General features: G+C 67.9%; 66 protein-coding genes and 3 tRNA genes (2 of these 69 running past the window's edge). 3 read left to right on the top strand and 66 right to left on the bottom strand.

Annotation, left to right across the window (positions count from 1 at the left end; all coding sequences use genetic code 11):
• The 3 genes in view from IF46_RS0118560 to IF46_RS0118550 are tightly spaced (at most 41 nt apart) and all read right to left on the bottom strand, a layout consistent with a single transcriptional unit that may run on beyond the window.
• On the bottom strand, window positions 1–853 hold the 5' portion of the coding sequence (locus tag IF46_RS0118560) for an aldo/keto reductase (protein ID WP_030489606.1). The gene continues 110 nt to the left of window position 1, outside the view; 853 of the gene's 963 nt are visible here — the first part of the coding sequence; its start codon is at window positions 851–853; its stop codon lies off the left edge, out of view.
• A gap of 37 nt (window positions 854–890) precedes the next feature.
• Window positions 891–2,570 (bottom strand): ABC-F family ATP-binding cassette domain-containing protein, encoded by a 1,680-nt coding sequence (locus IF46_RS0118555; protein WP_030489605.1) that lies wholly within the window; start codon window positions 2,568–2,570, stop codon window positions 891–893.
• Between the two features lie 41 nt (window positions 2,571–2,611).
• Window positions 2,612–3,217 (bottom strand): class I SAM-dependent methyltransferase, encoded by a 606-nt coding sequence (locus tag IF46_RS0118550; RefSeq protein ID WP_030489604.1) that lies wholly within the window; start codon window positions 3,215–3,217, stop codon window positions 2,612–2,614.
• A gap of 102 nt (window positions 3,218–3,319) precedes the next feature.
• Here IF46_RS0118550 and IF46_RS0118545 point away from each other — a divergent pair, with 102 nt between their 5' ends.
• The gene (locus IF46_RS0118545) at window positions 3,320–4,441 is read left to right on the top strand and encodes a hypothetical protein (RefSeq protein ID WP_036392487.1); all 1,122 of its coding nucleotides are present in this window, start codon (window positions 3,320–3,322) and stop codon (window positions 4,439–4,441) included.
• Between the two features lie 14 nt (window positions 4,442–4,455).
• Here the strand turns inward: IF46_RS0118545 and truA are convergent, their stop codons facing one another.
• The 60 genes from truA to IF46_RS0118255 all read right to left on the bottom strand — a co-directional run bounded on the left by truA (window position 4,456) and on the right by IF46_RS0118255 (window position 49,806).
• A complete protein-coding gene (gene truA, locus IF46_RS0118540; RefSeq protein ID WP_030489602.1) occupies window positions 4,456–5,286 on the bottom strand; it encodes a tRNA pseudouridine(38-40) synthase TruA in 831 nt (276 codons plus the stop codon).
• Between the two features lie 67 nt (window positions 5,287–5,353).
• A complete protein-coding gene (rplQ, locus tag IF46_RS0118535; protein WP_030489601.1) occupies window positions 5,354–5,911 on the bottom strand; it encodes a 50S ribosomal protein L17 in 558 nt (185 codons plus the stop codon).
• Between the two features lie 34 nt (window positions 5,912–5,945).
• A complete protein-coding gene (locus IF46_RS0118530) occupies window positions 5,946–6,968 on the bottom strand; it encodes a DNA-directed RNA polymerase subunit alpha (protein WP_007465227.1) in 1,023 nt (340 codons plus the stop codon).
• Window positions 6,969–7,066: 98 nt separating this feature from the next.
• Window positions 7,067–7,693, bottom strand: a complete 627-nt coding sequence (gene rpsD / locus IF46_RS0118525; protein WP_030489600.1) for a 30S ribosomal protein S4 — start codon at window positions 7,691–7,693, stop codon at window positions 7,067–7,069.
• A gap of 13 nt (window positions 7,694–7,706) precedes the next feature.
• The gene (rpsK, locus tag IF46_RS0118520; protein WP_007073011.1) at window positions 7,707–8,114 is read right to left on the bottom strand and encodes a 30S ribosomal protein S11; all 408 of its coding nucleotides are present in this window, start codon (window positions 8,112–8,114) and stop codon (window positions 7,707–7,709) included.
• Window positions 8,115–8,201: 87 nt separating this feature from the next.
• Window positions 8,202–8,582, bottom strand: coding sequence for a 30S ribosomal protein S13 (gene rpsM / locus IF46_RS0118515; protein ID WP_030329917.1), 381 nt, complete (start codon window positions 8,580–8,582; stop codon window positions 8,202–8,204).
• A gap of 266 nt (window positions 8,583–8,848) precedes the next feature.
• Window positions 8,849–8,962, bottom strand: coding sequence for a 50S ribosomal protein L36 (gene rpmJ / locus IF46_RS0118510; RefSeq protein ID WP_012184307.1), 114 nt, complete (start codon window positions 8,960–8,962; stop codon window positions 8,849–8,851).
• A 91-nt stretch (window positions 8,963–9,053) separates the two neighbouring features.
• Entirely contained in the window at window positions 9,054–9,275 is a 222-nt protein-coding gene (gene infA / locus IF46_RS0118505) for a translation initiation factor IF-1 (RefSeq protein WP_007073013.1), read from the bottom strand.
• 347 nt (window positions 9,276–9,622) lie between these two features.
• Window positions 9,623–10,156, bottom strand: a complete 534-nt coding sequence (locus tag IF46_RS0118500; protein ID WP_036392516.1) for a DUF1707 SHOCT-like domain-containing protein — start codon at window positions 10,154–10,156, stop codon at window positions 9,623–9,625.
• Between the two features lie 154 nt (window positions 10,157–10,310).
• Entirely contained in the window at window positions 10,311–11,162 is an 852-nt protein-coding gene (map, locus tag IF46_RS0118495) for a type I methionyl aminopeptidase (protein WP_030489598.1), read from the bottom strand.
• 88 nt (window positions 11,163–11,250) lie between these two features.
• Window positions 11,251–11,904, bottom strand: a complete 654-nt coding sequence (locus IF46_RS0118490; protein ID WP_030489597.1) for an adenylate kinase — start codon at window positions 11,902–11,904, stop codon at window positions 11,251–11,253.
• Window positions 11,905–13,233, bottom strand: coding sequence for a preprotein translocase subunit SecY (secY, locus tag IF46_RS0118485; RefSeq protein WP_030489596.1), 1,329 nt, complete (start codon window positions 13,231–13,233; stop codon window positions 11,905–11,907).
• A 233-nt stretch (window positions 13,234–13,466) separates the two neighbouring features.
• Window positions 13,467–13,910 carry a 50S ribosomal protein L15 gene (gene rplO, locus IF46_RS0118480; protein WP_030489595.1) on the bottom strand — a complete coding sequence of 148 codons (444 nt, stop codon included), beginning with the start codon at window positions 13,908–13,910 and terminating at the stop codon, window positions 13,467–13,469.
• Entirely contained in the window at window positions 13,910–14,092 is a 183-nt protein-coding gene (gene rpmD, locus IF46_RS0118475; RefSeq protein ID WP_007465262.1) for a 50S ribosomal protein L30, read from the bottom strand. The genes rplO and rpmD overlap by 1 nt, the downstream gene beginning before the upstream one ends.
• Window positions 14,092–14,706, bottom strand: a complete 615-nt coding sequence (gene rpsE / locus IF46_RS0118470; RefSeq protein ID WP_007465263.1) for a 30S ribosomal protein S5 — start codon at window positions 14,704–14,706, stop codon at window positions 14,092–14,094. Before rpsE ends, rpmD begins: the two co-directional genes overlap by 1 nt.
• 33 nt (window positions 14,707–14,739) lie before the next feature.
• Window positions 14,740–15,129: a 50S ribosomal protein L18 gene (gene rplR / locus IF46_RS0118465; protein WP_030489594.1), complete on the bottom strand. Its 390-nt coding sequence runs from the start codon at window positions 15,127–15,129 to the stop codon at window positions 14,740–14,742.
• Window positions 15,126–15,668, bottom strand: coding sequence for a 50S ribosomal protein L6 (rplF, locus tag IF46_RS0118460; protein ID WP_030489593.1), 543 nt, complete (start codon window positions 15,666–15,668; stop codon window positions 15,126–15,128). The genes rplR and rplF overlap by 4 nt, the downstream gene beginning before the upstream one ends.
• A 16-nt stretch (window positions 15,669–15,684) precedes the next feature.
• Window positions 15,685–16,092 (bottom strand): 30S ribosomal protein S8, encoded by a 408-nt coding sequence (gene rpsH, locus IF46_RS0118455; RefSeq protein WP_007465270.1) that lies wholly within the window; start codon window positions 16,090–16,092, stop codon window positions 15,685–15,687.
• 116 nt (window positions 16,093–16,208) lie between these two features.
• On the bottom strand, window positions 16,209–16,394 hold the full coding sequence (locus IF46_RS0118450; RefSeq protein WP_007465272.1) for a type Z 30S ribosomal protein S14: 186 nt from the start codon (window positions 16,392–16,394) through the stop codon (window positions 16,209–16,211).
• 1 nt (window position 16,395) lies between these two features.
• A complete protein-coding gene (rplE, locus tag IF46_RS0118445; RefSeq protein WP_030489592.1) occupies window positions 16,396–16,962 on the bottom strand; it encodes a 50S ribosomal protein L5 in 567 nt (188 codons plus the stop codon).
• Window positions 16,962–17,282, bottom strand: a complete 321-nt coding sequence (gene rplX, locus IF46_RS0118440; RefSeq protein WP_030489591.1) for a 50S ribosomal protein L24 — start codon at window positions 17,280–17,282, stop codon at window positions 16,962–16,964. Before rplX ends, rplE begins: the two co-directional genes overlap by 1 nt.
• Window positions 17,279–17,647 (bottom strand): 50S ribosomal protein L14, encoded by a 369-nt coding sequence (gene rplN, locus IF46_RS0118435; protein ID WP_023358185.1) that lies wholly within the window; start codon window positions 17,645–17,647, stop codon window positions 17,279–17,281. The genes rplX and rplN overlap by 4 nt, the downstream gene beginning before the upstream one ends.
• A gap of 93 nt (window positions 17,648–17,740) precedes the next feature.
• Window positions 17,741–18,019: a 30S ribosomal protein S17 gene (gene rpsQ / locus IF46_RS0118430; RefSeq protein WP_030489590.1), complete on the bottom strand. Its 279-nt coding sequence runs from the start codon at window positions 18,017–18,019 to the stop codon at window positions 17,741–17,743.
• Window positions 18,016–18,252 carry a 50S ribosomal protein L29 gene (gene rpmC, locus IF46_RS0118425; RefSeq protein WP_007465283.1) on the bottom strand — a complete coding sequence of 79 codons (237 nt, stop codon included), beginning with the start codon at window positions 18,250–18,252 and terminating at the stop codon, window positions 18,016–18,018. The genes rpsQ and rpmC overlap by 4 nt, the downstream gene beginning before the upstream one ends.
• Window positions 18,252–18,677 (bottom strand): 50S ribosomal protein L16, encoded by a 426-nt coding sequence (gene rplP / locus IF46_RS0118420; RefSeq protein WP_007465292.1) that lies wholly within the window; start codon window positions 18,675–18,677, stop codon window positions 18,252–18,254. Before rplP ends, rpmC begins: the two co-directional genes overlap by 1 nt.
• A gap of 3 nt (window positions 18,678–18,680) precedes the next feature.
• Window positions 18,681–19,550, bottom strand: coding sequence for a 30S ribosomal protein S3 (gene rpsC, locus IF46_RS0118415; RefSeq protein WP_030489589.1), 870 nt, complete (start codon window positions 19,548–19,550; stop codon window positions 18,681–18,683).
• A complete protein-coding gene (gene rplV, locus IF46_RS0118410) occupies window positions 19,550–20,008 on the bottom strand; it encodes a 50S ribosomal protein L22 (RefSeq protein WP_007465297.1) in 459 nt (152 codons plus the stop codon). The genes rpsC and rplV overlap by 1 nt, the downstream gene beginning before the upstream one ends.
• 41 nt (window positions 20,009–20,049) lie before the next feature.
• Window positions 20,050–20,331 carry a 30S ribosomal protein S19 gene (gene rpsS / locus IF46_RS0118405; RefSeq protein WP_007465299.1) on the bottom strand — a complete coding sequence of 94 codons (282 nt, stop codon included), beginning with the start codon at window positions 20,329–20,331 and terminating at the stop codon, window positions 20,050–20,052.
• A 12-nt stretch (window positions 20,332–20,343) separates the two neighbouring features.
• Window positions 20,344–21,183: a 50S ribosomal protein L2 gene (gene rplB, locus IF46_RS0118400; protein ID WP_030489588.1), complete on the bottom strand. Its 840-nt coding sequence runs from the start codon at window positions 21,181–21,183 to the stop codon at window positions 20,344–20,346.
• Between the two features lie 12 nt (window positions 21,184–21,195).
• Window positions 21,196–21,498 carry a 50S ribosomal protein L23 gene (gene rplW, locus IF46_RS0118395; protein ID WP_007465304.1) on the bottom strand — a complete coding sequence of 101 codons (303 nt, stop codon included), beginning with the start codon at window positions 21,496–21,498 and terminating at the stop codon, window positions 21,196–21,198.
• Window positions 21,495–22,145: a 50S ribosomal protein L4 gene (rplD, locus tag IF46_RS0118390; RefSeq protein ID WP_030489587.1), complete on the bottom strand. Its 651-nt coding sequence runs from the start codon at window positions 22,143–22,145 to the stop codon at window positions 21,495–21,497. The genes rplW and rplD overlap by 4 nt, the downstream gene beginning before the upstream one ends.
• On the bottom strand, window positions 22,142–22,807 hold the full coding sequence (gene rplC, locus IF46_RS0118385; RefSeq protein ID WP_030489586.1) for a 50S ribosomal protein L3: 666 nt from the start codon (window positions 22,805–22,807) through the stop codon (window positions 22,142–22,144). Before rplC ends, rplD begins: the two co-directional genes overlap by 4 nt.
• An 11-nt stretch (window positions 22,808–22,818) precedes the next feature.
• The gene (rpsJ, locus tag IF46_RS0118380) at window positions 22,819–23,127 is read right to left on the bottom strand and encodes a 30S ribosomal protein S10 (RefSeq protein ID WP_007073037.1); all 309 of its coding nucleotides are present in this window, start codon (window positions 23,125–23,127) and stop codon (window positions 22,819–22,821) included.
• Window positions 23,128–23,477: 350 nt separating this feature from the next.
• Entirely contained in the window at window positions 23,478–24,671 is a 1,194-nt protein-coding gene (tuf, locus tag IF46_RS0118375) for an elongation factor Tu (RefSeq protein ID WP_030489585.1), read from the bottom strand.
• Between the two features lie 212 nt (window positions 24,672–24,883).
• Window positions 24,884–26,980 carry an elongation factor G gene (gene fusA, locus IF46_RS0118370; protein WP_030489584.1) on the bottom strand — a complete coding sequence of 699 codons (2,097 nt, stop codon included), beginning with the start codon at window positions 26,978–26,980 and terminating at the stop codon, window positions 24,884–24,886.
• A gap of 74 nt (window positions 26,981–27,054) precedes the next feature.
• On the bottom strand, window positions 27,055–27,525 hold the full coding sequence (rpsG, locus tag IF46_RS0118365; protein ID WP_030489583.1) for a 30S ribosomal protein S7: 471 nt from the start codon (window positions 27,523–27,525) through the stop codon (window positions 27,055–27,057).
• A 1-nt stretch (window position 27,526) separates the two neighbouring features.
• Entirely contained in the window at window positions 27,527–27,901 is a 375-nt protein-coding gene (gene rpsL, locus IF46_RS0118360) for a 30S ribosomal protein S12 (RefSeq protein WP_007465318.1), read from the bottom strand.
• Window positions 27,902–28,398: 497 nt separating this feature from the next.
• Window positions 28,399–28,770: a hypothetical protein gene (locus IF46_RS0118355; RefSeq protein WP_084597954.1), complete on the bottom strand. Its 372-nt coding sequence runs from the start codon at window positions 28,768–28,770 to the stop codon at window positions 28,399–28,401.
• Between the two features lie 623 nt (window positions 28,771–29,393).
• Window positions 29,394–29,762, bottom strand: coding sequence for a hypothetical protein (locus IF46_RS0118350; RefSeq protein ID WP_030489581.1), 369 nt, complete (start codon window positions 29,760–29,762; stop codon window positions 29,394–29,396).
• 93 nt (window positions 29,763–29,855) lie between these two features.
• A complete protein-coding gene (locus IF46_RS0118345) occupies window positions 29,856–33,743 on the bottom strand; it encodes a DNA-directed RNA polymerase subunit beta' (RefSeq protein WP_030489580.1) in 3,888 nt (1,295 codons plus the stop codon).
• Window positions 33,744–33,823: 80 nt separating this feature from the next.
• Entirely contained in the window at window positions 33,824–37,255 is a 3,432-nt protein-coding gene (locus IF46_RS0118340; RefSeq protein ID WP_030489579.1) for a DNA-directed RNA polymerase subunit beta, read from the bottom strand.
• A gap of 570 nt (window positions 37,256–37,825) precedes the next feature.
• On the bottom strand, window positions 37,826–38,212 hold the full coding sequence (gene rplL, locus IF46_RS0118335) for a 50S ribosomal protein L7/L12 (protein WP_030489578.1): 387 nt from the start codon (window positions 38,210–38,212) through the stop codon (window positions 37,826–37,828).
• A gap of 54 nt (window positions 38,213–38,266) precedes the next feature.
• Entirely contained in the window at window positions 38,267–38,812 is a 546-nt protein-coding gene (gene rplJ / locus IF46_RS0118330) for a 50S ribosomal protein L10 (protein WP_030489577.1), read from the bottom strand.
• Window positions 38,813–39,149: 337 nt separating this feature from the next.
• Entirely contained in the window at window positions 39,150–39,839 is a 690-nt protein-coding gene (locus IF46_RS0118325; protein ID WP_030489576.1) for a hypothetical protein, read from the bottom strand.
• Window positions 39,836–40,612, bottom strand: a complete 777-nt coding sequence (locus IF46_RS0118320) for an ABC transporter ATP-binding protein (RefSeq protein ID WP_036392474.1) — start codon at window positions 40,610–40,612, stop codon at window positions 39,836–39,838. Before IF46_RS0118320 ends, IF46_RS0118325 begins: the two co-directional genes overlap by 4 nt.
• Before the next feature lie 80 nt (window positions 40,613–40,692).
• Window positions 40,693–41,409: a 50S ribosomal protein L1 gene (gene rplA, locus IF46_RS0118315; RefSeq protein ID WP_030489574.1), complete on the bottom strand. Its 717-nt coding sequence runs from the start codon at window positions 41,407–41,409 to the stop codon at window positions 40,693–40,695.
• 78 nt (window positions 41,410–41,487) lie between these two features.
• Window positions 41,488–41,919: a 50S ribosomal protein L11 gene (gene rplK / locus IF46_RS0118310; protein ID WP_030489573.1), complete on the bottom strand. Its 432-nt coding sequence runs from the start codon at window positions 41,917–41,919 to the stop codon at window positions 41,488–41,490.
• 186 nt (window positions 41,920–42,105) lie between these two features.
• Window positions 42,106–42,828 carry a transcription termination/antitermination protein NusG gene (nusG, locus tag IF46_RS0118305; protein WP_030489572.1) on the bottom strand — a complete coding sequence of 241 codons (723 nt, stop codon included), beginning with the start codon at window positions 42,826–42,828 and terminating at the stop codon, window positions 42,106–42,108.
• 38 nt (window positions 42,829–42,866) lie between these two features.
• Complete coding sequence (gene secE, locus IF46_RS0118300) at window positions 42,867–43,259, bottom strand: preprotein translocase subunit SecE (protein ID WP_030489571.1); 393 nt, start codon at window positions 43,257–43,259, stop codon at window positions 42,867–42,869.
• A 215-nt stretch (window positions 43,260–43,474) separates the two neighbouring features.
• Window positions 43,475–43,547: transfer RNA gene (locus IF46_RS0118295), tRNA-Trp, on the bottom strand.
• Between the two features lie 129 nt (window positions 43,548–43,676).
• Window positions 43,677–44,069 (bottom strand): MaoC family dehydratase, encoded by a 393-nt coding sequence (locus tag IF46_RS0118290; protein ID WP_030489570.1) that lies wholly within the window; start codon window positions 44,067–44,069, stop codon window positions 43,677–43,679.
• A 1-nt stretch (window position 44,070) separates the two neighbouring features.
• Window positions 44,071–44,517, bottom strand: coding sequence for a MaoC family dehydratase N-terminal domain-containing protein (locus tag IF46_RS0118285; RefSeq protein ID WP_030489569.1), 447 nt, complete (start codon window positions 44,515–44,517; stop codon window positions 44,071–44,073).
• 126 nt (window positions 44,518–44,643) lie between these two features.
• Window positions 44,644–44,811 carry a 50S ribosomal protein L33 gene (gene rpmG / locus IF46_RS0118280; RefSeq protein WP_007073056.1) on the bottom strand — a complete coding sequence of 56 codons (168 nt, stop codon included), beginning with the start codon at window positions 44,809–44,811 and terminating at the stop codon, window positions 44,644–44,646.
• 135 nt (window positions 44,812–44,946) lie between these two features.
• Window positions 44,947–45,019 (bottom strand) — tRNA-Met (locus tag IF46_RS0118275).
• 24 nt (window positions 45,020–45,043) lie between these two features.
• A tRNA-Thr gene (locus IF46_RS0118270) sits at window positions 45,044–45,116 on the bottom strand.
• Between the two features lie 89 nt (window positions 45,117–45,205).
• A complete protein-coding gene (locus IF46_RS0118265) occupies window positions 45,206–47,734 on the bottom strand; it encodes a putative bifunctional diguanylate cyclase/phosphodiesterase (RefSeq protein WP_030489568.1) in 2,529 nt (842 codons plus the stop codon).
• Between the two features lie 50 nt (window positions 47,735–47,784).
• Window positions 47,785–47,922: a hypothetical protein gene (locus IF46_RS34820; RefSeq protein WP_198041467.1), complete on the bottom strand. Its 138-nt coding sequence runs from the start codon at window positions 47,920–47,922 to the stop codon at window positions 47,785–47,787.
• A 339-nt stretch (window positions 47,923–48,261) separates the two neighbouring features.
• Complete coding sequence (locus IF46_RS35640; protein ID WP_198041466.1) at window positions 48,262–48,576, bottom strand: hypothetical protein; 315 nt, start codon at window positions 48,574–48,576, stop codon at window positions 48,262–48,264.
• 100 nt (window positions 48,577–48,676) lie between these two features.
• Entirely contained in the window at window positions 48,677–49,246 is a 570-nt protein-coding gene (locus tag IF46_RS34455; RefSeq protein WP_157563147.1) for a hypothetical protein, read from the bottom strand.
• Window positions 49,243–49,806: an RNA polymerase sigma factor gene (locus tag IF46_RS0118255; RefSeq protein ID WP_051723995.1), complete on the bottom strand. Its 564-nt coding sequence runs from the start codon at window positions 49,804–49,806 to the stop codon at window positions 49,243–49,245. The genes IF46_RS34455 and IF46_RS0118255 overlap by 4 nt, the downstream gene beginning before the upstream one ends.
• A gap of 235 nt (window positions 49,807–50,041) precedes the next feature.
• On the opposite strand from IF46_RS0118255, the gene IF46_RS0118250 reads away from it, so the two are divergent.
• Both IF46_RS0118250 and IF46_RS0118245 read left to right on the top strand, forming a co-directional pair.
• A complete protein-coding gene (locus IF46_RS0118250; RefSeq protein WP_030489566.1) occupies window positions 50,042–50,395 on the top strand; it encodes a PadR family transcriptional regulator in 354 nt (117 codons plus the stop codon).
• Window positions 50,392–51,300 carry a hypothetical protein gene (locus tag IF46_RS0118245; protein WP_030489565.1) on the top strand — a complete coding sequence of 303 codons (909 nt, stop codon included), beginning with the start codon at window positions 50,392–50,394 and terminating at the stop codon, window positions 51,298–51,300. Before IF46_RS0118250 ends, IF46_RS0118245 begins: the two co-directional genes overlap by 4 nt.
• Before the next feature lie 343 nt (window positions 51,301–51,643).
• Here the strand turns inward: IF46_RS0118245 and IF46_RS0118240 are convergent, their stop codons facing one another.
• From IF46_RS0118240 to IF46_RS0118225, 3 genes are all read right to left on the bottom strand, one after another.
• On the bottom strand, window positions 51,644–52,267 hold the full coding sequence (locus tag IF46_RS0118240; protein WP_157563141.1) for a hypothetical protein: 624 nt from the start codon (window positions 52,265–52,267) through the stop codon (window positions 51,644–51,646).
• Window positions 52,268–52,301: 34 nt separating this feature from the next.
• Complete coding sequence (locus tag IF46_RS0118235; RefSeq protein ID WP_030489563.1) at window positions 52,302–52,811, bottom strand: S1 RNA-binding domain-containing protein; 510 nt, start codon at window positions 52,809–52,811, stop codon at window positions 52,302–52,304.
• Window positions 52,812–53,806: 995 nt separating this feature from the next.
• Window positions 53,807–54,609 carry the 3' portion of a tyrosine-type recombinase/integrase gene (locus tag IF46_RS0118225; protein WP_030489562.1) on the bottom strand. It continues 634 nt past the right edge of the window, so only the last 803 of its 1,437 coding nucleotides appear in the window; the start codon falls outside the window, past its right edge; the stop codon is at window positions 53,807–53,809.

Raw genomic sequence — 54,609 nt, 5'->3', positions numbered from 1 at the left:
TCACCGCCGGCTGGGCGGCCAGCCCGCCGATCGCCACCTGGAGCATGGTCAGACCCCGCTCGGCCGCGTACGCCTCGATCGCCTCGATGGTGTCCCAGTCGGCTGCGGCGAGCCGCTCTGCGTACCGGCCGCCACCGGAGAGTCGGCTGCCGGCCGGCGGCTGACCCTCGCGCTTGTACTTGCCGGTGAGCAGACCGTTGGCGAGCGGGAAGAACGGCAGCATGCCGAGGCCGAACCGCTCACACGCCGGGATCACCTCGGCCTCCACCGAGCGTTCCACCAGGCTGTAGTGGTTCTGCGCGCTGATGAAGCGGGACCGGCCGTTGGACGAGGCGACCCAGTCCGCGTCGGCGATCTGCCAGCCGGCGAAGTTGGAGTTGCCCAGGTAGCGCACCTTGCCGTCGCGGACCAGGTCGTCCAGGGCGGCGAGGGTCTCGTCGATCGGGGTGCCCGGGTCGGGCTCGTGCATCTGGTACAGGTCGATGTGGTCGGTGCCGAGCCGGCGCAGCGACGCCTCCACCGCGCGGGCGATGTAGCGCCGCGCACCGCGCGCGCCGTAGTCGGGCCCGTTGAGGCCGTTCATGTCCATGCCGAACTTGGTGGCCACCACCACGTCGTCCCGGCGTCCCTTGAGCGCCTGCCCGAGCAGCTCCTCGGAGCTGCCCTGCGGCTCGCCGTAGATGTCGGCGGTGTCGAAGAGGGTGATCCCGGCGTCCAGGGCGGCGTCCACCACCGCCCGGGTGCCGTCGAGGTCGAGCTTGCGGCCGAAGTTGTTGCAGCCGATGCCGACCACGGACACCACGAGCCCGGAGTCGCCCAGCCGGCGATAGGTCATCTGAGTCACGAGATCCACCCTATGCCGGCCGGACGCACCGTCGGCCGGGGACCGATCACCCGACGTCCCAGACCGGTTGCGGGGTCTCCACCACCTCGTTGTCGCCGCGGAACAGCACGAACCTGTCGAAGGAGCGGGTGAACCAGCGGTCGTGGGTCACCGCGATCACCGTCCCCTCGAAGGCGTTCAGGCCCGTTTCGAGCGCTTCCGCGCTGGCCAGGTCGAGGTTGTCGGTGGGCTCGTCGAGCAGCAGCAGGGTCGCCCCGGACAGCTCCAGCAGCAGCACCAGGAACCGGGCTTGCTGCCCGCCGGAGAGCGTGCCGAAGCGCTGGTCGCCCTGCGCGGCCAACTCGTATCGACTGAGCACCCCCATCGCCGCGTGTCGATCCATCCCGGTGCGGTGCTCGTCACCGCGCCAGAGGATCTCGACAAGCGTCTTCGACATCAGCTCCGGCCGGTCGTGGGTCTGGGAGAAGTGCCCGGGGCGGACCCGGGCGCCGAGGCGGGCCATGCCGTCGTGCGCCACCGGCGCGAGCGCTCCCGCCCCATCGACCGGCCCGTTCGCCGGGTCGGGGTCGGTGCCGCCGCGGGCCAGCAACCGCAGGAAGTGCGACTTGCCGGTGCCGTTGGCACCGAGCACCGCCACCCGATCGCCGTACCAGATCTCCAGGTCGAAGGGGAAGGTCAGGCCGTCGAGCTCCAGCTGCTCGCAGATGACCGCGCGCTTGCCGGTCCGCCCGCCGGCCAGCCGCATCCGGATGTCCTGGTCCTTCGGGGGTACGGGCGGCGGCCCGGCCTCCTCGAACTTGCGTAGCCGGGTCTGCGCGGCCTGGTAGCGCGAGGCCAACCCGTCGTTGTACGCGGCCTTCTGCTTGTACATCAGCACCAGGTCACGCAGCTTCTGGTGCTCCTCGTCCCAACGTCGGCGCAGCTCGTCGAGGCGGGCGTGCCGGGCCACCCGCGCCTCGTACCAGCTGGCGAAGCCGCCCGGGTGCACCCAGGCGCTGCCGCCCTCGACGGCGACCACCCGGTCGGCGCTCTGGGCCAGCAACTCACGGTCGTGCGAGACGTAGAGCACCGACTTCGTCGACTCGCGCAGTCGTGCCTCCAGCCAGCGTTTGCCGGGCACGTCGAGGAAGTTGTCCGGTTCGTCGAGCAGCAGCACCTCGTCCGGGCCGCGCAGCAGCAACTCCAGGGCGAAGCGCTTCTGCTGACCGCCGGAGAGGGTACGCACCGGCCGGTCCCGTACGGCGTCCCACGGTTGACCGAGCACGATTGTCGCGACGGTGTCGAAGAGCACCTCGGCGTCGTACCCGCCGGCTTCGCCCCAGGCGCCGAGCGCATCGGCGTACGCCAGCTGCGCCTTGCCCGCGGCGTTGCTGAACTTGCCGTGGGCCTCGGCCGCCCGCATGGCCGCCTCGGTCTCGCCGAGCCGCCGGCCGGCGTCGCGCAGCGCCGGCGGGGCCAGCGACAACGCCAGGTCGGCGAGGGTCGACTCGTCACCGATCATGCCGATGAACTGGCGCATCACGCCCAGCCCGCCGGCCCGCGCGACGACGCCGCTGCGCACCGGCAGGTCACCGGCGACCATCCTCAGCAGCGTCGTCTTTCCCGCGCCGTTCGGCCCGACCAGGGCGACCTTGCTGCCCTCCCCGACCCGGAACGACACGTCGGCGAAGAGCTCCCGACCGTCGGGGAGAATGTGCCCGACCGCTGCCACGTCCACGTATCCCACGCCGGGATCCTGCCCCAGCAACGGGCGGGGGGTACATCCAATTACCGGGTGACGCGCAGCACCCGGAAGCCCTTTTGGCTGGCGTACCGCTCGACCTGCCAGCTCTGCTCGGTGAGCCAGCGTTGCAGCGAGTCGCCGCCGAGGTGCCGGGCGATGACCAACCAGGCGACGCCATCCGGCGCGAGTCGGGGCAGCCAGTGCAGCAGTAGGTCGTGCAGCCCGTCCTTACCGATCCGGATGGGTGGGTTGGACCAGATTTGGGCGAAGCTGACGTCTGCGGGCACGTCGTCCGGCGCGTTGACCCGGACCCGGTCGCCAGCGCCGATCCGGGCCGCGTTGGCGGCGGTCAGCTCGCGAGCCCGGGCGTTGACGTCGACGGCCCAGATGGTGCTCGTGGGCGCAAGGTCGGCCAGCACGCACGTGATCGGCCCGAACCCGCAGCCGAGGTCGAGCAGATCGCCGCCGGTGTCCGCGGCGGGCAGCTCGGCCTTACGCAGCAGCACTGCGGTGCCCGGGTCGAGCCGGCTCGCGGAGAAGACCCCGCCGGCCGAGGCGAGGCGGTAGTCGCGGTCGGCGACGGAGAACTCGACCTCGCGCGCCGGGGCGTCGCTGGTGGGCTGAGCGGTGAAGTAGTGGTCGCCGGTCACCCGGCAATTCTTGCACCGGCCCCGGGCGGACCTGGCACGGCCCACGCGCGCATTTACCCGAAATTACCCCCTAAAGGGACAATGACTCCTACTCTGGGCGACATGGTGTATCGGTACCAGTCCGATGAGGACGCTTTCGAGGAGTACCCGGAGCCCGGGTCCGACCTGTCGGTGCTCGGCGCCGGTCCGCCCCCACCGGCCGGGCCCTCTCCGTCACGCTTCCCCACGCCGTCGCTGCCCCGGCCGAACCAGCTCTCGCTGCCATCGTCGCAGCCGCCGGCGACGCGAACAGGAATGTCGCAGCCGCCGGCGACGCGCCCAGAGACGTCGCACCCGCTGCCGACTCGTGCCGACATTCCACCCGCCCCACCGCGCAGCCAGATCTACACCTCGGCGACGCCGATGGAGCCGCCCGCCCGGCGCGGCGGCGGCCGCCTGTGGCAGGTGCTGATCGGCGGCGCAGCCGTCCTGGTGCTGCTCGCCCTCTGCGGCCTGGGTGCCGCCGCGCTGCTCAACGACCGCACCGAGCAGCCACAGAGCAACCCGACGTACCAGCCGAACGCCGCCCCGACGTCCGCCGCTCCGGAACGGCTGACCCTCGACTCCCGCGACACCGACCAGGCTCCGCTCACCGCCAAGGAGCTCTTCCCCAACAAGGAACTCAAGCTCACCGACGGCCAGCCGGGCTACCAGGTGCTCAAGACACAGTCCAGCGGCAGTTGCGCCGTGGCCGCCACCGACGAGGTCGCCGACCTGCTGGTCCGGCTCGGCTGCAACCAGGTCGTCCGGGCCACACTGAGTACGCCCGACGGCAACCACCTGGTCACCGCCGGGCTGTTCAACCTCACCGACAAGGTCAGCGCGGAACGAACCCGCGACCGGCTACGGCAACTGCTCGACGAGCGGCAGGGCCGCTTCCGCGGCCTGACCGCCAACGAAGGCGACGGCACCGACGTCCTGGCCAGCGCCCCGGCGCGGGTGGGCTGGCAGGTCCGTGGCCACTACCTGGCGTACGCGCTGGTGGTCCGCAAGGACGGCGCAGCGGTCAAGGCAGCCGACGCCAAGGTCCGCGAGATCCTGTTCGACATGATCGAGCTGCACCTCAGCCGGGGCGTGCTGCAGAACCGGGCCGACGGTGGCACCGCCGCACAGCCGACCGCGGCACCCAAGGGCAGCGGCGCGACCCAGGGCGGCACCGACGACGGCGACCTGCCGGGCAACTGACCCCCGGGGGGCCCTCAGCCCTCGATCGGAACCCGCAACCGGCGGGTGAGGGTGGCGCGGTGGGCGTACTCGGCCGGATCGGCCGGGTAGCCGACGGCGACCAGGGTCAGCCCATGCGCGGGGGCAACGGTCACCTCGCTGGACCGCTCCCGCTGGGTAAGCAGGGTGCCCGGCCACTCGACCGGGCGGCGGCCGTCGCCGGCCACCAGCATGGCCCCCACCAGGCTGCGCACCATCGCCTGACAGAACGCGTCGGCCTGCACGGTGGCGACCAGGATGCCGTCCGGGTCGCGACGCCAGTCCAGCCGGGTCACCTCGCGCAGCGTGGTCGCGTGCTCCTTGCGCCGGCAGTACGCGGCGAAGTCGTGCTCCCCCACCAGCCCGTTCGCGGCGGCATTAAGCGCGGCCAGGTCCAACGGCTTCGGCCAGGCCAGCACCTCGTGTCGGCGCAGCGGCTCCGCGCCGAAGGGCGCATCGGTGACCCGGTACTCGTAACGTCGGAAGGTGGCCGCGAACCGGGCGTCGAAGTCGGCTGGCACCTCGGTCATCGCCCGCACCCGCACGTCGGTGGGGAGCAGACGGGCCAGGCGACGCAGCAGCCGCCCCTCGTGCTCCTGCCACACCTCAACGGGCAGGTCCAGGTGGCACACCTGCCCAGTGGCGTGCACCCCCGCGTCGGTCCGCCCAGCCACCGTCAGCCCGGTGGCCGTACCGGCGCCGAGGACCAGGTCCAGGGTTTCGACGAGCACCCCCGCGACGGTGCGCCGAGTCGGCTGGGCAGCCCACCCGGAGAAGTCGGTGCCGTCGTAGGAGACGTCCAGCCGCAGCCGGATCCGCTCGTCCACCTCGTACCTCCTGTTACGGGTCGGGCCCGGCACCCCGATGGGGTGCCGGGCCCGACGTTGCCCTTGATCAGGCCTTGTTCTCGGTGGCCTCGTCGCTGTCCTCGCGGGCGGCGTCGGTGTCACCGGACGCCGACACCGGCGCCTCGGAGTCCTGGTCGACCGGAGCCGACTTCGGGGCCTCTTCGGCGGGGGCGAGCGCCTCGACCTTGTCCTGCTGCGCGGCCTTGCGGGCGGCGGTCTTCTTGTTCGCCTTCGGCTCGGCGACCTGAAGCTCCTCCACCAGCTCGATGATGGCCATCGGCGCGTTGTCACCCTTGCGCGGACCGGTCTTCACGATCCGGGTGTAACCGCCGGGGCGGTTGGAGTACCGGGGCGCGATCTGGTCGAACAGGGCGTAGACGACGTCCTTGTCCTTGACGACACCCAGCACCCGACGCCGCGAGGCGAGGTCACCGCGCTTGGCCTTGGTGATGAGCTGCTCGGCCAGCGGGCGCAGCCGCCGGGCCTTCGTCTCGGTGGTCTGGATCTTCCCGTGCTGGAACAGCGCGGTCGCCAGGTTGGCCAGCATCAGCCGCTCGTGCGAGGGGCTGCCGCCGAGGCGGGGGCCCTTGGTGGGCGTGGGCATTTTTGGTGCTCCTCAGTTGTGGCGGCAGCGCGGACTAGAGCTGCTCGGTCTCGCGGTAGTCATCGGTGTCGTAGTCAGCCTCGCCGAAGGTGTCCACGACGTGCGCCGGGTCGAAGTTCGGAGCCGAGTCCTTCAGCCCGAGACCCATCCCGGCGAGCTTCATCTTGACCTCGTCGATCGACTTCTGACCGAAGTTGCGAATGTCGAGGAGGTCGGCCTCGGTACGCCCGATGAGCTCACCAACGGAGTTGATGCCCTCGCGCTTGAGGCAGTTGTAGGAGCGGACGGTGAGGTCCAGCTCCTCGATCGGCAGTGCGAGGTCCGCCGCCAGCTGGGCGTCCTGCGGGGACGGCCCGATGTCGATACCCTCGGCGGTCTCGTCCAGCTCCCGGGCAAGCCCGAACAGCTCCACAAGCGTCGAACCGGCAGAGGCCAGCGCGGTACGCGGACCCATCGACGGCTTGGTCTCGACGTCGATGATCAGCCGGTCGAAGTCGGTGCGCTGCTCGACACGGGTCGCCTCGACACGGTAGGTCACCTTCAGCACCGGCGAGTAGATCGAGTCGACCGGGATCCGGCCGATCTCGGCGCCGGACTGCTTGTTCTGCGCCGCCGTCACGTAGCCCCGGCCCCGCTCGACGGTCAGCTCCATGTCGAGCCGGCCCTTGCCGTTCAGGGTGGCGAGCTTGAGATCCGGGTTGTGCACCGAGACGCCGGCCGGCGGCTGGATGTCGCCCGCGGTCACGTCGCCCGGGCCCTGCTTGCGCAGGTACATGCTGACCGGCTCGTCGTGCTCGGAGCTGACGCACAGCTCCTTGATGTTCATGACGAGCTCGACCACGTCCTCCTTGACACCGGGGATCGTGGTGAACTCGTGCAGCACACCGTCGATCTTGATCGAGGTGACGGCCGCGCCCGGGATCGACGACAGCAGCGTACGCCGCAGCGAGTTACCCAGGGTGTAGCCGAAGCCCGGCTCCAGCGGCTCGATGGCGAACCGCGACCGGGTCTCGTTGATCGACTCCTCGGAGAGGGAGGGTCGCTGGCTGATGAGCATCTTTTCTCTTCTCTTCCGGGGCGCCCGCTATTTGACGCCCACGACACAAACTGTTCCGGTGGCCCGCCCCGGAGGGCGGACCACCGAACGAGCTCGGACTACTTGGAGTAGAGCTCGACGATCAGCTGCTCCTGGACCTGCGTGTCAATGACCTGCCGGGCCGGGAGGGAGTGCACGAGCACCTTCATCTGGCTCGGGATGGCCTCAAGCCACGCCGGAACCGTCTTCGAGCCGGCCTGAGCCTGCGCGACGATGAACGGGGTGAGCTCCTTGCTCTTGCCCCGAACCTCGATGATGTCGTGCTCCTTGACGCGGTACGACGGGATGTCGACCTTCTTGCCGTTCACCGTGAAGTGACCGTGCTTGACCAGCTGGCGGGCCATGTCCCGCGAGTGGGCGTAGCCGGCCCGGTAAACGACGTTGTCCAGCCGCGACTCGAGGATCTGCAGGAGGACCTCACCGGTCTTCGCCTGCTTGCCAACGGCTTCCTCGTAGTAACCGCGGAACTGCTTCTCCAGCACGCCGTAAACCCGGCGGGCCTTCTGCTTCTCGCGGAGCTGGAGCAGGTACTCCGTCTCCTTCGTGCGGCCGCGGCCGTGCTGCCCGGGCGGGAACGGCCGGGACTCGAACGGGCACTTCGGACCATCGCACTTGCTGCCCTTGAGGAACAGCTTCATCTTCTCCCGCCGGCAACGGCGGCAGTCAGCACCGGTGTAACGAGCCATCTCTCTCTACCTCTCAGACCCGGCGACGCTTCGGCGGACGGCATCCGTTGTGCGGCTGCGGGGTGACGTCGGAGATCTGCCCGACCTCGAGGCCCACGGCCTGCAGCGAACGGATGGCGGTCTCCCGGCCGGAGCCGGGGCCCTTGACGAACACGTCGACCTTGCGCATGCCGTGCTCCATGGCGCGACGCGCGGCAGCCTCGGCGGCCAGCTGCGCGGCGAACGGAGTCGACTTGCGGGAGCCCTTGAAGCCAACCTGGCCGGCGGAGGCCCAGGAGATGACCGCACCGGTCGGGTCCGTGATGGACACGATGGTGTTGTTGAACGTGCTCTTGATGTGCGCCTGCCCGTGGGCGACGTTCTTGCGTTCCTTGCGCCGGACCTTCTTTACAGCGGCTCCGGCACGAGCCTTCGGTGGCATAAGTCTGTGCGCTCCTAGTTGACTTTCCGGATTGGGTTGCGGCCTGGCCCACCTCGGTGGCGGCCGACCCGGTCATCCGGTTAAGAACTACTTCTTGCCGGGCTTCTTCTTGCCGGCGACGGTCCGCTTCGGGCCCTTGCGGGTCCGTGCATTGGTCTTGGTCCGCTGGCCACGCACGGGCAGGCCCCGGCGGTGCCGGATGCCGGCGTAGCAGCCGATCTCAACCTTGCGGCGGATGTCAGCGGCGACCTCGCGGCGCAGGTCGCCTTCAACCTTGTAGTTGCCCTCGATGTGGTCGCGGAGCTGCACGAGCTCCTCGTCCGTGAGGTCCCGAGCGCGCTTGTCCGGCGAGATGCCGGTAGCAGCGAGCGTCTCCAGGGCGCGGGTGCGACCGACCCCGAAGATGTAGGTGAGCGCGATCTCCAACCGCTTTTCGCGGGGGAGATCCACGCCGACTAGACGTGCCATGTGCGGGCGTACTCCTCGTGTTGTGTGGCGGAGGTGTGGACCCGTCCCACCCCGCTACCGGCCGTCCCGTCTTTCCGACGCGGTGAGCGCCGGCGACCGGGATCGGTCGCTGCCCGAGCGGGCCCCGGCCTCCGACCGGGGGTCAGCCACGCAGAGGTACGTCTCGCGTACCGCTCGCGGCTGGGACGAGCATGTGTGATGTGTGTGTCGCTGGGGATCTACCTGGGCCAACGCCACCCGGCCGTGCTCCGGCCGGACGGACTAAATCAGCCCTGGCGCTGCTTGTGGCGCGGGTCGGTGCAGATGACCATGACCCGGCCGTGCCGGCGGATAACCCGGCACTTGTTGCAGATCCTCTTGACGCTCGGCTTGACCTTCACGGTTGCCTTACTTCCCATCTGGCCCGGGGACGCGCGGTGCGCGACGCCGGACGTCGAAGACGGACACGGGACTTCCCGGCCGTCGTCAGGACTACTTGTAGCGGTAGACGATGCGCCCGCGGGTCAGGTCGTACGGCGAAAGTTCGACGACGACCCGGTCCTCCGGAAGAATGCGGATGTAGTGCTGCCGCATCTTGCCGCTGATGTGAGCCAACACCTTGTGGCCGTTCGCGAGCTCCACCCGGAACATGGCGTTCGGCAGGGGCTCGATGACCCGACCCTCGATCTCAATGGCTCCGTCTTTTTTCGGCATGTCCTCCGCTGTCCTGACGTCGATTGCTCCGGGCGGCCCACAACGTCTTACACGGAAATCTGATCAGAATCAGAAGCCCGCGCCAGCCGCGGCTCCAGCTCCCACCGAAGCGCAGGGTGGGCATGCCGGAGTGGACGCTGTGCGCCGATCTGAAAGTGTACGCCGGCCTGCGCTCGCACGCCAAACCACCCACCCCCCGCGCCGCCCCACACCCCTCCACCACCCCCAAAACCCACCCCCAGCCCTGGTTGATCATGAAGTTATTGCCACCGATCCCGGCGTGTCTTGGCAATAACTTCATGATCGACGCGGGCGGAGTGGGGGGTGGGGGCTGGGGGTTTAGGGCCTTAGGGTGCTTTGGGGGGTTTGGTGGACTTGGCGGCGCGCTTTGCTTGCTTGCGCTGCCGTCGGCGCTGCCGCTCGATCGCCTCGCGCCGGGGCTCTCCCCCGGCCAGCCCTGTGATCGTGCGGACGACCAGCACCGCACCCCACGGCCCCGCTACCCAGGCCGGCCAGAAGTAGAGCAGATCCTGACTGAGCAACGACGTCACCGCCCAGATGGTCACCACGATGGCGATCACCCGCAGGTACGGGAACCACACCTCAGCCATCCAACGGGCGGTGACGCCCCGGGTGGGGGCCGCAACGGGCTGGCCATCCAGCGGGCTGACCGTCGACGCGGTCGCCGGCACCAGGCCCGACCGCTGCGCCGGCGTCACCGGCGGCAAGTCGGTGACCAGAGCCTCAAGGTCGGCGTACGTGCGTGCGGCATAGGCCCGCTGCAACCGCTCGTCGTACTCGTGCAGGTCCAATCGGCCCTCGTCGAGGGCGACCCGCAACCGCTCGGCCACTGCTTCACGGTCCGCGTCCGCCGCTCGCATCCCGTCCCGCCCATCCATGCCGGCAAGCATGCCACCGCCATGCCAGTCCCGGCTGACCCCCGACATCGGTTGATCATGAAGTAATCGCCACGCTCACCGGCGTGTCGGCGCAACAACTTCATGATCGACGGGCGGGGAGCACCCGGGTGGGGCGTTAGGGGGTTTTGGTGGGGGTGGGTTGGCGGGCTGTTACCAGGTCGCCTAGGCGGGCTCGGCCGCCATCGAAGGCGGTGAGCACCCAGACCCCGTCCGGCAGCAGCGCCATCGAGTGCTCGACGTGCGCGGCCACCGAGCCGTCCCGGGTGACGACCGTCCACCCGTCGGCCAACTCCGCGGTACGTGGAGACGCCATGGTGATCATCGGTTCGATGGCCAGCGCCATTCCGGGGACCAGGCGCGGGCCCTTGCCCGGCCGACCGTGGTTGAGCACGTGCGGGTCCTGGTGCATCTCGGTGCCGATGCCGTGCCCGCCGTAGCCGTCGACGATGCCGTACCGGCCACCCTTACGGACAGCGGTCTCCACGGCGTGCGAGATGTCGGTGAGGCGGCCCTTGCCACTGGCGGCGCCACGCGCGGCGGCGGCGATGCCGGCCCACATCGCGTCCTCGGCGACTTCGGCCATCTTCAGCAGCGCCGGGTCCACGTCACCGACCCCGACCGTGATCGCGGAATCGCCGTGCCACCCGTCCAGCACCGCACCGCAGTCAATGGAGATCAGGTCGCCGGCCTGAAGCACCTGCTTCGGCGACGGGATGGCGTGCACGATCTGCTCGTTGACCGAGGAGCAGATGGACGCCGGAAACCCGTGGTAGCCCTTGAACGACGGAACGCCACCCGCCTCGCGGATGGTCGACTCGGCGATGGCGTCCAGATCGGCGGTGCTCACACCGGGGGCGACAGCCTCCCGCATCCGGCGCAGCGCCTCGGCCACCACCAGCCCGGCGGCCCGCATCTTCACGATCTGGTCAGGGGTCTTCAGCTGGATGTCCAGCTGGTGACGACGCATGGAGCGATTACCTTTCGTTGCCGAACAGCGGGGCACGTCATGCGTACCCCGCTGTTCGCACTCTATCCGCCGTGGCCCGGAGAGGACCTCAGCCGCCGTACGACCGCAGCGCGTCGATGGCCCGGGTGGTGACGTCCTCCACCGGGCCGGTGGCGTCGATCCCGACCAGCTTGCCCTGGGCGCCGTAGTAGTCGACCAGGGGTGCGGTCTTCTCGCTGTACTCACGGAGCCGCGTGGCGATCGTCTCCGGCTTGTCGTCGTCGCGCTGGAACAGCTCGGCGCCGCACCGGTCACAGATGCCGTCCCGGCTGGTGGCGTCGAACTCGACGTGCCAGATCTTGCCGCAGCCCCGGCAGGTACGCCGACCGGAGAGCCGCCGGATGACCTCGTCGTCGTCCACGACCAGCTCCAGGACCAGATCCAGGGCGGTGCCCAGATCGGCGAGGAGCTTGTCCAGAGCGGCCGCCTGCGGAGTCGTCCGCGGGAAGCCGTCGAGCAGGAATCCCTCGCTGGCGTCGGGCTCGGCCAGCCGGTCCCGGACCATGTTGATGGTGACCTCGTCCGGAACCAGCTCGCCCGCGTCCATGTACCGCTTCGCCTCGACACCGAGCGGCGTGCCCTGGGTGACGTTCGACCGGAAGATATCCCCGGTCGAAATCTTCGGCACCGAGAGGTGCGCGGCGATGAACTCGGCCTGCGTGCCCTTGCCCGCGCCCGGCGGGCCAACCAGAACGAGTCTCATCTACCGCAGGAACCCTTCGTAGTTCCGCTGCATGAGTTGGCTCTCGATCTGCTTCACGGTCTCCAGACCGACGCCGACCATGATGAGCACAGCGGTGCCGCCGAACGGGAAGTTCTGGTACTGCTGGTTGTCCAGCCAGATGAAGAAGAAGTTCGGCAGGATCGAGATGACGCCGAGGTAGAGCGCGCCCGGCAGGGTGATCCGGCTGAGGATGAAGTCCAGGTAGTCGGCGGTCGGCTTGCCCGGGCGGATGCCCGGCACGAACCCGCCGTACTTCTTCATGTTGTCCGCGACCTCGGTCGGGTTGAACGTGATCGAGACGTAGAAGTACGTGAAGAAGATGATCAGCAGGAAGTAGACCGAGATGTAGATCGGGCTACTCGGGTTGACCAGGTTGTTCTGGATCCACGCCTGCGTCTTGCCCGGGTCGGTCTGGTCGAAGAACTGCAGCGCCAGCTGCGGCAGGTAGAGCAGCGACGAGCCGAAGATGACCGGGATCACACCCGCCTGGTTGACCTTCAGCGGGATGTAGGTCGAGGTGCCGCCGTACATCCGCCGGCCGATCATCCGCTTGGCGTACTGCACCGGGATCCGGCGCTGCGCCTGCTCGATGAAGGTGACCGCGGTGATGACCACCAAGACCAGCACGATGACCAGGGCGAACATGTCCCAGCCCTTGCTGGTCTTGATCTGCCAGCCCTCGCTGGGCAGCCGCGCCGCGAGCGAGGTGAAGATCAGGACGGACATGCCGTTGCCGACGCCGCGGTCGGTGATCAGCTCACCGAGCCACATGACCATGCCGGTGCCGGCGGTCATCGTCATCACCAGGATGGCCAGGGTCAGCCAGTCCGGGATGCCGGTGCCCTCGGGGATGATCGGGAACTGGTCGCAGCGGTTCTGGAAGAGCTGGCCCGAGCGGGCCAGCGCCACGAACGCCGAGGCCTGCAGCACACCGAGACCGAGGGTCAGGTAGCGGGTGTACTGGGTGATCTTCGCCTGACCGGCCTGGCCCTCCTTGCGGAGCTGCTCCAGGCGGGGGATCACGACGGTCAGCAGCTGCAAGATGATCGACGCGGTGATGTAGGGCATGATGCCCAGCGCGAAGACCGAGAGCTGTAGCAGCGCTCCGCCGGAGAAGAGGTTGAGCAGGTTCACCACCCCGGTGGTGTCACCCTGGATGGTGTCAAGGCACTTCTGCACGTTGCCGTACGAGACGCCTGGGCTGGGGAGCGTTGCACCCAGCCGGTAGACCGCGATGATGCCTACTGTGAACAGCAGCTTCTTGCGCAGGTCAGGCGTACGGAACGCACTGAGAAAGGCGGACAGCAACTTCTTCCTCCTGCGCGAGGCGGGCCGCCGGTGATCCCTGGCGGGTCGGGGTGGATCACGGGCGAGTGCCCGCAATCCATGGCTGGGATGGGACTCTAACAGCCCCACCCCGGTCCGGGCAGATGCGCCCGACTACATAAATCGATTCCGATATTACCGGGCGCTCAGGCCCCAGGTAGACCATGGCGCCCGCCAGTTGCTCTCAACTGGACGGGCGCCATGGGTAGTACGCCTTACAGCTCGGTGGTAGAGCCACCGGCGGCAGCGATCTTCTCCTTGGCCGACGCACTGAACGCGTGCGCGGTCACCTGGAGCGACACACCGCCGAGGTCCCCGGTGCCGAGGACCTTGACCGGGTGACCCTTACGGACCGCGCCGGACTCAACCAGCTCCAGCGGGCCGACCTGACCACCGTTCGGGAACAGCTCAGCGAGTCGGTCCAGGTTGACCACCTGGAAGACCACCTTGAACTTGTTCTTGAAGCCCTTCATCTTCGGAAGGCGCATGTGGATGGGCATCTGCCCACCCTCGAACGCCGCCGAGATGTTCTTACGGGCCTTGGAGCCCTTGGTACCGCGACCAGCGGTCTTGCCCTTGGAACCCTCACCGCGACCCACACGGGTCTTCGCGGTCTTGGAACCGGGTGCCGGGCGCAGGTGATGCACCTTGATCGTCATTACTCGACCTCCTCGACCTTCACGAGGTGGCTCACAGTGAAGATCATGCCGCGGATCTCGGGCCGGTCCTCCTTGACCACCACGTCGTTGATCCGCTTGAGACCGAGCGAACGCAGCGACTCACGCTGGTTGTGCTTGGTCCCGATACCGGACCGGAGCTGGGTGACCTTCAGGCGTGCCATCAGCGCGCCACCCCCGCACGCGACGCCAGCATGGCGGCCGGCGCGACGTCCTCCACCGGCAGACCGCGACGCGCCGCGACCTGCTCGGGGGACTCAAGCCCCTTCAGGGCCGCCACGGTGGCGTGCACGATGTTGATCGGGTTCGACGAACCGAGGCTCTTGGAGAGCACGTCGTGGATCCCAGCGCACTCCAGCACGGCACGCACCGGACCACCGGCGATGACACCCGTACCGGCCGAGGCCGGCTTGAGCAGCACCACACCAGCAGCGTCCTCACCCGTCACCGGGTGCGGGATCGACTGACCGATCCGCGGAACCTTGAAGAAGTGCTTCTTGGCCTCCTCGACACCCTTGGCGATGGCCGCGGGCACCTCCTTGGCCTTTCCGTAGCCCACGCCGACCGTGCCGTCGCCGTCGCCCACGATCACCAGGGCGGTGAAGCTGAAGCGACGACCACCCTTCACGACCTTGGCGACGCGGTTGATCGCGACGACCCGCTCAAGGTGCGGGGTCTTCTCGACGGGCGCGTTTCCGCGGCCGCCCTCACGGCGGTTGTCGCGGCGACCACCCTCGTTGCCACCGGACCCGCCGCCACGGCGCTGTTGACCTGGCATCAGCAGCCTTCCTTCTCTCTCGTGACGGGGTTGTTAGAACTCGAGCCCGGCTTCGCGGGCGGCGTCGGCAAGCGCGGCGACTCGCCCCGCGTACCGGTTGCCACCGCGGTCGAAGACGACCTTGGAGACGCCGGCGGCCTTGGCCCGCTCGGCAAGCAGCGAGCCCACCTTGCCAGCCAGGGCGCTCTTGTCGCCCTCCGCACCGCGCAGCGAGGCGTCCAGGGTCGACGCCGACGCCAGGGTGTGACCCTTGGTGTCGTCGACGATCTGGGCGACCATGTGCCGCAGCGAGCGGGTAACGACCAGGCGCGGACGCTCGGCCGTACCGCTGACGTTCTTGCGGACCCGGAAGTGCCGACGCGCACGCCCGACGGCGCGCTTGGCGGCGACACCGCGGCGGCGCTTGAGCAGCGTGGCGCTCACTTCTTACCTGCCTTTCCAGCCTTGCGGCGGATGACCTCGCCCTGGTACTTCACGCCCTTGCCCTTGTAGGGCTCCGGCGGGCGGATCTTCCGGATGTTGGCGGCGACCTCACCGACCTGCTGCTTGTCGATGCCAGCCACGTGGAACAGGGTCGGCCGCTCCACCGTGAAGGTGATGCCCGCCGGGGCGGTGACGACCACCGGGTGCGAGAACCCGAGCGCGAACTCGAGGTCCGAGCCCTTGGCGGTGACCCGGTAACCGGTGCCGGCGATCTCCAGGCTCTTGCGATAGCCCTCGGTGACCCCGACGATCATGTTGGCAACCAGCGTACGGCTCAGGCCGTGGAGCTCCTTGGCCTTGCGCTCGTCGTTCGGCCGGTTGACGCTCAGCTGCCCATCCTCGGCCCGCTCGATCGTGATCGGCTCGGCGAGGATGTGCTCAAGCTGGCCCTTGGGGCCCTTGACCTTGACGGTCTGCCCGTCGATCGTGATATCGACGCCGGCTGGTACCGGGATCGACTTACGTCCAATGCGCGACATTTCTACCTGTCTCCCGTTACCAGACGAAGGCGAGGACTTCCCCGCCAACACTCCGCTTGCGGGCCTGCCGGTCGGTCAGCAGCCCCTGGGACGTCGAAATGATCGCCACGCCCAGCCCACCGAGCACCCGGGGGAGCCCGTCCGACTTGGCGTACACCCGGAGACCGGGCTTGGACACGCGCTTGATGCCGGCCAGGCTCCGCTCGCGGTTCTGGCCGTACTTCAGCTCGACGACCAGTCGCTTGCCGACGGCGCCCTCCTCGGGCTCCTCGACCGACCAGGTGGCGATGTAACCCTCGGCCTTCAAGACCTCGGCGATGTTCGCCTTGATCTTGGAGTAGGGCATCTTCACCTGATCGTGGTACGCCTGGTTGGCGTTACGCAGACGCGTGAGCATGTCTGCGATCGGGTCGGTCATCGTCATGGATTTCGTCAGCCTTTCTCGCCGGGGTTCCCGGGGCATCAGCCCCGGGCCTACGGCGAAGAGCAATACCTAATCGGTGCAGGAGTTCCCGGCCGACGGCCGGGACGCGGTCGCCCTTACCAGGAAGCCTTGGACACGCCCGGCAGCTCACCGCGGTGAGCCATCTCCCGGATGCAGACCCGGCAGAGCCCGAACTTGCGGTAGACCGCCTTCGGACGCCCGCACCGCTGGCAGCGGGTGTACGCGCGAACCGAGAACTTCGGCTTCGCGGCCGCCTTGATGATCAGCGCCTTCTTGGCCATCTCAGTTCTCCTTGAACGGGAAGCCCAGGAGCTTGAGCAGCGCCCGGCCCTCGTCGTCGGTCGTGGCGGTCGTGACCACCGTGATGTCCATGCCCCGCTGGCGATCGATCTTGTCCTGATCGATCTCGTGGAACACAGACTGCTCGGTCAGACCGAACGTGTAGTTGCCGTGCCCGTCCAGCTTGCGCCCGTCCAGACCGCGGAAGTCGCGGATACGCGGCAGCGCGATGGAGAGCAGCCGGTCCAGGAACTCCCACATCCGGTCGCCACGAAGGGTGACCTTCGCGCCGATCGGCATGCCCTCGCGGAGCTTGAACTGCGCGATGGACTTGGTCGCCCGCCGCACCTGCGGCTTCTGGCCGGTGATCGTGGCGAGGTCGCGGACCGCACCGTCGATCAGCTTGGCGTCGCGAGCAGCCTCGCCGACACCCATGTTGACGACGATCTTGACCAGCCGCGGCACCTGCATGGGGTTGCCGTAGCTGTTCTGCTCACGCAGCTGCGCCACGATCTCGTTGCGGTACCGCTCCTTGAGGCGCGGCAGGGTCTTTTCGGTAGCCGTGGTCATCAGAGGTCCTTACCGGTGCTACGCGCGATGCGGACCTTCTGGCCGTTGTCGTCGAACCGGTAACCGACGCGGGTCGGCTTGCCGTCGGAGTCCAGGACCTGCACGTTCGAGACGTGGATCGGGGCCTCCTGAGTGACGATGCCGCCGGTCTTGGCGCCACGCTGGGTGGTGCTGATTCGGGTGTGCTTCTTAACCCGGTTCACGCCCTCGACCAGGACCTTGTCCTGCCGCGGATAGGCCGCAATGACCTTGCCCTTGGCACCCTTGTCCTTGCCGGCGATGATGACGACCGTGTCGCCCTTCTTGACCTTCACGGTCACAACACCTCCGGCGCGAGGGAAATAATCTTCATGAACCGCTTGTCCCGCAGCTCCCGGCCCACCGGGCCGAAGATACGGGTTCCACGCGGGTCCCCGCCGTCCTTGATGATGACGGCGGCGTTCTCGTCGAAACGGATGTACGAGCCGTCCGGCCGGCGCCTCTCCTTGGCCGTGCGAACGATGACCGCCTTGACGACGTCGCCCTTCTTCACACCGGCACCCGGGATCGCGTCCTTGACCGTGGCCACGATGACGTCGCCGATGCTCGCGTAGCGCCGACCCGAGCCACCGAGAACCCGGATGCACAGGATCTCCCGAGCACCCGTGTTGTCGGCGACGCGCAGTCGCGACTCCTGCTGAATCACGTCTATCTCCTATGTCTGCCGGTTCTCCGGCCGCCGTAGCGGCCGGAGCCTGGCGGAACCTACGCCCGACGCAACGCCGGGCTCGAGCCTTCGCTACTTGGCCTTTTCCAGGATCTCCACGATCCGCCAACGCTTGGTGGCGCTCAGCGGCCGGGTCTCCATGATGAGAACCCGGTCACCGGTGCCAGCGGCGTTCTGCTCGTCGTGCACCTTCAGCTTGGCCGTACGGCGCATGATCTTGCCGTACAACGCGTGCCGAACCCGGTCCTCGACCTCGACAACGACGGTCTTGTCCATCTTGTCGCTGATCACCAGGCCCTCACGGACCTTGCGGCGCGACCGCGCGGCGGCGGTAGCGGTCTCTTCGGTCATGATGCAGTCACCTCAGTCGGCGCGGCCGAGAGCCCCAGCTCGCGCTCACGCATGATCGTGTAGATCCGGGCGATCTCCCGACGGATGACCTGCAACCGCCGGTTGTTGTCGAGCTGCCCGGTTGCGGCCTGCACGCGGAGGTTGAACAGCTCCGCCTTGGCCTCCCGCAGCTTCGTGACCAGCTCCTCCTCGGAGAGCTCACGCAGCTCGGTCGCCTTAACGCCCGCTGCCATCAGGATTCACCCACTTCGCGCGTAACAATGCGGCACTTCATCGGGAGCTTGTGGATCGCGCGACGCATAGCCTCTCGCGCAATCTGCTCGTTGGGGAAGGACATCTCGAAGAGAACCCGCCCCGGCTTGACGTTGGCGACCCACCACTCGGGCGAACCCTTACCGGAACCCATCCGGGTCTCGGCAGGCTTCTTGGTGAGGGCCTGGTCCGGGAAGATCGTGATCCAGACCTTGCCACCACGCTTGATGTGGCGAGTCATCGCGATACGTGCCGACTCGATCTGCCGGTTCGTCACGTACGCCGGCTCGAGAGCCTGGATCCCGAACTCGCCGAACACCACCCGGTTACCACCCTTGGACGCGCCACTGCGGTCCGGGTGGTGCGGCTTGCGGAAGCCCTTCGGGGGCTTGCGCGGCATCAGCATCTGTCAGCCCTCCTGCTGCGTTTCTGCCGGAGCAGCAGTGGCGGCGACAGCTGCGCTGTCGACCGGCTCGCCGCTCGGCGTCTCGGCCTGCTGCGCGATGGTGGTCGCAGCAGCCCGACCGGCCTCGGTGCCACCAGCCGTGGTGCCGGACGAACCCGACCGGCCACGGCGCGGACGCTCGGGACGGTCGCCGCGCTCACCACGACGCGGGCGGGACGGACCAGCCTCGGCCGGAGTCTCCCGGCCCATGACGGCGTCGCCCTTGTAGATCCAGACCTTCACACCGATCCGACCGAACGTCGTACGGGCCTCGAAGAAGCCGTACTCGATGTTGGCCCGCAGCGTGTGCAGCGGAACCCGGCCCTCACGGTAGAACTCGGTCCGGCTCATCTCGGCGCCGCCGAGGCGACCCGAGACCTGAACCCGGATGCCCTTGCAGACCGGGTTCTTCATCGCCGACTGCATGGCCTTGCGCATCGCCCGACGGAAGCTGACCCGGCTGGACAGCTGCTCGGCCACGCCCTGCGCGACCAGCTGAGCGTCCGACTCGGGGTTCTTCACCTCGATGATGTTCAGCTGGACCTGCTTGCCGGTGAGCTTCTCGAGCTCTCCGCGGATCCGGTCGGCCTCCGCACCCTTACGGCCGATGACAATGCCCGGCCGGGCGGTGTGGATGTCGACCCGGACCCGGTCGCGGGTGCGCTCGATGTCGACCTTGGAAATCCCGGCACGCTCGAGGCCCTTGGACATCATGCGGCGGATCTTGACATCCTCGCCGATGTAGTCCTTGTAGAGCTTGTCCGCGAACCAGCGGGACTTCCAGTCGGTCGAGATGCCGAGCCGGAACCCAGTGGGGTGAACCTTCTGACCCATTACTCGGCGTCCTCCGTCTTGCTCTGCGCTTCGGCCGGTGCGGCCTCCGTGGCCGGGGCGGCCTTCTTCGCCGCGGCCTTCCTCGGCGCTGCCGGCGCGACCGCTTCGACCGCCACGGTGATGTGGCAGGTGCGCTTGCGGATTCGGTACGCCCGACCCTGCGCCCGCGGCTGGAACCGCTTCATCGTCGGGCCTTCATCCACGAAGGCCTCGCTGACGAGCAGCGCGTCGGGGTCCAGCCGCTCGTTGTTCTCCGCGTTGGCGATCGCGCTAGCGAGCACCTTGTACACCTGCTCGCTCGCAGCCTGCGGCGCGAACTGCAGCACCGTGAGCGCCTCCTTCGCGGGCAGGCCGCGGACGAGGTTGACCACCCGGCGCGCCTTCATCGGCGAGATGCGCACGTGCCGCGCAACCGCCCGCGCGCCCGGAAGCACCGGAGCGTCGCCCTTTCCTGGCATCGCTGTAACCCCTTGTTCCCTCTATCCGTATGCCCGCGGCGTCAGCGCCGACGGCTCTTCCGGTCGTCCTTCTCGTGACCCTTGAACGTGCGGGTCAGCGCGAACTCGCCGAGCTTGTGCCCGACCATCGCCTCGGTCACGAACACCGGGACGTGCTTGCGTCCGTCATGCACGGCGATCGTGTGCCCCAGCATCTCGGGGATGATCGTCGAGCGCCGCGACCAGGTCTTGATCACGTTCTTGGAGCCCTTGTCGTTCTGAACTTCCACCTTCTTGAGCAGGTGGTCGTCTACGAACGGGCCCTTCTTCAGGCTGCGAGGCATGTCTTATCTCCCTCAGCCGCGCTTACGCGTGGCGTAGCGGCGGCGGACGATCAGCCGGTCACTCGGCTGGCCCTTACGGCGGGTGCGGCCCTCGGGCTTACCCTGCGGGTTGACCGGGTGGCGACCACCGGAGGTCTTACCCTCACCACCACCGTGCGGGTGGTCGACCGGGTTCATGGCGACACCACGGACGGTCGGGCGCTTGCCCTTCCACCGCATACGGCCAGCCTTACCCCAGTTGATGTTCGACTGGTCGGCGTTGCCGATCTCGCCGATGCTGGCGCGGCAGCGCACGTCCACGCGCCGGATCTCACCGGACGGCATACGCAGGGTCGCGTACGCGCCCTCGCGGCCGAGCAGCTGGATGCCGACGCCAGCGGAACGAGCCAGCTTGGCCCCGCCACCCGGACGCAGCTCCACGTTGTGGATCGTGGTACCGACCGGGATGTTGCGCAGCGGCAGGTTGTTACCCGGCTTGATGTCGGCGCCCGGGCCGGACTCGACACGGTCGCCCTGCTTCATGTCCTTCGGCGCGAGGATGTACCGCTTCTCGCCGTCGGCGTAGTGCAGCAGCGCGATGCGCGCCGTGCGGTTCGGGTCGTACTCGATGTGAGCGACCTTCGCCGGCACGCCGTCCTTGTCGACCCGCTTGAAGTCGATCAGACGGTACTGGCGCTTGTGACCGCCACCGTGGTGCCGCGTGGTGATCCGGCCGTGGGCGTTACGCCCGCCCTTCTTCGGCAGCGGAGCCAGCAGCGACTTTTCCGGCGTGGACCGGGTGATCTCGGCGAAGTCAGCGACGCTGGAGCCACGTCGGCCCGGCGTCGTCGGCTTGTACTTACGGATAGCCATTGTCTACACCCCTCAGCTGACCGGGCCGCCGAAGGCCTCGATACGGTCACCGTCAGCCAGCTTCACGATCGCCCGCTTGGTCGCCTTGCGCTGACCGAAACCGGTCTTGGTGCGCTTGCGCTTACCCTGGCGGTTGAGCGTGTTGACCGTCAGGACGCGGACGTTGAAGATCTGCTGGATAGCGATCTTGATCTCGGTCTTGTTCGCGTCCGGGTGCACCAGGAAGGTGTACCAGTTCCGGTTCAGCTCGCTGTAGCTCTTCTCCGAGACGACCGGCGCCACGATGATGTCGCGCGGGTCGGCGATCGTGCTCACTTGCCACCCTCCTCGGTGGTCTCGGCGGGCACGCCCAGGAACTCGTCCAGGGCGTCCTTGGTGAAGACCACGTCGTCGGCCACCAGCACGTCGTACGTGTTCAGCTGGCCGGACTCGATCAGGTGCACGCGCGGCTCATTGCGCAGCGACACCCAGTTCAGCTCGTCGGTGCTGCTCAGCACGACCAGGACCCGACGGGCCTCGGTGAGCTTGGTCAGCGTGGCCAGAGCCGCCTTGGTCGACGGCTTCTCGCCCGAGACGAACGCCTCGACGACGTGCACCTGCCCGGCGCGAGCCCGGTCGGAGAGGGCACCCCGCAGAGCGGCGGCCTTCATCTTCTTCGGGGTCCGCTGGCTGTAGTCGCGCGGCACGGGACCGTGCACGACGCCACCGCCGGCGAACTGCGGCGCGCGGATCGAGCCCTGCCGGGCGCGACCGGTGCCCTTCTGCTTGTACGGCTTCTTGCCGCCACCGGCGACCTCGCCGCGGGTCTTGGCCTTGTGCGTGCCCTGTCGGGCCGCCGCGAGCTGGGCCACCACGACCTGGTGCATCAGCGCGACGTTGGCCTGCACGTCGAAGATGTCCTCCGGCAGCTCCACGGAGCCGCTGGTGGTGCCTTCGACGGTGCGCACGTCAACGGTGGTCACTTGGCCGCACCGCCCTTCTTCACCTTGCTCTTGGCCGCGGTACGGACCAGAACGAGCGCGCCCTTGGGACCAGGAATGGCACCCCGGACGAGCAGCAGGTTGTTCTCGGTGTCGACCGCCTGGACGGTGAGGTTCTGCACGGTGTAGCGCACGCCACCCATGCGGCCGGCCATCCGGGTGCCCTTGAAGACACGACCCGGAGTGGCGCAGGCGCCGATGGAGCCGGGCGAGCGGTGCTTGCGCTCGACACCGTGGCTGGCGCGCAGACCGTGGAAGCCGTGCCGCTTCATCGGGCCGGCGTAGCCCTTGCCCTTGGTCTTGCCGGTGACGTCGATGGTGACGCCGACCGGGAACTCCTCGACCGTGACTTCCTGGCCGAGCGAGTATTCCCCAGCGTCCGTGGTGCGCAGCTCGACGATGTGCCGGCGCGGCGCCACGTCCGCCTTGGCGAAGTGCCCGCTGACCGGCTTCTTGACCTTGCGCGGGTCGATGGTGCCGTATGCGAGCTGGACCGCGGAGTAACCGTCCTTCTCGGCGCTACGAACCTGGCTGATGACGCACGGGCCGGCCTCGACCACGGTCACGGGAACAACCTTGTTGTTGTCCCAGACCTGGGTCATGCCGAGCTTGGCGCCCAGGATCCCCTTGACTTGCCTGTCCATTTGTCCGGTCCCTACAGCTTGATCTCGATGTCGACGCCAGCCGGCAGGTCGAGGCGCATGAGCGAGTCGACCGTCTTCGGGGTCGGGTCGATGATGTCGATCAGCCGCTTGTGCGTGCGCATCTCGAAGTGCTCGCGCGAGTCCTTGTACTTGTGCGGCGAGCGGATAACGCAGAAACGGTTGATCTCCGTGGGCAGCGGCACCGGGCCCGCGACCTGCGCCCCGGTGCGCGTCACCGTCTCGACGATCTTCCGAGCCGAGGAGTCGACGACCTCGTGGTCATAGGCCTTGAGCCGGATGCGGATCTTCTGTCCCGCCATGGTGGCTTCTGTTCCTTCTCTCGATGCCGCTGTGTTGCGGGCGCCTGTACCGGCTGGTACAGGCCCACTTCGCCGACCCCCGCGGTCGGGCGTGTCGCGCCCTCGGGCCGAGCTCCGCCCCTTGGTTCCGGAGTGGTGCTGACCGCGCGGTGGGTCAAGGCGCCGATCGCATTACCGCGACCTGAACGCCGTGCGAGGGTGGTTGGCGACTGGGTCGCCAACCACCCTACGCTCGACTGCCTCGCCACCCGGAGGTTCAGCGAAAGCCGAACACAGGCGACGAACTGTCGTTACGCAACCTGACTAGTATGCCGCACGACTGGCGGCGGGCCTAATCGGGGTTACCTAGCTCACTTGTTAATCTTGGTGACGAACCCGGCGCCGACGGTGCGGCCACCCTCGCGGATCGCGAACTTGAGGTTCTCCTCCATGGCGATGGGCTGGATCAGCTTCACCGACATGGAGGTGTTGTCGCCCGGCATGACCATCTCGGTGCCCTCGGGGAGGGTGACGACACCGGTGACGTCCGTGGTCCGGAAGTAGAACTGCGGGCGGTAGTTCTGGAAGAACGGGGTGTGGCGGCCGCCCTCCTCCTTGGAGAGGATGTAGACCGTCGCCTCGAACTCCGTGTGCGGGGTGTTCGAGCCCGGCTTCACGACGACCATGCCGCGCTCGACCTCGTCGCGCTTGGTACCACGCAGCAGCAGGCCGACGTTCTCACCTGCGCGGGCGTCGTCCAGGGTCTTCCGGAACATCTCGATCGCGGTGACCTTGGTCTTGAAGCTCTTCTCCTTGATACCGACGAGCTCAACATCCTCGTTCGGCAGGAGAACGCCGCGCTCCACACGACCGGTGACGACGGTGCCACGACCGGTGATCGTGAAGACGTCCTCAACCGGCATCAGGAACGGCTTGTCAACCTCGCGCTCCGGCTGCGGGATCGAGGTGTCGACAGCGGTCATCAGGTCCAGCAGCTTGCCGGTCCACTCGGGGTCACCCTCGAGGGCCTTCAGCGCCGAAACCCGAACGACCGGCAGGTCGTCACCCGGGTACTCCTGCGAGGAGAGCAGCTCACGGACCTCGAGCTCGACGAGCTCCAGGAGCTCCTCGTCATCGACCATGTCGCTCTTGTTGAGCGCCACGACGATGTACGGCACACCGACCTGACGGGCCAGCAGCACGTGCTCGCGGGTCTGCGGCATCGGGCCGTCGGTCGCCGCAACCACCAGGATCGCGCCGTCCATCTGCGCGGCACCGGTGATCATGTTCTTGATGTAGTCGGCGTGACCGGGGCAGTCGACGTGCGCGTAGTGCCGCGACTCGGTCTGGTACTCGACGTGCGCGATGGAGATCGTGATGCCGCGGGCCTTCTCCTCCGGCGCCTTGTCGATCTCGTCGAACGGCGTGTAAGGGTTCAGGTCCGGGTACTGGTCGTGCAGGACCTTGGTGATGGCCGCCGTCAGCGTCGTCTTACCGTGGTCGATGTGACCAATGGTGCCGATGTTGACGTGCGGCTTAGTCCGCTCGAACTTAGCCTTCGCCACTGGTGTCCTCCTGTGGACTTCTTGGTTCGTACGCCCGGCGCGCCGGTCGGCGCTTAGGACTCTGTCGACAGCCTTTCCGGCCTGACGGCCGGAGAGCCTTTGTGGGTTCTGCGGCGATGAAGCCTACAGGCCCGGTCTCACGCGATCCGATCGTGGTGGCCGCGGGCGGGTGAAACCTCCCGCGACCAACCACGAATCACCAGCTCAGGGCTTTATTCGCCCGTTGCCTTGGCGATGATCTCCTTCGCGACGCTCTGCGGAACCTCGGCGTAGGAGTCGAACTGCATGCTGTAGCTAGCCCGGCCCTGGGTCTTCGACCGCAGGTCGCCGACGTAGCCGAACATCTCCGACAACGGCACCAGGGCCCGGACGATGCGGGCGCCGCTGCGCTCCTCCATCGCCTGGATGATGCCGCGGCGGGAGTTGAGGTCACCGATGACGTCACCCATGTTCTCCTCAGGAGTGGTGACTTCAACGGCCATCATCGGCTCGAGCAGTGCCGGATCGGCCTTGCGGGCCGCGTCCTTCATCACCATCGAGCCGGCGATCTTGAACGCCATTTCCGACGAGTCGACCTCGTGGTACTGGCCGTCCAGCAGGGTCAGCTTCACGCCGACCAGCGGGAAGCCCGCGAGGATGCCGTACTGCAGCGCGTCCTGCGCACCAGCGTCCACCGAGGGGATGAACTCCCGGGGGATGCGGCCGCCGCTGACGGCGTTGGCGAACTCGTAGGTCGGCGAGTCGTTGTCCAGCGGAAGCGGCTCGACGCTCACGATCACGCGGGCGTACTGGCCGGAACCACCGGTCTGCTTCTTGTGGGTGTACTCGACCTTGTCCACCTTGCGGCGGATGGTCTCGCGGTACGCCACCTGCGGCTTGCCGACGTTCGCCTCGACGTTGAACTCGCGGCGCATCCGGTCGACCAGGATGTCCAGGTGCAGCTCACCCATGCCGGAGATGACCGTCTGACCGGTCTCCTCGTCCAGCTGGACGCGGAAGGTCGGGTCCTCCTCGGCCAGACGCTGGATGGCGGTGCCCAGCTTCTCCTGGTCGGACTTGGTCTTCGGCTCGATCGCCACCGAGATGACCGGCTCCGGGAACGTCATCGACTCCAGGATGACCGGGTTCGCCGGGTCGGAGAGAGTGTCGCCGGTGGTGGTCTGCTTGAGACCCTGCACGGCGATGATGTCACCGGCCTGCGCCGACGGACGCTCTTCCCGCTTGTTGGCGTGCATCTGGTAGATCTTGCCGATCCGCTCCTTGCGGTCCTTGGTGGAGTTGACCACCTGGGAACCGGAATCGAGCGTGCCGGAGTAGACCCGCACGTAGGTGAGCTTGCCCAGGTGCTTGTCAGTCTGGATCTTGAAGGCCAGGCCGGAGAAGGGCTCCGAGTTGGACGGCTTACGCAGCAGCGGGGTCTCGCCGTCGGTAGCCGTACCCTCGATCGCCGGAACGTCCAGCGGCGACGGCAGGAAGTCGACCACGGCGTCGAGCATGGGCTGAACGCCCTTGTTCTTGAACGCCGAGCCGCAGAGCACCGGGTTGGCCTTGCCGGCGATGGTGGCACGCCGGATGGCGGCCTTGATCTCCTCGACGGAGATCTCCTCGCCTTCCAGGTACTTCTCCATCACCGCGTCATCGACGTCGGCCAGGGTCTCCATCAGCTTCTCGCGCCACTCGGCTGCGGAGTCGGCCAGCTCGGCCGGGATCTCCTCAACCGCGTAGTCCTCACCCTTCTGGGTCTCCCCACGCCAGGTGAGCGCGCGCATGCCGATCAGGTCGACGACACCGATGTGGTCGCCCTCGAGCCCGATCGGGATCTGGAGCACCAGCGGGGTGGCGTTCAGCCGGTCGATCATCATCTGCACGCAGCGGAAGAAGTCGGCGCCGGTCCGGTCGAGCTTGTTGACGAAGCACATACGCGGGACGTTGTACTTGTCGGCCTGCCGCCAGACGTTCTCCGTCTGCGGCTCCACGCCGGCGACACCGTCGTAAACCGCGACCGCACCATCCAGGACCCGCAGCGACCGCTCGACCTCGACCGTGAAGTCGACGTGGCCAGGCGTGTCGATGATCTGGATCGTGTGGTCTTTCCACTCACACTTGGTAGCAGCGGAGGTGATGGTGATACCACGCTCCTGCTCCTGCTCCATCCAGTCCATGACGGCAGCGCCCTCGTGGACCTCACCGATCTTGTACGTGATGCCGGTGTAGAACAGGATTCGCTCGGTGGTCGTGGTCTTACCGGCATCGATGTGCGCCATGATGCCGATGTTGCGTACCTTGGCGAGCGCGTCTGCGGCGGCCACTTCAATCCCTACTTATCGTCGTCTCGACTCAACTGGTGGCGGTTCCGGCGCCCGAAGGCGCCGGAACCAGGGTGTTACCAGCGGTAGTGCGCGAAGGCCTTGTTCGACTCGGCCATCTTGTGCGTGTCCTCGCGCCGCTTGACGGCGGCACCGAGGCCGTTGCTCGCGTCCAGCAGCTCGTTCATCAGCCGCTCGACCATGGTCTTCTCACGCCGGGCGCGGGAGTAGGTGACCAGCCAGCGCAGGCCCAGGGTGGTCGCCCGGGTCGGGCGGACCTCCACCGGAACCTGGTAGGTGGCGCCACCGACACGACGGCTGCGCACCTCGAGGGTCGGCTTGACGTTGTCCATCGCCCGCTTGAGGGTGACGACCGGGTCGGTGCCGGACTTCTCGCGGCAGCCCTCGAGGGCCGCGTACACGATCGTCTCGGCGAGCTGACGCTTGCCGCGCAGCAGGATCTTGTTCACCAGCTGGGTGACCAGCGGCGAGTTGTACACCGGGTCAGCGACCAGTGGCCGCCGCGGAGCGGGTCCCTTACGCGGCATGTCAGCTCTTCTCCTTCTTCGCGCCGTAACGGCTGCGCGCCTGCTTGCGGTTGCGAACACCCTGGGTGTCCAGCGAGCCGCGAACGATCTTGTAACGCACGCCGGGGAGGTCCTTCACCCGGCCGCCGCGGACGAGCACGATCGAGTGCTCCTGCAGGTTGTGACCGACGCCGGGGATGTAGGCGGTCACCTCGATCTGGCTGCTGAGCTTCACGCGAGCGACCTTGCGCAGCGCCGAGTTCGGCTTCTTCGGGGTGGTGGTGTACACGCGAGTGCACACGCCGCGCCGCTGAGGGGAACCCTTCAGCGCCGGGGTCTTGGTCTTGGTCGTCTTCGCCTGGCGGCCCTTTCGGACCAGCTGCTGGATCGTGGGCACCGGGTTTCTCCGCTCCCTTCGGCCGCATCCGCGACCGCGCCGTCTGCTCGTTAACCGGCCTGATGACCGGCTCTCCTACATTCCGACCAGGGTCGCCTTGCGGAGACCCCGGCACCCGCGGTCGGGCGTGTCGCCCTCGTCACGGCCCCGTTGCGACGCTTTCGCGTGCGTACCGGGTTTGTCACCGGCGCGCGGGTTGCCCCGCCCCGGATCTTTGGCTTGTCGTGCCGCCGCCCGGAAGCCGGAATCAGCGCACGCACGAGTTGCCCGGGCATGCCCGGGCACAAGGGGAAAGACTACCTACCACAACCGCCCAGGTCAAAACGGAATGGCCCGGCGACTGTCTCACACCCGCCGGCCGGATCTCGTCCTGCCCCGTCGCCCGCGATGGGCACCTACGAGCACAAGTGTACCGGCTTCCCCGCTGAACCACCCATCGCCCCCGGGGGCACCGGGAGGCCGTCCCGAGGAAGCACCCGATCGATCGGTGATCACCCTCACGTCAGGGCGAGCAGCAGCGCCAGACCCAGGCCCAGGAGACTGAGCAGCGCCCCCGCCGCGCCGCAGCTGATCCCGGCCACCGCCAGCCCACGGCCGGTGAACTGGACCGCGGAGGGCACGGCCGGTCGGCGGATCTGCCGCCGACCGAGCAGCCCGATGACGACCGCCGCCCCGCCGGCCAGCACACCCAGCGCGGCGAACGCGCCAGACGCCCAGGCCCCGCCCTCGTTCACGAAGGCCACCCCGAAGCAGATCACCAGCAGCGAGACCAGGACCGATGCGATCCCCGCCACCAGCGCCCCGATGGCCAGCCCGGAGGTGACCGGCGCCACGTCCAGGTGCACGACGCCGAACGGGGTACCCGGCACCATCTCCACCCGCTTCGGCGGCCGACGTTGGTCGTCGCTGGGCGGCGGCACCGAACGCCCCGGCACGCCACCCCCGCCGGGGCCGTACCCCGGCGGCGGCCCCCACCCGGGCGGAGCACCCGCCCCAGACGGCGGCGGACCCCACCCAGGCGGCACACCCGGCCCAGACGTAGGCGGACCCCACCCAGGCGGCACACCCGGCCCAGACGTAGGCGGACCCCACCCAGGCGGGGCACCCGCCCCAGGCCCAGGCGGACCCCAGCCCTGCGGCGTCGAGGTCGGTGCCCCGGAGACCGGGTACGGCGAAGCGGAGCCGGGCGCCGTGGTCGGGCCCCAGCCGGTCGGGCCCCAACCGGGATTCGGCGCCGGAGGTGGCGGCACACCCGCACCCGGTGTGGACGCTGGTGGGTGTGGCTCATCGCTCGGGCCCGGCCGCGCCCAGCCGCTCGGCTCAGACGGAGCCGGCGGGTCCGGATGGCCGGCCGGTTCGTCCGCAGGGGGCCGCGCCGGTTCGGTCACGAGGTCCTCCAGTCGAAAGCCGCCACCACCACGCGGCGGAGCGGACACCGGCCAGGCTACCGCCGAGAGTGCCGCCGCCCACGCCGGGCGCGGCCACGGGCGGCTCAGTCCATGTTCGCCGGGTAGTCGTGGCCGAACGGCGCACCGGCCAACCGGACCACTCCGATGACCACCGCGGCCACCACACTGACCGCGACCAGCACCAGGCCGATCCAGGCCATCCGCTCCCCCCGTCGCAGCCAGACGCCGCCGGTCAGGAAACCCCCCGAGGCGTACGCCTCACGGCGCGCCTGCCGGGCCAGTTGCAGTGCCACCGTCGCCGGCACCACGCCACCGATGAACAAGCCGGTCAGCATGCCGAGCAGGCCCAGCGCGAAGACCGCCCGAGCCTTGGTGGCGCGGGCCGGGTCGGGGTCGAGTGGGTGGCGCAGATCCTGCTGCGCGACGGACACCTGCCCGGGTGCGGTCGTCATCCCCCCATCATGCCGAACTCAACCCAGGCTGGGTGGGCACGGACACGACGAGGCCCCCGGCATTCACCGGGGGCCTCGTCGTGTGATTGGTGCTTAGCGGTACGACCCGAAGTCGAAGTCGTCCAGCGGCACAGCCTGCCCGCCGGCCGGCCCGAACCCGTAGTCGGTCTCCGGGTACCCGGTCATGGAGTAGACCTTGGCCTTGGCCTCCTCGGTCGGCTCCACCCGGACGTTGCGGTACTTGCTGATGCCCGTACCGGCCGGGATGAGCTTTCCGATGATCACGTTCTCCTTGAGGCCGACCAGCGAGTCGCTGCGCGAGTTGATCGCAGCGTCGGTCAGCACCCGGGTGGTCTCCTGGAAGGAGGCCGCCGAGAGCCAGGAGTCAGTGGCCAGCGAGGCCTTGGTGATACCCATCAGCACCGGACGACCAGCGGCGGGCTCGCCGCCCTCCGAGACGAGCCGGCGGTTCTCCGACTCGAACAGCGCCCGGTCGACGAGCACACCCGGCAGGAACTCGGTCGAGCCGGAGTCGATGACCGTCACCCGCTTGAGCATCTGGCGGATGATGATCTCGATGTGCTTGTCGTGGATGAGCACACCCTGCGAGCGGTAGACCTCCTGGACCTCACTGGTCAGGTGGACCTGGACCGCCCGCGGACCCATGATCCGCAGAAGCTCGTGCGGGTCGATGGTGCCCTCGGTCAGCTTCTCGCCGACCGCGACGTGACCGCCGTCGTGGGTCCGGAGCTTGACCCGCTTCGAGATCTTGTCGTAGACGATCTCTTCGCTGCCGTCGTCCGGCACCACAATGATCTTGCGCGAGCGCTCGCCGTCCTCGATCCGGATCCGACCGGGGGTGTCGGCGATGGGCGCCTTACCCTTCGGGACCCGAGCCTCGAAGATTTCCTGCACACGCGGCAGACCCTGGGTGATGTCCTCACCCGCGACACCACCGGTGTGGAAGGTACGCATCGTCAGCTGCGTACCGGGCTCACCGATGGACTGGGCGGCGATGATGCCGACCGCCTCACCGATGTCGACCGACTTGCCGGTCGGCAGCGACCGGCCGTAGCAGGCCGCGCAGACGCCCAGCTTCGACTCACAGGTGAGCACGCTGCGCACCCGGACCGTCTCCACACCAGCGGCGACGATCTTGTCGACCCCGATGGAGTTGATGTCCTGACCGCGCTCGGCGACCACGGTGCCGTCCGGCCCCTTGATGTCGTCGGCGAGGGTCCGGGCGTGCACGCTGGTCTCGGCGTGGGTGTGGACGACGAGCTTGCCGTCCAGCTTCTCGCCGATCTGCATCGGGATCGCCCGGTCGGTGCCGCAGTCCTCTTCGCGGATGATGACGTCCTGCGAGACGTCCACCAGACGACGGGTCAGGTAACCCGAGTCGGCGGTACGCAGCGCGGTGTCGGCGAGACCCTTACGGGCACCGTGCGTGGAGATGAAGTACTCCAGCACGGACAGACCCTCCCGGTAGCTGGCCTTGATCGGCCGCGGGATGATCTCGCCCTTGGGGTTGGCCACCAGACCACGGATCGCCGCGATCTGCCGGAGCTGCAGCAGGTTACCGCGAGCACCCGAGTTGATCATCTTCCACAGTGGGTTCTCCTGCGGAAGCGCGGTGTCCATCTCCTTGGCAACCTCGTTGGTCGCCTTGGTCCAGATCTCGATGAGCTCGCCGCGACGCTCCTCGGCGGTCATCAGACCACGCTGGTACTGCTTGTCGATCTGGTCGGCGTCCTTCTCGTACTTCGCCAGGATCTCCGCCTTGCGCGGCGGAGCGATGACGTCCTCCATGCCGATCGTCACGCCAGACCAGGTGGCCCAGTGGAAACCGGCCTCCTTGAGCCCGTCCAGGGTGGCGGCCAGCGCCACCTTGGGGAAGCGCTCGGCGAGGTCGTTGACGATCGCGGAGAGCTGACCCTTGCGGATCTCGTAGTTCACGAAGCGGTAGCCCTGCGGCAGCGTCTCGTTGAACAGCACCCGACCCAGGGTGGTCTCCACGGTCAGCGGGTCACCCTCGACCCAGCCCTCCGGGGCGGTCCACGCCTCGCCGCCAGCACCGTTGTCGACACCGATCACGCCACGCAGACGGATCTTCACCGGTGCCTGCAGGTGCAGCTCGCGGTTGTCGAAGGCCATCCGCGCTTCGGCGTCCGAGCTGAACGCCCGGCCCTCGCCCTTCTCACCGGCGGTGAGGTGGGTGAGGTGGTACAGACCGATGACCATGTCCTGGGTAGGCATGGTGACCGGCTTACCGTCGGCCGGCTTGAGGATGTTGTTCGACGACAGCATCAGGATCCGCGCCTCGGCCTGAGCCTCGGCGGACAGCGGCACGTGCACCGCCATCTGGTCACCGTCGAAGTCGGCGTTGAACGCGGTGCAGACCAGCGGGTGGATCTGGATCGCCTTGCCCTCGACCAGCTGCGGCTCGAAGGCCTGGATGCCCAGGCGGTGCAGGGTCGGTGCACGGTTGAGCAGCACCGGGTGCTCGCCGATGACCTCTTCCAGCACGTCCCACACGACCGGGCGCTGACGCTCGACCATCCGCTTGGCGGACTTGATGTTCTGTGCGTGGTTGAGGTCGACCAGCCGCTTCATCACGAACGGCTTGAACAGCTCCAGCGCCATCTGCTTGGGCAGACCGCACTGGTGCAGCTTGAGCTTCGGGCCGACCACGATGACCGAACGGCCGGAGTAGTCGACGCGCTTGCCCAGCAGGTTCTGGCGGAACCGGCCCTGCTTGCCCTTGAGCATGTCGGACAGCGACTTGAGCGGGCGGTTACCCGGGCCGGTGACCGGCCGGCCGCGACGGCCGTTGTCGAACAGCGCGTCGACGGCCTCCTGGAGCATCCGCTTCTCGTTGTTGACGATGATCTCGGGCGCGCCGAGGTCGATCAGCCGCTTGAGGCGGTTGTTCCGGTTGATCACGCGGCGGTACAGGTCGTTCAGGTCCGAGGTCGCGAAGCGGCCACCGTCGAGCTGCACCATCGGGCGCAGGTCCGGCGGGATGACCGGGACGCAGTCCAGCACCATGCCGAGCGGCGAGTTGCGGGTGTTCAGGAACGCGGCGACGACCTTGAGTCGCTTGAGCGCCCGGATCTTCCGCTGGCCCTTGCCGGACCGGATGGTCTCCCGCAGGCTCTCGGCCTCGGCGTCGAGGTCCATGTTCTGGACCAGCGCCTTGATCGCCTCGGCGCCCATGGACCCGGTGAAGTACTCACCGAACCGGTCGCGCAGCTCGCGGTAGAGCAGCTCGTCGGTGACCAGCTGCTTCGGCTCCAGCTTGCGGAAGGTGTCCAGCACCTCGTCCAGGCGGTCGATCTCGCGCTGGGCCCGGTCGCGGATCTGGCGCATCTCGCGCTCTCCGCCCTCCTTGACCTTGCGCCGGACGTCCGCCTTGGCACCCTCGGCCTCCAGCTCGGCCAGGTCGGCCTCGAGCTTGGCGGCCCGCTTCTCGATCTCCGAGTCGCGGCTGTTCTCGGACTGCCGCTTCTCAGCAAGGATCTCGTTCTCGATCGTCGAGAGGTCGCGGTGACGCGACTCCGCGTCCACGCTCGTCACGACGTACGAGGCGAAGTAGATGATCTTTTCGAGGTCCTTGGGAGCGAGGTCCAGCAGGTAGCCCAGCCGGCTCGGAACGCCCTTGAAGTACCAGATGTGAGTCACCGGAGCAGCGAGCTCGATGTGCCCCATCCGCTCACGGCGGACCTTGGAGCGAGTCACCTCGACGCCGCAGCGCTCGCAGATGATGCCCTTGAACCGGACGCGCTTGTACTTACCGCAGTAGCACTCCCAGTCCCGCTGCGGACCGAAGATCTTCTCGCAGAAGAGCCCGTCCTTTTCCGGCTTCAGAGTGCGGTAATTGATCGTCTCAGGCTTCTTGACCTCGCCGTGCGACCACTGACGGATGTCGTCGGCGGTGGCGAGACCAATGCGCAGCTCGTCGAAGAAGTTGACGTCGAGCACTATGTCCCCTATGTCGTCGTCTGTACTGCTAATTCTCGGGTGAGGTCGGGGGCCGGCGAACCGGCCCCCGACCGCTCACCTCAGACCTCTTCGACCGAGCTCGGCTCGCGCCGGGACAGGTCGATGCCCAGCTCCTCAGCGGCCCGGAACACCTCGTCGTCGGTCTCGCGCATTTCCAGGGCCACACCGTCGCTGGAGAGCACCTCAACGTTGAGGCACAGCGACTGCAGCTCCTTGAGCAGCACCTTGAACGACTCCGGGATGCCCGGCTCCGGGATGTTCTCGCCCTTGACGATGGCCTCGTAGACCTTCACCCGGCCGAGCACGTCGTCGGACTTGATCGTGAGCAGCTCCTGCAGGGCGTAGGCAGCGCCGTACGCCTGCATCGCCCAGCACTCCATCTCACCGAAACGCTGACCACCGAACTGCGCCTTACCACCCAGCGGCTGCTGCGTGATCATCGAGTACGGGCCGGTCGAACGAGCGTGGATCTTGTCGTCGACCAGGTGGTTGAGCTTCAGGATGTAGACGTAGCCGACCGCGATCGGGTCCGGCAGCGGCTCGCCGGAACGACCATCGAACAGCTGCGCCTTGCCGGTACGCCCGATCAGCTGCTTGCCGTCCCGGTTGGGCAGGGTCGACTCGAGCAGACCGGAGATCTCCTCCTCGCGGGCACCGTCGAAGACCGGGGTGGCCACATTGGTGTCACCCTCGGACTCGTGCGCGTCGATCGAGCGGAGCTGGCGCTTCCAGTCGGCGTCGTCACCCTCGACCTTCCAACCGGTCTTGGCGACCCAACCGAGGTGGGTCTCCAGCACCTGGCCGATGTTCATCCGGCTCGGCACGCCGAGCGGGTTGAGCACGATGTCGACCGGGGTGCCGTCCTCGAGGAACGGCATGTCCTCGATCGGCAGGATCTTCGAGATGACGCCCTTGTTGCCGTGCCGGCCGGCGAGCTTGTCGCCGTCCTGGATCTTGCGCTTCTGGGCGACGTAGACCCGGACCAGCTCGTTGACGCCCGGCGGCAACTCGTCGCCGTCCTCGCGGGAGAACGTGCGCACACCGATGACCGTGCCGGTCTCGCCGTGCGGCACCTTCAGCGAGGTGTCCCGAACCTCACGCGCCTTCTCACCGAAGATCGCGCGGAGCAGCCGCTCCTCCGGGGTCAGCTCGGTCTCACCCTTGGGCGTGACCTTGCCGACCAGGATGTCACCGGGAACGACCTCGGCGCCGATCCGGATGATGCCGCGCTCGTCGAGGTCAGCGAGCATTTCCTCGCTGACGTTCGGGATGTCGCGGGTGATCTCCTCCGGACCGAGCTTGGTGTCCCGGGCGTCGACCTCGTGCTCCTCGATGTGGATCGAGGTGAGCACGTCCTGCTGCACGAGGCGCTGCGACAGGATGATCGCGTCCTCGTAGTTGTGACCCTCCCAGCACATGAACGCCACCAGCAGGTTGCGTCCGAGTGCCATCTCGCCTTCGTCGGTGCACGGACCGTCGGCGATGACCTGACCGGCCTCGACGCGGTCGCCCTCGAAGACCACCGGCTTCTGGTTGACGCAGGAGCCAGCGTTGGAGCGGCGGAACTTGTGCAGCAGGTACGTCCGGCGGTGGCCGTCATCCTGGTGGATGGTGACGTAGTCGGCGCAGAGATCCTCGATCACACCGCCGACCTCGGCGACAACCACGTCGCCAGCGTCGACCGCGGCCCGGTACTCCATGCCCGTACCGACAAGCGGCGCCTCGGCCTTGACCAGCGGCACCGCCTGGCGCTGCATGTTCGCGCCCATCAGTGCCCGGTTGGCGTCGTCGTGCTCAAGGAACGGGATCATGGCGGTCGCGACCGAGGTCATCTGCCGGGGCGAGACGTCCATGTAGTCGACGGCACCGGGGAGGACATCCTCGGTCTCGCCACCCTTACGACGGCAGAGCACCCGGTCCTCGGCGAACGTGCCGTCAGCCTTCAGGCGCGCGTTGGCCTGGGCCTTGACGAACCGGTCCTCCTCGTCCGCGGTCAGGTAGTCGATCTGGTCGGTGACCCGACCCTCGACGACCTTCCGGTACGGCGTCTCGATGAAGCCGAACGGGTTGACCCGGGCGAAGGTGGACAGCGCGCCGATCAGGCCGATGTTCGGGCCTTCCGGCGTCTCGATCGGGCACATCCGGCCGTAGTGGGACGGGTGCACGTCGCGGACCTCGAAGCCGGCCCGCTCCCGGGACAGACCACCCGGGCCGAGCGCGCTCAGCCGACGCCGGTGGGTCAGGCCCGCCAGCGGGTTGGTCTGGTCCATGAACTGGGACAGCTGGGACGTCCCGAAGAACTCCTTGATCGCCGCCACCACCGGGCGGATGTTGATCAGGGTCTGCGGGGTGATCGCCTCGACGTCCTGCGTGGTCATCCGCTCGCGGACGACCCGCTCCATCCGGGACAGACCGACCCGAACCTGGTTCTGGATCAGCTCGCCCACGGTACGGAGGCGCCGGTTGCCGAAGTGGTCGATGTCGTCGGCCTCGTAGCCGTCCTCACCGGCGTGCAGCCGGCACAGGTACTCCACGGTGGCGACGATGTCGTCCTCGGTCAGCGTGCCGGTGGTGATCGGCACGTTGACTTCGAGCTTCTTGTTGAACTTGTAGCGCCCGACCTTGGCGACGTCGTACCTCTTCGGGTTGAAGAAGAGGTTGTCGAGCAGGGTCTGGGCGTTCTCGCGCGTCGGCGGCTCGCCAGGGCGCAGCTTGCGGTAGATATCGAGCAGAGCCTCGTCGGCGCCGGCGATGTGGTCCTTCTCGAGCGTGGTCATCATCAGCTCGGACCAGCCGAACCGCTCACGGATCCGCTCGGCCGACCATCCGACGGCCTTGAGCAGGACCGTCACGGCCTGCCGACGCTTACGGTCGATGCGAACGCCGACCGTGTCGCGCTTGTCGATGTCGAACTCCAGCCAGGCACCCCGACTCGGGATGACCTTGACGCTGGAGAGGTCGCGGTCGGAGGTCTTGTCCGGCTGCTTGTCGAAGTAGACGCCCGGAGACCGGACGAGCTGGCTGACCACGACGCGCTCGGTGCCGTTGATGACGAAGGTGCCCTTGGGCGTCATCATCGGGAAGTCACCCATGAACACCGTCTGGCTCTTGATCTCGCCAGTGGTGTTGTTGGTGAACTCCGCGGTCACGAAGAGCGGAGCGCAGTAGGTCAGGTCCTTCTCCTTGCACTCCTCGATCGAGGCCTTGACCTCGTCGAAGCGCGGCGCGGAGAAGGAGAGTGACATGGTGCCGGAGAAGTCCTCAATGGGACTGATCTCTTCAAGGATCTCCGCGAGACCCGAGCGTGCGTGCGGGTCGTCCGCCGACCGGCCCTGCCAAGCCTCGTTGCCGACGAGCCAGTCGAAGGACTCGTTTTGAATGGCAAGGAGGTTGGGGACCTCGAGGTGTTCGGTGATCCTGCCGAATGAAACTCGGCGGGGAGCGAATGCGCTCGACGTACGACTGGTCTTCGCAGGGCGGGAAGCTGCCAAGATGCGTCCTTCCGAGGACCGGTGCTGCAGAACGGCTGGTACGCGTGCACTCCAATGACCCCACCAGAAATATCCGTAAACGGACATTTCCGAGCAGGGGTCAAGTCGGAAGGCAGCGCAAACTAGCAGTGTAGCCGAGAGGCTAACCGCTGTCCAGCCCACCCCGCAGGTTGTTTGCGGAGCGTGCTCGGCACCCGTCAACCGGGGTCTGCCGGGCCGCTCAGAACGCAACTCCCCACTGGGCCGCTCGGGTTAACCGCGGCCGATGGTGCCGCCGCTGTCATACCCACGTCGTGGCCGTCGCAAGCGCGGTGTCTTGCTGGTGTCAGCGTGCCTGGCAGCCCCGGGCCGCGTCAAGGGCCGGTATCCCCCTCGGTGCGTGTTTCCCACCAGAGAGCGACCCACCGTCCTCGTTCCGGTCGACAGAACCGCTGGTCGGAGCCCAGCTCAGTACCGCTCAGAGCCAGATCCACCAATACGGCGGGCGGCGATCCGTGTCGGATCACCGCCCGCCGCGACGCGATGGTGTCCCGGCTCAAGAAGCCGGGTACGCGTTGGTGGAACGTCAGGTCACTTGAGGGTGACCTTGGCGCCTTCACCCTCGAGCTTGGCCTTCGCCTTGTCGGCGGTCTCCTTGTTGACCTTCTCCAGGATGGCCTTCGGCGCGGACTCAACCGCGTCCTTGGCCTCCTTGAGGCCCAGGCCGGTCAGCTCACGCACGACCTTGATGACCTGGATCTTCTTGCCGCCGTCAGCCTCGAGGATGACGTCGAACTCGTCCTGCTCCGGCTCGGCCTCGGCCGCAGCGGCGCCGCCGCCGCCACCCTGGGCGATCGCGACCGGAGCGGCAGCGGTGACCTCGAAGGTCGTCTCGAACTGCTTCACGAACTCAGAGAGCTCGATCAGCGTCATCTCCTTGAACGCGTCAAGCAGCTCGTCGGTGCTGAGCTTCGCCATGTCTGGCGTCCTTTCCTGTTTCTGTTAAGTAAGAACTGGTGCGCCGTGGGGGCCTCAGGCCGCCTCGGCGCCCTCCTTCTCGCGCTTGTCCTGCAGTGCAGCCGCCAGACGGGCGGTCTTCGACAGCGGGGCCTGGAACAGGGCCGCGGCCTTGCTCAGGTTGCCCTTCATCGCGCCGGCCAGCTTGGCCAGCAGCACCTCGCGGGACTCAAGGTCGGCAAGCTTCGTGACCTCGGCCGCAGTGATGGCCTTGCCCTCGAAGACACCGCCCTTGATGACGAGCTTCGGGTTGGCCTTCGCGAAGTCGCGAAGCCCCTTCGCCGCCTCGACGACGTCGCCCGAAACGAAAGTCAGCGCGGTAGGACCGGTGAACAGCTCATCGAGGCCGGTGATGCCCGCGTCCGTCGCAGCACGCTTCGCGAGCGTGTTCTTCGCGACCGTGTAGCTGGTCTCGGCGCCGAGCGAGCGCCGAAGCTGGGTGAGCTGGGAAACCGTCAGACCGCGGTACTCGGTCAGCACGGTGGCGCCCGAACTGCGGAAGCTCTCGGTCAGCTCAGCAACGGCCGTGGCCTTGTCGGCCCGGATCGGCTTGTCCGCCATGTCCCTCCTCTCTCGTTACTCGAGGCTGGTCCACGTCACAGCCGAAGCCGGAACGGAGGCGGAGGCAGCACGACAACGAAAAGCCCCGGCGCAGGGCGCACGGGGCGAGGGCCGGCGGATCACATGGTCGGCGGACCACGTTCACTGCCGAGTTACGCTTGCCGCCCTACGCGGGTCGCCCGTCGTCGCGGGACCTTCGACCGTGCCGGAGCACGGTGACCAGCGGTCTTTGGGTGGTTCCTCATCCATGAGAACACGGATGACGGTTGAAGAGTACGCGCCCAGGCCAGCAGCGCCAAATCGCGCCGTGTGAGCCGCGCCACCGCGCCGGCGCCGGTCAGCCCTGAGCCCGCCGCCGCCACAGGTAGCCCCCGACGACCGCGGCGCTCCAGGCCAGCGCCCACACGCTCAGCCCCAACAGGGTCAGCGCGGCGGCGTCACCCCCGGTGGTGCGGGCGGCGGCCATGATCGGCGGTGCCAGCCAGGGGGCCACCGAGCCGCTCAGGCCGAGCACCACCGCGCCAACCCCGCCGAGGGCCAACACCGCGACGCCGAACCCGGCGCCGCCCACCGACGCCCGGCTGGCCAACGCCCCAAGAGCAACAGCAGCGGGTACGACCAGCAGGTGCGCCCACACGCCCAGCGCGAGCCCGACCGGAATCGACCGGTCCCCCGGGTCGACCGGGCCGGACACTCCGCCGACCAACCACGGAAAGAGCAGCGCCACGGCCACCGTCACCAGCGCCGCCACCCCGGCGGCGAGGAGCCCGGCCAACCGCTCCCGGGCCACCCCGACCGTCACCTGCGCCAGTCGACGCTGCACGTCCGGCTCGACGTCCAACAAGATCTTGGTCTGCCAGGCGAGCACCGGGAAGAGCACGACCGCGGAGACGCCGTACGCCTCCGCCGGCTGGGCACGGCCACCGCCGTAGAGCGTGCCGAGCGTGATCAGACCGGCGAGCAGCGGTGCCACCGCCCGGCCGGTTCGCAGAAAACCGGTCAGCCGCATCCGGACCAGGGCGCTCATCGGGCCTCCCCCGCTGCCGGCTCGGCCACCGCGTCGGTGGAGGCGTCGGAGCGTACCCGCAGCACCTGGTGGCCCTCGGCGCGCAACCGGGCGACGGTGCCGGCGACCCGCGCGGCCGGCACCGCGACCTCGACCACCGCGATCGTCTCGTCCGTCGACGAGGTCTCCTCGGAGAGCGAACCGTCGGCTACCAACCAGCGGCGCGCGGCCGGCAGCCGGACCGTCTCGCCACGGTGGTCGCTGACCAGCACGGACCCGTCGGCGGCGAGCACCTCGGCGATCAGCTCGGGCACCAACTCGCGGGTGGCGGCGTCCAGCCCTTCCCACGGCTCGTCGAGCACCAGCAGGCCCGGTGGGCGCAGCATCGCCTGGGCGAGGCCCACCTTCTGCGCGGTGCCCTTGGACAGCTCCGGCAGCCGGACCGAGCGGAAGGCGGAAAGCCCGAGCCGGTCGGTCCAGGAGGCCACCGCCTCGTCGGCCGCCGCCCGGCCCAGCCCCGCCACCCGGGCCATCCCGGTCAGATAGCGGGTCACCGTGAACGGCTGGTCGGCGGGGAACCGCTCCGGCACCCAGCCCACTCGCTCCGGCCGGTCGCTGACCCGACCCTGGCCCGGACGGAGGACGCCTGCGGCCACCTGGAGCAGGGTTGACTTGCCCACCCCGTTGCGGCCCAGCACGATCGCCACCTCGCCGGGACCGATTCGCACGTCGATGCCTCGCAGCACCCACGGCCCCCGCCGGTGGTACCGCAACCAGACGTTCTCCAACCGCATGGGGTCGAGCCTGCCACACCTCAAACGCGCCGGGGCGCCGCCACAGTCGTGGCGGCGCCCCGGCGGAGCGAACTGTCGACTCAGGCCTCGGCCTGGTCCTCCCGGAGGTTCTTCACCAGGTTCGGGTCGACCGGGACACCCGGGCCCATCGTGGTGGTCAGGATGACCTTGCGGAGGTACTTGCCCTTGGCCGCGGACGGCTTGGCACGCAGCACCTCGTCGAGCACCGCGGCGTAGTTGTCCACCAGCTGGCTCTCCGTGAAGGAGGCCTTGCCGATGATCAGGTGCAGGTTGGAGTGCTTGTCCACCCGGAAGGTGATCTTGCCGCCCTTGATGTCCTGCACCGCCTTGGTGACGTCCATGGTCACCGTGCCGGTCTTCGGGTTCGGCATGAGACCGCGCGGGCCCAGGATCCGCGCGATCCGACCGATCTTGGCCATCTGGTCCGGCGTGGCGATCGCCGCGTCGAAGTCCAGCCAACCACCCTGGATCCGGGCGACCAGCTCATCGGTGCCCACCTCGTCCGCACCCGCGGCGGCGGCCTCTTCGGCCTTCGCGCCACTGGCGAACACGATCACGCGGGCGGTCTTACCGGTGCCGTGCGGCAGGTTGACCACACCGCGGACCATCTGGTCCGCCTTGCGGGGGTCGACGCCGAGGCGCATGGCGACCTCGACCGTGGCGTCGAACTTGACGTTGGTGGTCTCCTTGGCCAGCTTCACGGCCTCGGAGGGGGTGTAGAGCCGGTCCCGGTCGATGACGTCGGCGGCCTTGCGGTAGCTCTTGCTGCGCTGCATTGCTCAATACTCCTGTGGTCTCTGGCGGGCCGCTCGGCGCGAGCCCTCCCACGGTCGGGTCGAAGGCCGGGGCCTACGTCAGTCGTTGACGGTGATGCCCATCGAGCGGGCGGTGCCGGCGATGATCTTCTCGGCCTGGGCCAGGTCGTTGGCGTTGAGGTCGGCCATCTTCTTCTCGGCGATCTCACGCAGCTGCACGCGGCTGACCGAGCCCACCTTGTCGGCCTGCGGAACACCCGAACCCTTCTGCACACCGGCGGCCTTGAGCAGCAGCCGGGCAGCGGGCGGGGTCTTCAGCACGAACGTGAAGGACCGGTCCTCGTACACGCTGATCTCGGCGGGGACGATGTCGCCCCGCTGGGACTCGGTCTGCGCGTTGTACGACTTGCAGAACTCCATGATGTTGACGCCGTGCTGGCCGAGCGCGGGGCCGACCGGCGGCGCCGGCGTGGCCTGGCCCGCCGGCAGCTGAAGCGTGAACGTCTTGACGAGCTTCTTCTTCGGAGGCATGTCACTTCCTGGGGCTTGGAGCTGGAAAATGCGGCTGTCGCCGCCCTCGGGGCGCGCACGGTCAGCGCGGTGCGACAGCGGCGACATTCAAGAGTAGCGCAGGCCGCAGCCCACTCGTCCGCCGAGGTCGAGCGAGAGCGTGTACGCCGACGTCGGCGGCGGGCCGGGCCCGCCGCCGACGACCAATCAGATCTTGGTGACCTGGTTGAAGTTGAGCTCCACCGGCGTCTCGCGACCGAAGATCGACACCAGCACCTTGAGCTTCTGCTGGTCGGCGTTGATCTCGCTGATCGTGGCCGGCAGCGACGCGAACGCGCCGTCGGTGACGGTGACGGAGTCGCCCACCTCGAAGTCGAGGACCTTGATCTCCGGCTTCGACTTCTTCTGCTCCGTCTCCACGGCCGGCGCCAGCCACTTCAGCACCTCGTCGAGCGAGAGCGGAGCGGGCCGGTCGGCCCGGTCGGTCGCGCCGACGAAGCCGGTGACACCGGGGGTGTTCCGAACACACGAGTACGACTCGGCGGTCAGCTCCATCCGGACCAGGATGTAGCCCGGGAAGACCTTGGCCTGGATCTGCGAACGCTTACCGTTCTTGACCTCGACCTCTTCCCGGGTCGGCACCTCGACCTGGTAGATGAAGTCCTCCATGTCGAGGCTCGTGATCCGAGTCTCGAGGTTGGTCTTGACCTTGTTCTCGTAGCCGGCGTAGGAGTGCACCACGTACCAGTCACCCGGGGCGTAGCGCAGCTTCTGCCTCAGCTCCGCGACGGGGTCGTAGTCCTCGTCCGGTGCGGGCTCGGTCGTTGGGAACTCCGGCTCGCTGGCGGCCTCAACCGACTCGTCACCAGCCGCCGTCGCGACCGTGGACTGCTCGTCCACCTGTCCGGCGGTCTCGTCGTACTCAGGCACGCTCGCTCACTTCCGTCACTATGGCTGGAGGCAGCCGGTCAGTCCGAGTTGCCAAAGACAAACAACACGACCTTGGCGAAGCCGTAGTCCAGCACACCCACGATCGTCAGCATCACCGCGACGAACGCCACCACCACGGCGGTGTAGGTCAGCAACTCCTTGCGGGTCGGCCAGATGACCTTACGCAGTTCGGCTACGACCTCGCGGAAGAACCGGGCGATGCGGCCGAAGACGCCCACCCGACCCGTTTCCGACCGGGTGGTCGGCCGGCTGTCCGCCGACTCTGCCCGGGCACGGGACCGCGTGGCGGTGCCTCCCCGGGAAACCGGCTCGTCCGCGCTGGTGGCGTCGTCGTCGGCTACCTCGTCGACGACCTCGTCGTCCAGACGATCGTCGCCGGCGTCCTCGCCGCGCCGCTTGTTGTCGGCCACTTCGCCCTCCGTCGCGGAATCTCGGGTCGCACGCCGAGCGGCGTACGCGGCGCTGGTCACGCCGGCCGGACCCAACCGTCCCGCGACGGGCCGCGGCCGGTGGATCGCTCGGGGAGGGCCCGATTGCCTCGGGACCACCCCGCCGATGCCACCACCACGGGCCGGACGCCGCCAAGCTGGCGGCGCGACCCACGGGAACGGTCAGGCCTGAGGCGCAGGGGTGACAGGACTTGAACCTGCAGCCTGCGGTTTTGGAGACCGCTGCTCTGCCAATTGAGCTACACCCCTATGTGGCAACACTCGCCCCACGCGGCCACAGACGACCGTGCAGGGGTCACTTGCCCCACGGCGGACCAGTGTACGGGTAGCCGCCCGACTTTCCCAACCGGTCTCTCCGCCACGCGTGGCGGGCTCGGTTCAGCGTGCCGAACGGATGGTTGCCCGGGCCTGCGACAGCACCTTGTCGCCGAGGCAGGTGGCGGTCACCTCGAGTCGGGTGAGGCCGTCCTCGGTCACCTCACGGACCCGTGCGGTGACCTCGATCTCGGTCCCCTGATCGTCGTCCGGGACCACCACCGGCCGGGTGAATCGCACGCCGTACTCGACCACCGCGTCCGGCGACCCGGCCCACTCGGTGACCGCCCGGCCGACCAGCGCCATGGTGAACATGCCATGGGCGATCACCCCGGGCAGACCCACCTTGGTGGCGACCCGGTCGCTCCAGTGGATCGGGTTGAAGTCGCCCGAGGCGCCGGCGTAGCGGATGAGGTCCGCCCGGGTCACCTGGAACGTCTTTGCTGGCAACTCCATCTCAGGCCTCCCCGCGAATGACGTACCTGGCCCAGACAGCGACCACCGGTTCCCCGCCGACGGTGCTCACGTCGGTGCGCGTGGTCAGGAAGCCGTGCCCACCCCGGGTGCTGACGTCCTCGATGGTGTTGGTGCAGACCAGCTCGTCGCCGGCGACCACCGGCCGGGTGTACGAGAACCGCTGGTCGCCGTGCACCAGGCGGCTGTAGTCGACACCCAGGGCCGGGTCCTCGATGATCTGGCTGCTCGCGGCCATCGTGACGATCACCGGGAAGGTCGGCGGGGCCACCACGTCGGGGTGGCCCAGCGCCTGCGCGGCCGCCGGGTCATGGTGGGCCGGGTCGGTGGCGCCGATGGCGCTGGCGAACTCGCGGATCTTTTCTCGGCCCACCTGGTAGGGGGCGGTCGGCGGATAGGTCCGGCCGACGAAGGAAGGGTCCAGAGGCATGCCGCGAACCTACACGGAAAGCACAATCGCCGACCTGATCGGCAGGCAACGGCAGAGCCGCACCAGACCGGTCAGATCGGCGATTGAAAAGCTTCGACAGCGGCCGGCCGCGAGGCCGGCCACAAGTCAGCGGGTCTCGCGGTGGACCGTGTGCCGACCGTCACGCGGGCAGAACTTCTTCAGCTCGATGCGGTCGGGGTCGTTGCGCCGGTTCTTGCGCGTGATGTAGTTGCGCTCCTTGCACTCCACACACGCCAAAGTGATCTTCGGCCGGACATCGGTAGCCTTCGCCACGGCGGAGTGCCTTCCTCGCTAACGGAAACAAACTACGACGCGCCAGCCTAGACGCTGACAGCGCGGACATGCAAAGTGGGCGCCAGAAGCGCCCATTTTCTTACGACCACCGGCAACGAGCCCGGAAGACGAGAGTAGCGGTGGCCGGACTTGAACCGGCGACACAGCGATTATGAGCCGCTTGCTCTACCATCTGAGCTACACCGCTGCGATGGGTCCAGCTGAACCCTCGAGCCCCCTTACGGAATCGAACCGTAGACCTTCTCCTTACCATGGAGACGCTCTGCCGACTGAGCTAAGGGGGCCTGCGCTCCCCGTGAGGCGCGCAGGAGTAAGAGTACACGGCCTGGTTCGACAGGTGAAATCGGATCCCCGGTGATCGTCCGCGCCCTGCTCAGGGCACGACACGAAGGCGCGGCAACTCCCCGATGGAGATCGTCTCCGGGTCCACCTGGGCACCAAACCAGGCGGCCAACCGCTCGTACGGCAGCGGCCGGCTGAACAGGAAGCCCTGCCCAATCTCGCAGCCGATGTCCTGGAGAAGCTCGAGCGTCAACTCGCTCTCCACACCCTCAGCCACCACAGCCAACCCGAACTGCTGGGAGAGCGTCACCACCGCGTTGACGATCGCCAGGTCCCCCGGGTCGGTCGCCATGCCCTGCACGAAGGAGCGGTCCACCTTCACCTCGTGCACCGGCAGCCGACGCAGGTGCGCCAGGGACGAGTCGCCCGTGCCGAAGTCGTCCACCGACAGCCGTACGCCGAGATCCCGCAACCGTTGCAGGGTGGGGATGGGCCGGTCCGTGCCGTCCAGCACGCCCGACTCGGTGATCTCCAGGGTGAGGCGCTGGGCTGGCACCCCGTACTCGGTCAGCAACTCTTGGACCCGGTCGGGGAAGTGTTGGTCGGTGAGCGTCCGGGCGGCCAGGTTGACCGCGATCGGCAGCGGCTGGTTGGCGTCGGCCCAGTCTCGACTGCGTCGCAGCCCCTCACGGAGCACCACCTCGGTGAGCCGGCTCAGCTGCCCGGTGTGCTCGGCCACCGCGACGAAGTCCTCCGGCGCGACGTTGCCGTGTGTCGGATGCTCCCAGCGGGCCAGACACTCGACACCGACCAGGCGGCGGTCCCGCAAGGTGACCTTGGGCTGGAAGTAGACCTCCAACTCACCCTGGTCCAGTGCCTGACGCAGGTCGCCGGCGAGACCCAGCCGGCGCAGCGACCGAGACTCCAGGCCCGGGTTGAACAACTGCACGCTGCCCGGCACCGACTTGGCCGCCGTGGTGGCCAGGTCGACCCGCAGCAGCAAGGTGGCCGCATCGCTGCCATGATCCGGGTGTACGGCCACCCCGACGGCGGTGTCCACCACCAGGGTGAGCGCGTCGAAGACCATCTCGTCGCGGATCTGGTCACGCAGCTGACTGGCGAGTTCCAACGCCGCGTCCGCGCTCTCCAACCGCAGCGTCACCAGGAACTCGTCGCCACTCGCCCGGCCCACCAGAGCCGACGACGGCGCGCTGGCCCGCAACCGGTTGGCGACCTCGGCCAGGACCTTGTCCCCCGCCGCGTGGCCGAGCGACTCGTTGACCTGCCGCAGCCCGTCCACGTCGAAGAGCAGCAGCGCCACCACCTCGCCCGGCGCCCGGATCTTGACCGACTCGTCCAGCGCGCCGGTGATCCGCCGCCGATTGGGCAGCTTGGTCAGCGCGTCGTGGTACGCGTCGTGCCGCAGCCGGTCCACCAGCCGGGAATTCTCCAGCGCCACCGCCGCGTGTGCCGCCACTGTCTCGAACAGCGGCACGTCGTTACGGACGAAGTAGTTGCTGTCACCGAGCCGGTTGGCGACCTCGAGCGTACCGATGATCACGTGACCCGACCGGAGCGGAAGCACGATCACATCCTTGACCCGCTGCGCGGACAACTCGCCGCGCAGGTCGGCGTCGGTGGTCATGCCACGCCCGACCGCGACGACGCGCCCCTCGTCGCGGGCCCGTTTCCGCAGGACGGCCGGGGTCTTGGCGAGGTCGAGCAGACCCGAGTCATCGTTTCGTGCCGTCAGCAGCACCTCCGGATGCCGACCCTGAGCCGGCAGCCACAGCGTGGCGTACTCCGCCTGCATGAGGGCCCGCACCCGGCCCAGCAGCGCGTCCGCCAAAGTCCCGTCCTGGCCGCTCTCGGCCACCGCGCGACTCAGCTCGTACATGTCGGTGAGGGTGCGATGTTGTCGGAAGAACTGCGCGTACGCGCGGTAGACGATGGCCAACGCGCCGACGAGCGCCGCCAGCAACAGCAACGACCACCAGGTCACCGCGATGAGAATGAGGACGACCAACCCACTGGCTATGTTGATGGCCGCGGTGAGCAGCGCCGGCGGGCACTTGCGGATGGTCTCCCAGCCCACCTGCCAACCCTGGAGCAGGGTGTGCACGCCCGCCACGGAGAGGATGCTCACCAGGTTGACCATGCTGGCCGCCACGAACAGGGTCAGCCACGTGCCCGGGCCGACCCCCCGCACGGGCGGCAGCGCCTGCAGGACCAGGATCGCCAGGGATGACCCTGCGGCGGCACGAGCGACGTTGAACCAGAACTTCGTCGCGGCAAAGCGATGCCGGAGGTGTGTGATGACGGCCGCGAGGGTGTAGATCGTCACCACGGTGAGTGGCCGGACCAGGTAGAACGCCAGGACCAGCGGAATCTCGGTGAGCGTCACTCCGATCGACTGACGCCGTACCGAGAAGTTGAGCACCGGGAGCCCTGCGGCCACCATGGCGACCAGCAACGCCGCGGCGAGTGGCCACTCCCCGACGGGCTCCTGAGCGACCAGGCCGACGACGGTGGAGCAGACGACGGCCAACAACGCCATCGGCCCGGTGATGAACCAGGCGCGCTCGGTCGAGCGGGGGCCCGCGCGGCCGTTACCCGCCATGCGACGCCCCCTCACCGCCCCCGCCGGTCACATCATCGAGATCGTGCTTGTTATCGAGGTGCTGGCATGTTCCAGATGACGTCCGCAGTCTGCATCTGGCCGCTCCACGGGTCACCCGCGAAGACAACCGCGAGGGCGGTAAGCACCAAGAACGAGCCAAGCAGCCGGCCCAGCGTTCGACCAGACATTTTTGCTCCTGTCGGGGAAGTGTCACAGGGATGGTGGAGGTTCCACGATCGTGCCACACGGCCCGTATGCATAAAAGCGGTCAGTGGCGGGACCGGTCCGAGCGTTGACTAGGTCGCACCCTTCGGACAGCCCGCCGTGCCAGATCAGGGCCCGTTCCATGCCATCAGGCATTTCGCTCGACGCTTGATACGACCATCAGCACAATTCACCCAGGCTGCGACGCACCCACCGACACGTCTCTGACGATCACTCCCTGTGACCGAACCCTCGGCCCAAAACACACCGACGGCAGCCAATCCATCGACCACCATACCTGGTTCTCTCTCGGGCACAAGGGGTCATTCCGAGGCAACGCGGCCCCGCCCCAACCCTGGTGCCGACCGTCGCCGCGCCCGACGTACGACGAGAACTCTGACCTCTGGCGCTTCTCGCGAACCCGCGCGCATCCGCGCCAGCGTCTGCGATCTGACGTTCACTGCCCGGCATACGCCAACCAACCCGGCAAGGCCCCCGTCATGAGCCGCAGGCTCCTGCTCGGACTTCGCCAGCAGTTGGTCCTGGATACCGATCGCCCCGGCGAGCAGGTTGACCTGGATGCCCAGCAGCCCTTCGGGCTCCTGGCGGCCCATCACGGCGGTGACCGCGGCCCCCACTTCGCCTCCCTGGGCGACATAACGCGGGTAGCCACGATCGTCGCGGCTGCCCTTGCTACTACCGACGGGCCCGGTGGGTCTTCGATCATCGGCCGTCCGTTCAGTTGCCTGCTGGCGCCACGAACATCTTGACCGAACCGCAGGTCTCCGATGCGTTCTTGAACTGCTCTCCGTCGATGACGTACACGAGCTTCCCCCATCTCGTTCCGGCGGTGCGATCGGCCCTGGCTCCCGGTGAAGGGATCGCTTCGATACGTTGCACACAGGCAAACAGGTGCCCCGGCGCCGGGACACGGAAGATCCGACTCCACGACCGTCGGCACGCCTCGACCGGGGCCTCTCCGACTCTCGCCGCCACATCCCCCATCCGGTGCATGCCTGCTGTGGCGCAGACAAAGGCGGAATCACTTGCCGGCATCGCCTCAGGTGGAGCCGTCGGCGCGTGGTAACCACCGATTGCGGCGGTCGCACCACCAGCGGCCAGAACCCCTGCGGCAACGGCTGCGACTATCCCTGCGCGCCTTCTCCGGGATGCCTTCTCGGGCTGCCGTGGTGAGTCGAGGATGCGGGCGAGCATCGCCTCTCCCGCAGGGCTCGTCGTGAACGTGGCCCGGACGCTGGGCCGAACGCGACGGATCTGGTCTTCGGTCGCTGCGTCGTCGTTCTTCATTCCAACCCCTTCGTGTACGCGGTCAGACCGCCAACCAGAGACCGGTTCGGCTCCGCTCGCCGATGTCCGTATGCGTCCTCGAAGCGGCGACGAGCACGGTGCAGCCGCACGGCAAACGTCGCGGTCGTGCAGCCCAGCACTCTCGCCGATTCCCTGCCGTTGAAGTCGTACCAGTACCGCAGCAGCAACACCTCGCGGTCCGTCTCCGGCAGTTTCGCCAACGCCGCCATCACGTCGACCCGTTGGGAGGTGGACGGACCATGCTCAATCTCGCCATGCGCCTGAGAGTGCAGGCGCACCTGCAACGTCGCGTGACCCGCGCGACTGCGCCGATGCTGCAACAGCAGCCGCCGCGCGACCCCGAACAACCAGGGGCGCTCCTGTCCTGCCTTGATTGTTGGCAAGCGCCGCCAGGCCACGGCGAAAACCTCGCTCACGAGGCCCTGCGCATCGTCGCCGCCCAGTCGATCGCTCGCGTACGCGAAGACCGCGTCACCGTGCCGGCGGAACAAGTCAGTCAGGCGTTGCCGGTCGGCGGCCGTCCCCCGCGCATCCGGCACCGATCCTCCAGGTGGTGTTCTCACACCCGTACTTGTCGCTCCAACGACTTTTCCTTACGGCCCAACGGGAAGATTCCAGCCCTGCCTTCCGCCCTTGGGACGGCCGTGTCCCTCGCCGTGGCGTCGCGACGTGACTCGTAGACGTCGCCGTCTTCAGCACCGAGATCAGTCACCCGCCACAGCGCGACTAGCACCAGCTTGACCAATAGTCAGATCATCTGTTTATAGTTACGGCATGACTAAGAGACCAGGCCCGATGAGGGAGCCCACCTACTACATCCTGGCGGCGTTACAGGACGAGCCGCTGCACGGCTACGCAATCGTCAAGCGAGCCGAGGAGCTGTCCCGGGGGCGGGTCCGCCTGCTTGCGGGCACGCTCTACGCCGCGTTGGATCGGCTCACCAGCGAGGAGATGGTGCGGGTAGCCGAAGAGGCTGTGGTCAACGGTCGCGCCCGCCGCACGTACCAACTGACCGAGCGGGGTTCGTCTGCGCTGCATGAGGAAGCAGAGCGAATGGCCGCCGCCGCAGATGTCGTACGTGGCCGCTCGCCGCGCTCGGTTGCGATGATCCAGACGGTGCTGGCATGAGCCCGCTTGAGCGTCGGTACCGATGGCTGCTGAGGGCGTACCCCCGTCCGTACCGGGAGTACCGCACCGACGAGATCTTGGAGATCGTGCTGGCCAGGACCGATGAACAGCAGCGGCCAAGCTTGCCCGAATCTGCGGCGCTGGTGGCCGCCGGGCTCCGCGTCCGCACCGGCGTGGATCGGCTGGACACTCAAGCGTTGCGCCGCTCCGCGCTGCGGCTCTCCGCTCTGGCCTTGCTCATTCTGGGCGTTGCTCTCCATAGCGGAGTGCTGATCTACGGCCTGATCGCCGTCGCGGCGCGGGACTGGTACAACGCTCCGACCTGGGAGTCCGCGACCATCGCGCCGGTCCTGACCATCGGGCTGACCGCGGCGGCATGGGGCAAGTACCGCGTTGCCTTCGGCGCTGTGTCAACGGCGTTGGCCGGTCAGTACTGGCTGATGAATCCCTCAGGCCCGGTTCTCTCAGTTGACGCTATCTGGCCCGCCATGGATGTGCGGTTCTTGTCGCCACTGCTTGCCTCGTTAGCGTTGCTGCCATTGCTGCGTGCGCCTCGCGCGTCGGTAGCCAAGCCTTGGATCTGGCTCATTCTCGGCTCGCTGGCGGTCTTCGTTCTCGCACCTAACCCCTTGACCGGCGGGCATCCTGCACCAGTGCTCATGTCCCTATACGTGTTCGCGGCACTGGCTATCGTCGCCGCGCCGATTGATCCGCGAATGCCGATCGTCGCCTTTGCGCTCATCCTGCCGTCCGCCCTGGCACTAACTGTTGCTCATCTGCTCAAGGCAACCGCCCTGAGCGAGACCTTGTACGCACCACTTTCCACCACGCTCATACTCGCTGCCATCATGGCCGCCACGCTCACCGCCAGCACCCTCACGAGCCGTCGACATCTCCGCATTTAGCCGCCAGAGGCTGCCCGGCCACCGCGCTAGCCAGACCGAACCGGAGCAGGTACGCCCGTTTGACGGGGCGGGCCAGAGTTGGATCTCGGCAAACACGTAGTTGGTGCAGCCAGCGGGATGGGGGTGAGACTCGCGAAAGAGGCCCTTGGTCGGCGTACGCACTGGTCAGGGGCTTCTCCGTGCTCATGGTGGCGGGAGATGATTCGAACCTCTGCAGCTTTCGATACGGACTTACCGAGCGTCCGCGATCTTGGCAGCCTCAGGGTCTGCCACCTGCCGTTCTGCTCCGCTTCGGAGAGGCCGTGCAGGCTTGCGCCCACCATCTGCCCACGCCCCCACCACGTCAGGGTGATGAAGTGTCGAGCGGAACCGGTCCGTTCTGGTCCTCGATCTGGCACTGCACTGTCGCAGGCGCGCAGACCGCCATGTAGCTCCCGAGGAAGACTTTCTGCTGCCTGCCGCCGATCTCGTACGTGACGTTCACCCCGCGACGAACCGTCCGGCCTTCGCCCACGAGCTCGTAACCGAGCAGGATCTCGATGTCCACCTTGCCGTCCGGATGCTCGCTCGGATCAGCGGTGCCCGGATCGGGAAGAACAAGCCCGGCCGGATCCTGTGCACCAATGAGGTCAGGATGGGTCGGCGGCCAGCCTTCGGAGTCCATCACCGATCCTCGGGTCGAGGTGAGCACTCGTACCTGGGCGCCAAGCAGACGAGCCGAGTCGCCGTGCATGACCGGTTCGATGCTCTTGATCGTTACCGGTCCCTTGCCGATCCGGATGGTTGTGACACCGTCGGTGAGCCGATAACCGACGTCATAGGAGCCTGCCCAGCCGTAGCTGCTCCGCTGGGCAAACACATCGTCGCCAGGACGATCAGAGGTCAGGAACGGTGTATCACAGCCAGCGACGGCGAGGACCCCAACGAGGGCTCCCGCCATCGCCGTTCGGGCGAGCCGAGTGTTCATGCAACCTCCGCCCCGGCACCCCTGCCCCGATAGGTCATCGAAGCTCACCGTCAGTCGTTATGAGCCGGACTCGCCGGTGGACAAGGTTGATGTCGATGACCTTCACCAACAGCGTGTCACCTGGTTCAGGGATGCCGTCAAGGGCGGACTCGTGGACCAGCCCTTGAACGCCATCCCCCACAGCGACGAAGACACCGAACGGCACGATGCGGGTCACCAGACCGCGCAGGACGGCTCCGAGATGCGCCCGCGCGAACTCCGCCATCGGGTCAGGCTCCAGCGCCTTAAGCGACAGCGCTACCCGCTCGCGGTCGAGGTCGACGTCCAGAACCATCACGGTGAGCCGGTCTCCAAGACCCACAACATCGGTGGGGTGATCAAAGTGCTTCCAGGTCAGCTCTGGACAATTCACCATGCCGGTGACACTGCCGATGTCTACGAAGACCCCGAAGTTCTTGATGTCGACTACGACGCCTGTGGCAACCTGGCCCCGCTCAATCGTTTCCAAGCTCAGCCGCGCGCTCTCGTCATCCCTCTGTCCCATAAGCTCCAACCTTCAACCGAGTGCGTCGCCGATCTTGTCATTCATGGTGTCGTCTCCCCCGTCCATGCAGTTGGCGTAGACGCGGAGCAGGACGGCTACGCCGTGGCCCAAGCGCCGGGCGACCTCGGTCGGCGGGACGCCGGCATTCAGCCAGAGAAAGGCTGCCGCGTGCCGTAGGTCGTTGGGCCTACGGACGAGCGGCGAGGCAACCTGCGATTCGGTCAGCACCTTCTTCGCGGGCGAGCCTCCACCACCGGTCGTAGACCGACTCGGAGAGCGGCCCACCGTGCAGGCCCGGAGAACCGACCGTCCGGCCCCACCCCGTGATTCTCGACGAGCCGGGGCGGGATCGGGACCGCACGAGTCTCAGCCCTCCCCCGGTGCTTGAGGCCACGCCGCTCGTGGGAAGCGCCGTCGTCGGGCCAGTGCGACCCGGCGCGCGGCGAGGTGCCGGCGAGCACCAGGCGGCCCCAGCGGTATTCGATCTTCTCGTGGCCGCAGGACCGGGAAGGCTTGGCCGCGGTACCCGGCGCGACTGAGCGAGACCCACGACAACGGCCCCTGATCAGCATCTCTGCTGGTCAGGGGCCGTGTCTGCACCTGGTGGCGGGTAGAGGATTCGAACCTCTGAAGCTTTCGCGACGGATTTACAGGGCATCCGCGATCAAGACACCCAAACCCCGGTTGACCTGGTGTTTCTTCCACTCTGGATCATGGCTGAGGTTGCGCCGCCCACGGTATGCCCCCGCGCGCGCGGGGAGCGCTTTTTGAGAGGATCGCGACCCCGACGCACTCACGCCAGGCGCAGTCGCCGCCCCCCAGAAGGCCAGCGCCGCCGCCGAAATGATCATCGCTAGCTGAAAGCGAGTCGGAGTTTCGGTGAGGCCAGCAAGTCCAGCCGTGCCGGCAGCGCACCCGGCCACGAGGGCGGCTACCACCTTCTTCGGAGATCGAGGGCGCATCGACACATAGCCAGTGTTGCAGATCGGGACAAGTCAACCGAGCGCCTGGCCGATGCGATCATTGTCGGGAGCCTCTCCCCCGTCGATGCAGTTGGCGTAGACCCGGAGGAGGACGGCGACGCCGTGGCCCAGGCGCCGGGCGACCTCGGTCGGCGGGACGCCGGCATTCAGCCAGAGCGAGGCCGCCGCATGGCGCAGGTCGTAGGGCCGGCGGACGAGCGGCGAGGCGACCTGCGATTCGGTCAGCGCCTTCTCGCGGGCGAGCTTCCACCACCGGTCGTAGACCGACTCCGACAGCGGCCCACCGTGCAGGCCCCGGAAGAACCGGCCGTCCGGGCCAACTCCGTGATTCTCGACGTGCGCGCACAGCAGCTCGACGAGCCGGGGCGGGATCGGGACCGTACGAGTCTCCGCCCTCCCCCGGTGCTTGAGTCCGCGCCGCTCGTGCGAACTGCCGTCGTCGGTCCAGTGCGACCCTGCGCGCGGCGAGGTGCCGGCGAGCACGAGGCGGCCCCAGCGATGTTCGATCTTCTCGTGCTCACAGGACCGGGAAGGCTTGACCGCCGCCAGGTCGTCGAAGTCGGCCCCGCAGTCGGCGCACCGGCCGGCAAGGTCGCAGTCCTCTCGCCGTAGGTCTGCGGCTTCTGAGGGGCGCATCCCCGCGTAGTAGAGGCAGCCGAAGAACGCGGTGACCTTGTCGGCGCGTTTGCCGAGAGATTTCACCGCCTCCAGCAGCGTGGCGACCTGGGCCGGGTTCGCCACCACCCGCCGGTCGATGGACTGTGCGACCTCGGGCGCGGTCCACTGGACCCGGTCAACCGGGTTGGAGTCGATCA

It is taken from the genome of Micromonospora chokoriensis, assembly GCF_000718555.1.
Classification (GTDB): Bacteria; Actinomycetota; Actinomycetes; order Mycobacteriales; family Micromonosporaceae; genus Micromonospora; species Micromonospora chokoriensis_B.
Note: the sequence above shows the minus strand (reverse complement) of the source record. Positions and strands in the feature narration are given on the sequence as shown.

What these genes read in the sequence shown, in the direction of transcription:
- IF46_RS0118545 (WP_036392487.1), top strand. Translation starts at nt 3,320, where the DNA reads ATGGTGTATCGGTACCAGTCCGATGAGGACGCTTTCGAGGAGTACCCG.
- rplQ (WP_030489601.1), bottom strand. Translation starts at nt 5,911, where the DNA reads ATGCCCACGCCCACCAAGGGCCCCCGCCTCGGCGGCAGCCCCTCGCAC.
- IF46_RS0118530 (WP_007465227.1), bottom strand. Translation starts at nt 6,968, where the DNA reads ATGCTCATCAGCCAGCGACCCTCCCTCTCCGAGGAGTCGATCAACGAG.
- rpsD (WP_030489600.1), bottom strand. Translation starts at nt 7,693, where the DNA reads ATGGCTCGTTACACCGGTGCTGACTGCCGCCGTTGCCGGCGGGAGAAG.
- rpsK (WP_007073011.1), bottom strand. Translation starts at nt 8,114, where the DNA reads ATGCCACCGAAGGCTCGTGCCGGAGCCGCTGTAAAGAAGGTCCGGCGC.
- rpsM (WP_030329917.1), bottom strand. Translation starts at nt 8,582, where the DNA reads ATGGCACGTCTAGTCGGCGTGGATCTCCCCCGCGAAAAGCGGTTGGAG.
- infA (WP_007073013.1), bottom strand. Translation starts at nt 9,275, where the DNA reads ATGCCGAAAAAAGACGGAGCCATTGAGATCGAGGGTCGGGTCATCGAG.
- IF46_RS0118500 (WP_036392516.1), bottom strand. Translation starts at nt 10,156, where the DNA reads ATGCGAGCGGCGGACGCGGACCGTGAAGCAGTGGCCGAGCGGTTGCGG.
- map (WP_030489598.1), bottom strand. Translation starts at nt 11,162, where the DNA reads ATGCGTCGTCACCAGCTGGACATCCAGCTGAAGACCCCTGACCAGATC.
- IF46_RS0118490 (WP_030489597.1), bottom strand. Translation starts at nt 11,904, where the DNA reads ATGAGACTCGTTCTGGTTGGCCCGCCGGGCGCGGGCAAGGGCACGCAG.
- rplO (WP_030489595.1), bottom strand. Translation starts at nt 13,910, where the DNA reads ATGACGATCAAGGTGCATCACCTGCGCCCGGCACCCGGTTCCAAGACC.
- rpmD (WP_007465262.1), bottom strand. Translation starts at nt 14,092, where the DNA reads ATGGCACGCCTGAAGGTCACCCAGCTCCGGTCCGGTATCGGGACCAAG.
- rpsE (WP_007465263.1), bottom strand. Translation starts at nt 14,706, where the DNA reads ATGCCAGGTCAACAGCGCCGTGGCGGCGGGTCCGGTGGCAACGAGGGT.
- rplF (WP_030489593.1), bottom strand. Translation starts at nt 15,668, where the DNA reads ATGTCGCGCATTGGACGTAAGTCGATCCCGGTACCAGCCGGCGTCGAT.
- rpsH (WP_007465270.1), bottom strand. Translation starts at nt 16,092, where the DNA reads ATGACGATGACCGACCCGATCGCAGACATGCTCACGCGTCTGCGTAAC.
- IF46_RS0118450 (WP_007465272.1), bottom strand. Translation starts at nt 16,394, where the DNA reads ATGGCCAAGAAGGCGCTGATCATCAAGGCGGCCGCGAAGCCGAAGTTC.
- rplE (WP_030489592.1), bottom strand. Translation starts at nt 16,962, where the DNA reads ATGACCACGGCTACCGAAAAGACCCTGCCGCGCCTCAAGGAGCGGTAC.
- rpsQ (WP_030489590.1), bottom strand. Translation starts at nt 18,019, where the DNA reads ATGACCGAAGAGACCGCTACCGCCGCCGCGCGGTCGCGCCGCAAGGTC.
- rpmC (WP_007465283.1), bottom strand. Translation starts at nt 18,252, where the DNA reads ATGGCAGCGGGCGTTAAGGCGACCGAGCTGCGTGAGCTCTCCGAGGAG.
- rplP (WP_007465292.1), bottom strand. Translation starts at nt 18,677, where the DNA reads ATGCTGATGCCGCGCAAGCCCCCGAAGGGCTTCCGCAAGCCGCACCAC.
- rpsC (WP_030489589.1), bottom strand. Translation starts at nt 19,550, where the DNA reads ATGGGTCAGAAGGTTCACCCCACTGGGTTCCGGCTCGGCATCTCGACC.
- rplV (WP_007465297.1), bottom strand. Translation starts at nt 20,008, where the DNA reads ATGCCAGGAAAGGGCGACGCTCCGGTGCTTCCGGGCGCGCGGGCGGTT.
- rpsS (WP_007465299.1), bottom strand. Translation starts at nt 20,331, where the DNA reads ATGCCTCGCAGCCTGAAGAAGGGCCCGTTCGTAGACGACCACCTGCTC.
- rplB (WP_030489588.1), bottom strand. Translation starts at nt 21,183, where the DNA reads ATGGCTATCCGTAAGTACAAGCCGACGACGCCGGGCCGACGTGGCTCC.
- rplC (WP_030489586.1), bottom strand. Translation starts at nt 22,807, where the DNA reads ATGGACAGGCAAGTCAAGGGGATCCTGGGCGCCAAGCTCGGCATGACC.
- rpsJ (WP_007073037.1), bottom strand. Translation starts at nt 23,127, where the DNA reads ATGGCGGGACAGAAGATCCGCATCCGGCTCAAGGCCTATGACCACGAG.
- rpsG (WP_030489583.1), bottom strand. Translation starts at nt 27,525, where the DNA reads ATGCCGCGTAAGGGACCCGCTCCGCGGCGGCCACTGGTCGCTGACCCG.
- IF46_RS0118350 (WP_030489581.1), bottom strand. Translation starts at nt 29,762, where the DNA reads ATGACGACCGCACCCGGGCAGGTGTCCGTCGCGCAGCAGGATCTGCGC.
- rplL (WP_030489578.1), bottom strand. Translation starts at nt 38,212, where the DNA reads ATGGCGAAGCTCAGCACCGACGAGCTGCTTGACGCGTTCAAGGAGATG.
- rplJ (WP_030489577.1), bottom strand. Translation starts at nt 38,812, where the DNA reads ATGGCGGACAAGCCGATCCGGGCCGACAAGGCCACGGCCGTTGCTGAG.
- IF46_RS0118325 (WP_030489576.1), bottom strand. Translation starts at nt 39,839, where the DNA reads ATGAGCGCCCTGGTCCGGATGCGGCTGACCGGTTTTCTGCGAACCGGC.
- IF46_RS0118320 (WP_036392474.1), bottom strand. Translation starts at nt 40,612, where the DNA reads ATGCGGTTGGAGAACGTCTGGTTGCGGTACCACCGGCGGGGGCCGTGG.
- rplA (WP_030489574.1), bottom strand. Translation starts at nt 41,409, where the DNA reads ATGCAGCGCAGCAAGAGCTACCGCAAGGCCGCCGACGTCATCGACCGG.
- rplK (WP_030489573.1), bottom strand. Translation starts at nt 41,919, where the DNA reads ATGCCTCCGAAGAAGAAGCTCGTCAAGACGTTCACGCTTCAGCTGCCG.
- IF46_RS0118290 (WP_030489570.1), bottom strand. Translation starts at nt 44,069, where the DNA reads ATGGAGTTGCCAGCAAAGACGTTCCAGGTGACCCGGGCGGACCTCATC.
- IF46_RS0118285 (WP_030489569.1), bottom strand. Translation starts at nt 44,517, where the DNA reads ATGCCTCTGGACCCTTCCTTCGTCGGCCGGACCTATCCGCCGACCGCC.
- IF46_RS0118265 (WP_030489568.1), bottom strand. Translation starts at nt 47,734, where the DNA reads ATGGCGGGTAACGGCCGCGCGGGCCCCCGCTCGACCGAGCGCGCCTGG.
- IF46_RS34820 (WP_198041467.1), bottom strand. Translation starts at nt 47,922, where the DNA reads ATGTCTGGTCGAACGCTGGGCCGGCTGCTTGGCTCGTTCTTGGTGCTT.
- IF46_RS34455 (WP_157563147.1), bottom strand. Translation starts at nt 49,246, where the DNA reads ATGAAGAACGACGACGCAGCGACCGAAGACCAGATCCGTCGCGTTCGG.
- IF46_RS0118250 (WP_030489566.1), top strand. Translation starts at nt 50,042, where the DNA reads ATGACTAAGAGACCAGGCCCGATGAGGGAGCCCACCTACTACATCCTG.
- IF46_RS0118245 (WP_030489565.1), top strand. Translation starts at nt 50,392, where the DNA reads ATGAGCCCGCTTGAGCGTCGGTACCGATGGCTGCTGAGGGCGTACCCC.
- IF46_RS0118240 (WP_157563141.1), bottom strand. Translation starts at nt 52,267, where the DNA reads ATGAACACTCGGCTCGCCCGAACGGCGATGGCGGGAGCCCTCGTTGGG.
- IF46_RS0118235 (WP_030489563.1), bottom strand. Translation starts at nt 52,811, where the DNA reads ATGGGACAGAGGGATGACGAGAGCGCGCGGCTGAGCTTGGAAACGATT.